Origin of the sequence: Paraburkholderia bryophila, from assembly GCF_003269035.1 — a bacterium.
GTDB lineage: Bacteria > Pseudomonadota > Gammaproteobacteria > Burkholderiales > Burkholderiaceae > Paraburkholderia > Paraburkholderia bryophila.
In genome coordinates this window covers 230,687-287,648 of sequence record NZ_QLTK01000005.1, presented here as the reverse complement: position 1 = coordinate 287,648, position 56,962 = coordinate 230,687, and the positions used below count along the sequence as shown (strand labels likewise).

At 63.2% G+C, this 56,962-nt stretch carries 53 protein-coding genes and 1 pseudogene (2 of these 54 cut by a window edge); 31 read left to right on the top strand and 23 right to left on the bottom strand.

Translation table 11 applies throughout. From position 1 onward, the window contains the following. Nucleotides 1-671, top strand: the 3' portion of a protein-coding gene (locus BX591_RS11650; protein ID WP_111931370.1) for a flippase-like domain-containing protein. It extends 328 nt beyond the left edge of the window; only the last 671 of its 999 coding nucleotides appear in the window; the start codon falls outside the window, past its left edge; the stop codon is at nt 669-671. A gap of 58 nt (nt 672-729) precedes the next feature. Here BX591_RS11650 and BX591_RS11645 read toward each other — a convergent pair whose 3' ends face one another. Continuing rightward, nucleotides 730-1,491, bottom strand: a complete 762-nt coding sequence (locus BX591_RS11645) for a glycosyltransferase family 2 protein (RefSeq protein ID WP_111931368.1) — start codon at nt 1,489-1,491, stop codon at nt 730-732. A 96-nt stretch (nt 1,492-1,587) separates the two neighbouring features. Between BX591_RS11645 and BX591_RS11640 the strand changes: the two genes are divergently transcribed. Then, complete coding sequence (locus tag BX591_RS11640; RefSeq protein WP_167444531.1) at nt 1,588-1,881, top strand: hypothetical protein; 294 nt, start codon at nt 1,588-1,590, stop codon at nt 1,879-1,881. A 163-nt stretch (nt 1,882-2,044) separates the two neighbouring features. Here BX591_RS11640 and BX591_RS11635 read toward each other — a convergent pair whose 3' ends face one another. Then, nucleotides 2,045-4,384 carry a hypothetical protein gene (locus BX591_RS11635; protein ID WP_167444530.1) on the bottom strand — a complete coding sequence of 780 codons (2,340 nt, stop codon included), beginning with the start codon at nt 4,382-4,384 and terminating at the stop codon, nt 2,045-2,047. 579 nt (nt 4,385-4,963) lie between these two features. On the opposite strand from BX591_RS11635, the gene BX591_RS36070 reads away from it, so the two are divergent. Then, on the top strand, nt 4,964-5,254 hold the full coding sequence (locus BX591_RS36070) for a hypothetical protein (RefSeq protein ID WP_146749754.1): 291 nt from the start codon (nt 4,964-4,966) through the stop codon (nt 5,252-5,254). Between the two features lie 313 nt (nt 5,255-5,567). Here the strand turns inward: BX591_RS36070 and BX591_RS11625 are convergent, their stop codons facing one another. The 3 genes from BX591_RS11625 to BX591_RS11615 form a co-directional block, all read right to left on the bottom strand. Next, complete coding sequence (locus tag BX591_RS11625) at nt 5,568-6,419, bottom strand: carbohydrate ABC transporter permease (protein ID WP_111931360.1); 852 nt, start codon at nt 6,417-6,419, stop codon at nt 5,568-5,570. Further along, nucleotides 6,416-7,306, bottom strand: a complete 891-nt coding sequence (locus BX591_RS11620) for a carbohydrate ABC transporter permease (protein WP_105505621.1) — start codon at nt 7,304-7,306, stop codon at nt 6,416-6,418. The genes BX591_RS11625 and BX591_RS11620 overlap by 4 nt, the downstream gene beginning before the upstream one ends. Before the next feature lie 171 nt (nt 7,307-7,477). Continuing rightward, nucleotides 7,478-8,710, bottom strand: coding sequence for an ABC transporter substrate-binding protein (locus tag BX591_RS11615; RefSeq protein WP_105505622.1), 1,233 nt, complete (start codon nt 8,708-8,710; stop codon nt 7,478-7,480). Nucleotides 8,711-9,043: 333 nt separating this feature from the next. Here BX591_RS11615 and BX591_RS11610 point away from each other — a divergent pair, with 333 nt between their 5' ends. From BX591_RS11610 to BX591_RS11585, 6 genes are all read left to right on the top strand, one after another. Continuing rightward, a complete protein-coding gene (locus BX591_RS11610; protein ID WP_111931543.1) occupies nt 9,044-9,817 on the top strand; it encodes an SDR family oxidoreductase in 774 nt (257 codons plus the stop codon). A gap of 104 nt (nt 9,818-9,921) precedes the next feature. Next, nucleotides 9,922-11,004: an ABC transporter ATP-binding protein gene (locus BX591_RS11605; protein ID WP_111931358.1), complete on the top strand. Its 1,083-nt coding sequence runs from the start codon at nt 9,922-9,924 to the stop codon at nt 11,002-11,004. A gap of 177 nt (nt 11,005-11,181) precedes the next feature. Then, the gene (locus tag BX591_RS11600; protein WP_035559958.1) at nt 11,182-12,045 is read left to right on the top strand and encodes a MurR/RpiR family transcriptional regulator; all 864 of its coding nucleotides are present in this window, start codon (nt 11,182-11,184) and stop codon (nt 12,043-12,045) included. A 224-nt stretch (nt 12,046-12,269) separates the two neighbouring features. Then, nucleotides 12,270-13,028 carry a PA3715 family protein gene (locus BX591_RS11595; RefSeq protein WP_111931356.1) on the top strand — a complete coding sequence of 253 codons (759 nt, stop codon included), beginning with the start codon at nt 12,270-12,272 and terminating at the stop codon, nt 13,026-13,028. After that, nucleotides 13,021-14,268, top strand: coding sequence for a DUF3142 domain-containing protein (locus BX591_RS11590; protein ID WP_111931354.1), 1,248 nt, complete (start codon nt 13,021-13,023; stop codon nt 14,266-14,268). The genes BX591_RS11595 and BX591_RS11590 overlap by 8 nt, the downstream gene beginning before the upstream one ends. Further along, nucleotides 14,255-16,966, top strand: coding sequence for a hypothetical protein (locus BX591_RS11585; protein WP_111931352.1), 2,712 nt, complete (start codon nt 14,255-14,257; stop codon nt 16,964-16,966). The genes BX591_RS11590 and BX591_RS11585 overlap by 14 nt, the downstream gene beginning before the upstream one ends. Before the next feature lie 40 nt (nt 16,967-17,006). On the opposite strand, the gene BX591_RS11580 is transcribed toward BX591_RS11585, so the two are convergent. After that, nucleotides 17,007-17,921, bottom strand: coding sequence for an IclR family transcriptional regulator (locus tag BX591_RS11580; RefSeq protein ID WP_111931350.1), 915 nt, complete (start codon nt 17,919-17,921; stop codon nt 17,007-17,009). Further along, complete coding sequence (locus tag BX591_RS11575) at nt 17,918-18,829, bottom strand: IclR family transcriptional regulator (RefSeq protein WP_111931348.1); 912 nt, start codon at nt 18,827-18,829, stop codon at nt 17,918-17,920. The genes BX591_RS11580 and BX591_RS11575 overlap by 4 nt, the downstream gene beginning before the upstream one ends. Nucleotides 18,830-19,119: 290 nt before the next feature. Here BX591_RS11575 and BX591_RS11570 point away from each other — a divergent pair, with 290 nt between their 5' ends. The 5 genes from BX591_RS11570 (at nt 19,120) to BX591_RS11550 (ending at nt 24,438) form a co-directional block, all read left to right on the top strand. Beyond that, the gene (locus tag BX591_RS11570; protein WP_105505629.1) at nt 19,120-20,079 is read left to right on the top strand and encodes an MBL fold metallo-hydrolase; all 960 of its coding nucleotides are present in this window, start codon (nt 19,120-19,122) and stop codon (nt 20,077-20,079) included. 48 nt (nt 20,080-20,127) lie between these two features. Then, nucleotides 20,128-21,867 (top strand): FAD-dependent oxidoreductase, encoded by a 1,740-nt coding sequence (locus BX591_RS11565; RefSeq protein WP_111931346.1) that lies wholly within the window; start codon nt 20,128-20,130, stop codon nt 21,865-21,867. A gap of 89 nt (nt 21,868-21,956) precedes the next feature. Further along, nucleotides 21,957-22,193, top strand: coding sequence for a DUF2783 domain-containing protein (locus BX591_RS11560; protein WP_111931344.1), 237 nt, complete (start codon nt 21,957-21,959; stop codon nt 22,191-22,193). Between the two features lie 119 nt (nt 22,194-22,312). After that, entirely contained in the window at nt 22,313-23,641 is a 1,329-nt protein-coding gene (locus tag BX591_RS11555; RefSeq protein WP_111931342.1) for an MFS transporter, read from the top strand. A gap of 95 nt (nt 23,642-23,736) precedes the next feature. Beyond that, nucleotides 23,737-24,438, top strand: coding sequence for a 4'-phosphopantetheinyl transferase family protein (locus BX591_RS11550; protein ID WP_111931340.1), 702 nt, complete (start codon nt 23,737-23,739; stop codon nt 24,436-24,438). Between the two features lie 21 nt (nt 24,439-24,459). Here the strand turns inward: BX591_RS11550 and BX591_RS11545 are convergent, their stop codons facing one another. From BX591_RS11545 to BX591_RS11535, 3 genes are all read right to left on the bottom strand, one after another. Next, a complete protein-coding gene (locus tag BX591_RS11545; protein WP_111931338.1) occupies nt 24,460-25,278 on the bottom strand; it encodes a 4'-phosphopantetheinyl transferase family protein in 819 nt (272 codons plus the stop codon). Nucleotides 25,279-25,289: 11 nt separating this feature from the next. Then, nucleotides 25,290-25,769, bottom strand: coding sequence for a hypothetical protein (locus BX591_RS11540; protein ID WP_111931336.1), 480 nt, complete (start codon nt 25,767-25,769; stop codon nt 25,290-25,292). 127 nt (nt 25,770-25,896) lie between these two features. After that, nucleotides 25,897-26,556, bottom strand: a complete 660-nt coding sequence (locus BX591_RS11535) for a nitroreductase family protein (protein ID WP_111931334.1) — start codon at nt 26,554-26,556, stop codon at nt 25,897-25,899. 284 nt (nt 26,557-26,840) lie between these two features. Here BX591_RS11535 and BX591_RS11530 point away from each other — a divergent pair, with 284 nt between their 5' ends. After that, entirely contained in the window at nt 26,841-28,091 is a 1,251-nt protein-coding gene (locus tag BX591_RS11530; RefSeq protein ID WP_111931332.1) for a YbfB/YjiJ family MFS transporter, read from the top strand. A gap of 134 nt (nt 28,092-28,225) precedes the next feature. Here BX591_RS11530 and BX591_RS11525 read toward each other — a convergent pair whose 3' ends face one another. Beyond that, nucleotides 28,226-28,699, bottom strand: a complete 474-nt coding sequence (locus BX591_RS11525) for an Lrp/AsnC family transcriptional regulator (RefSeq protein WP_111931330.1) — start codon at nt 28,697-28,699, stop codon at nt 28,226-28,228. 720 nt (nt 28,700-29,419) lie between these two features. Beyond that, nucleotides 29,420-30,484, bottom strand: coding sequence for a LacI family DNA-binding transcriptional regulator (locus BX591_RS11520; RefSeq protein ID WP_111931328.1), 1,065 nt, complete (start codon nt 30,482-30,484; stop codon nt 29,420-29,422). Nucleotides 30,485-30,700: 216 nt separating this feature from the next. Here BX591_RS11520 and BX591_RS11515 point away from each other — a divergent pair, with 216 nt between their 5' ends. From BX591_RS11515 to BX591_RS11495, 5 genes are all read left to right on the top strand, one after another. Further along, complete coding sequence (locus tag BX591_RS11515; protein WP_111931326.1) at nt 30,701-31,726, top strand: TRAP transporter substrate-binding protein; 1,026 nt, start codon at nt 30,701-30,703, stop codon at nt 31,724-31,726. 74 nt (nt 31,727-31,800) lie between these two features. Beyond that, nucleotides 31,801-33,687, top strand: coding sequence for a TRAP transporter large permease (locus tag BX591_RS11510; RefSeq protein WP_111931324.1), 1,887 nt, complete (start codon nt 31,801-31,803; stop codon nt 33,685-33,687). Nucleotides 33,688-33,780: 93 nt separating this feature from the next. Further along, a complete protein-coding gene (locus BX591_RS11505; RefSeq protein WP_111931322.1) occupies nt 33,781-34,320 on the top strand; it encodes a VOC family protein in 540 nt (179 codons plus the stop codon). Next, a complete protein-coding gene (locus BX591_RS11500; protein ID WP_111931320.1) occupies nt 34,317-35,612 on the top strand; it encodes a ribulose-bisphosphate carboxylase large subunit family protein in 1,296 nt (431 codons plus the stop codon). Before BX591_RS11505 ends, BX591_RS11500 begins: the two co-directional genes overlap by 4 nt. 36 nt (nt 35,613-35,648) lie before the next feature. After that, nucleotides 35,649-37,070, top strand: a complete 1,422-nt coding sequence (locus BX591_RS11495) for a four-carbon acid sugar kinase family protein (protein WP_111931318.1) — start codon at nt 35,649-35,651, stop codon at nt 37,068-37,070. Between the two features lie 10 nt (nt 37,071-37,080). On the opposite strand, the gene BX591_RS11490 is transcribed toward BX591_RS11495, so the two are convergent. The 5 genes from BX591_RS11490 to BX591_RS11470 form a co-directional block, all read right to left on the bottom strand. Continuing rightward, nucleotides 37,081-37,881: an SDR family oxidoreductase gene (locus BX591_RS11490; protein ID WP_111931541.1), complete on the bottom strand. Its 801-nt coding sequence runs from the start codon at nt 37,879-37,881 to the stop codon at nt 37,081-37,083. A gap of 154 nt (nt 37,882-38,035) precedes the next feature. Further along, complete coding sequence (locus BX591_RS11485) at nt 38,036-38,191, bottom strand: DUF3309 family protein (RefSeq protein ID WP_035559900.1); 156 nt, start codon at nt 38,189-38,191, stop codon at nt 38,036-38,038. Nucleotides 38,192-38,321: 130 nt separating this feature from the next. Beyond that, nucleotides 38,322-39,971, bottom strand: coding sequence for an MFS transporter (locus BX591_RS11480; protein ID WP_111931316.1), 1,650 nt, complete (start codon nt 39,969-39,971; stop codon nt 38,322-38,324). A 133-nt stretch (nt 39,972-40,104) separates the two neighbouring features. Beyond that, the gene (locus BX591_RS11475) at nt 40,105-40,773 is read right to left on the bottom strand and encodes a GntR family transcriptional regulator (RefSeq protein ID WP_111931314.1); all 669 of its coding nucleotides are present in this window, start codon (nt 40,771-40,773) and stop codon (nt 40,105-40,107) included. Nucleotides 40,774-40,920: 147 nt separating this feature from the next. Then, nucleotides 40,921-41,688 carry a glutaredoxin domain-containing protein gene (locus BX591_RS11470; RefSeq protein WP_111931312.1) on the bottom strand — a complete coding sequence of 256 codons (768 nt, stop codon included), beginning with the start codon at nt 41,686-41,688 and terminating at the stop codon, nt 40,921-40,923. Between the two features lie 209 nt (nt 41,689-41,897). Here BX591_RS11470 and BX591_RS11465 point away from each other — a divergent pair, with 209 nt between their 5' ends. From BX591_RS11465 to BX591_RS11420, 10 genes are all read left to right on the top strand, one after another. Continuing rightward, nucleotides 41,898-42,785 carry a LysR family transcriptional regulator gene (locus BX591_RS11465; protein WP_111931310.1) on the top strand — a complete coding sequence of 296 codons (888 nt, stop codon included), beginning with the start codon at nt 41,898-41,900 and terminating at the stop codon, nt 42,783-42,785. Between the two features lie 209 nt (nt 42,786-42,994). Then, nucleotides 42,995-43,690, top strand: coding sequence for a GntR family transcriptional regulator (locus BX591_RS11460; protein ID WP_111931539.1), 696 nt, complete (start codon nt 42,995-42,997; stop codon nt 43,688-43,690). Nucleotides 43,691-43,922: 232 nt separating this feature from the next. Further along, entirely contained in the window at nt 43,923-44,906 is a 984-nt protein-coding gene (locus tag BX591_RS11455) for an ABC transporter substrate-binding protein (RefSeq protein WP_111931537.1), read from the top strand. A 7-nt stretch (nt 44,907-44,913) separates the two neighbouring features. Next, the gene (locus BX591_RS11450; RefSeq protein WP_111931308.1) at nt 44,914-45,777 is read left to right on the top strand and encodes an ABC transporter ATP-binding protein; all 864 of its coding nucleotides are present in this window, start codon (nt 44,914-44,916) and stop codon (nt 45,775-45,777) included. Further along, on the top strand, nt 45,774-46,532 hold the full coding sequence (locus BX591_RS11445; protein WP_111931306.1) for an ABC transporter permease: 759 nt from the start codon (nt 45,774-45,776) through the stop codon (nt 46,530-46,532). Before BX591_RS11450 ends, BX591_RS11445 begins: the two co-directional genes overlap by 4 nt. Next, the gene (locus tag BX591_RS11440; RefSeq protein WP_111931304.1) at nt 46,529-47,305 is read left to right on the top strand and encodes an ABC transporter permease; all 777 of its coding nucleotides are present in this window, start codon (nt 46,529-46,531) and stop codon (nt 47,303-47,305) included. Before BX591_RS11445 ends, BX591_RS11440 begins: the two co-directional genes overlap by 4 nt. Before the next feature lie 13 nt (nt 47,306-47,318). After that, on the top strand, nt 47,319-48,209 hold the full coding sequence (locus BX591_RS11435) for an isocitrate lyase/PEP mutase family protein (protein WP_111931302.1): 891 nt from the start codon (nt 47,319-47,321) through the stop codon (nt 48,207-48,209). After that, nucleotides 48,206-49,624, top strand: a complete 1,419-nt coding sequence (leuC, locus tag BX591_RS11430; protein ID WP_111931300.1) for a 3-isopropylmalate dehydratase large subunit — start codon at nt 48,206-48,208, stop codon at nt 49,622-49,624. The genes BX591_RS11435 and leuC overlap by 4 nt, the downstream gene beginning before the upstream one ends. Further along, the gene (gene leuD / locus BX591_RS11425; RefSeq protein ID WP_111931298.1) at nt 49,621-50,241 is read left to right on the top strand and encodes a 3-isopropylmalate dehydratase small subunit; all 621 of its coding nucleotides are present in this window, start codon (nt 49,621-49,623) and stop codon (nt 50,239-50,241) included. Before leuC ends, leuD begins: the two co-directional genes overlap by 4 nt. A gap of 116 nt (nt 50,242-50,357) precedes the next feature. Further along, nucleotides 50,358-51,233: an isocitrate lyase/PEP mutase family protein gene (locus BX591_RS11420; protein WP_244146945.1), complete on the top strand. Its 876-nt coding sequence runs from the start codon at nt 50,358-50,360 to the stop codon at nt 51,231-51,233. Nucleotides 51,234-51,350: 117 nt separating this feature from the next. Here BX591_RS11420 and BX591_RS11415 read toward each other — a convergent pair whose 3' ends face one another. The 4 genes from BX591_RS11415 to BX591_RS11400 form a co-directional block, all read right to left on the bottom strand. Beyond that, nucleotides 51,351-51,632, bottom strand: a complete 282-nt coding sequence (locus BX591_RS11415; RefSeq protein ID WP_111931288.1) for a DUF3303 domain-containing protein — start codon at nt 51,630-51,632, stop codon at nt 51,351-51,353. A 322-nt stretch (nt 51,633-51,954) separates the two neighbouring features. Beyond that, nucleotides 51,955-52,173, bottom strand: a complete 219-nt coding sequence (locus tag BX591_RS11410; RefSeq protein WP_111931286.1) for a hypothetical protein — start codon at nt 52,171-52,173, stop codon at nt 51,955-51,957. A 187-nt stretch (nt 52,174-52,360) separates the two neighbouring features. After that, nucleotides 52,361-52,645 (bottom strand): hypothetical protein, encoded by a 285-nt coding sequence (locus BX591_RS11405; protein WP_111931279.1) that lies wholly within the window; start codon nt 52,643-52,645, stop codon nt 52,361-52,363. 97 nt (nt 52,646-52,742) lie between these two features. Next, complete coding sequence (locus BX591_RS11400) at nt 52,743-53,018, bottom strand: hypothetical protein (RefSeq protein ID WP_111931277.1); 276 nt, start codon at nt 53,016-53,018, stop codon at nt 52,743-52,745. A gap of 415 nt (nt 53,019-53,433) precedes the next feature. Here BX591_RS11400 and BX591_RS11395 point away from each other — a divergent pair, with 415 nt between their 5' ends. Beyond that, a complete protein-coding gene (locus BX591_RS11395) occupies nt 53,434-55,503 on the top strand; it encodes a serine/threonine protein kinase (RefSeq protein WP_111931275.1) in 2,070 nt (689 codons plus the stop codon). Between the two features lie 60 nt (nt 55,504-55,563). On the opposite strand, the gene BX591_RS37335 is transcribed toward BX591_RS11395, so the two are convergent. Beyond that, on the bottom strand, nt 55,564-56,799 hold the full coding sequence (locus BX591_RS37335) for a formylglycine-generating enzyme family protein (RefSeq protein ID WP_420849367.1): 1,236 nt from the start codon (nt 56,797-56,799) through the stop codon (nt 55,564-55,566). Then, nucleotides 56,794-56,962, bottom strand: a pseudogene (locus tag BX591_RS37330) (caspase family protein); its annotated part runs 596 nt beyond the window's last position; the annotation flags it as partial. The gene BX591_RS37335 and the pseudogene BX591_RS37330, both read right to left, overlap by 6 nt.

Genomic DNA, 56,962 nt, shown 5'->3' with positions numbered 1-56,962 from the left:
CGGGCGCTTCGTGGACGCAGGCTACTACTGTAGTGAGTGGCGATCAGGCGCTCGACCTTGCGTTCTTTACAGTCGCGGTGCCCGTTTCGTTCGTGTCGTGCATTGGCCTGATTGCCGGGCTGATTACACCGAAGTCCTTGCATATCGTAGCGGGCGCATCGATTGGCGTCATCGCGCTGGCGTGCGCGATCTGGACGTACCGGCGAAAACTCGCGGAAAGTGCAGGCGGCGCGATCAGGCGTGTTGGCATGCCGACTCGCCCACCCGCACGATGGACGACATTCGTCGCCAATGTGCGTGACGAATGGCGGCATCTGCTATCAGGCTCGCGCTGGCGGCTCGGTGCATTGCTTCTTCTGACCACGACGCAATGGCTGCTGCGCTATGGCGCGTTGTGGTTCATTCTGCTCGAACAGGGGTATGCGTTGCCGCCCGGTTTCGTGGTGGCCGTCCAGGCGCTGGTGTTGCATGCTGCGCTCTGGACGGGTATTCCGGCTGGCGGCGGTGGCGGAGATCTCGGGCTCGCCGCCGCATTCGGCGCCTGGGTGCCGCATGCGGCGGTTGGGGGGGCACTCATACTATGGCGCTTCGCGACCTTGTTCTGTCCTCTCGTGTTGGGCGCCGTTGGCATGCTTGCTTTGGCGCTTGCACGTGTTAATAGACGGAGTTGAACGTCACGCGTCGTTTCGAAGAAACCGCACGCCGCGGACAATCGCGGCGTGTCGTAGGCTATTGAGGACTGTCAGGGGTTCCCTTCATGCGTGTCGCGAAAGAAGCGCGTCCGTGGCGGATCCGCAGTTGTAGCAATCGCACCGTCTGCGTGATCAATGCAAGCGGATAAACCGCTTTCAGCAGGTCGGCGATCATTCGCCATTCGGCGCGGACACCACGCCAGTAGCCGAGTTTTTCGGTTTTGCGAGCCTGGGTCACATGAGGCCAGTGCGTCACCGCGATTCGCAGGCGGCTCTCTATTATCAGGCGATTCATGAATACTTCGATCCCGAAGCGCGGCAGCGCCTGAATCTGTTCAAGGGCCGCATGCAATAGCGCTTTCTTAACGACGCGTTCTCCCGAAACGAAATCAAGCCCGATAGCGCGAAACAGCGTCAGGCTGTTCTGCCGCAAACTGATGCTGACATCCGCACGACCTTTAAGCACAGGGGCCGCCAGCGCGCTGACATGCTCGGCGGCGAGGCCTTTCAGGTCGGCGTCGAGCAGCATTAGCAGGTCGCCTTGCGCTGCGGCGATACCGTCCACCATGGCCGCGCTCTTGCCGCCATTCACACCTCGCACGATCAGACGCACCGAAGCAAACTGTTTGACGATATCCGCGGTGCCGTCGTTGGAACCGTCGTCGACGACAATGACTTCACCCAATGCAGGATGGACCGCGGCCACTGCGAGCACCTTTGCAATCCGAGGCGCTTCGTTATACGCGCAGATGATGCATGAAATGAACTGGGAATTGTAAGGGGGCTGGCTGGCTGTCATAGTTGGGCAGAAGCCGCACCTCGGTCGCAGTGGTAACTGCGCAAGGCGCAATGAAAGGGTTCAAGCCTGAGTGTGGATAATCGCAGGCACGAGCGCTTGAGACGTCGCTCCATCATACGCGAGACCCGGCCGTCTGGTTCACTAAGCGCGGAGGAATACGCCGTGTCTGTTGCGGCGAATTACTTTGCTCAGGAGATACGCTACGCGGGCGCGATGCTCTATCGGTTTGCCAGCGGGCTCGCGAGAGTGGAGCAGCGCACCATGGTCCGGTTGTTGAGTCGCATGGAGCGCGACGAGATTTCGCTAACAGGCGATGCGGAAAAAAATTTGCCGAAAGCGCGAGCGATTCTGTTTGCGGGAAGTGAAGACGCGTTGTCGGGACTCTGCTGACGAGGTCACGCAACTGGTTGAACTGCTGGAGAGGGTGAACGCGAATTTAAAGCGAATGAGCGAGCAGACGGGAAACGCCTGACTCGCTCATTCGATACGTCACCGCTGTGAGCGGCGGCGCGTCCGAGGTCTTCAATGACTGTCGACCTGGTTGCCGGTCAGCTTATTGACCGGTGTATCCGACCGGAACAGTCGAATTGGCCTTGGCGACCGTTGCGTTGCTCGACACGATGTACTGCGGTACCTCGGTGAGTGTCAGCGTGATCTGGCCGTTGGTGTACGGCAGCGTGGTCATGTTGCCGTAACCGTCGATGTCAGTCACATTGCCCGACGTGCCGGCGTTGTCCACCGTCAGCTTATAGCTGGTCGAGTAGCTTTGGCTATACACACCGGCGCTCGTCGGCCATTGTGCATTGCTGTGTGCCCACGCCGCAGTCACGACCTTGCCGTTGCCGAGTTGCTGGAACGAGTACGCATACGTGCCTTGCGGCGTGCCGTTCACACGACCCAACGTATTCGTGCCGTCGAGTGCGCGCGTCATGGTCGCGAACACCATGGCTTCCGGCTTCGGCGACAGGTTCGTCGCACCGAATGCGCCTTGCGCGTCGTTCAGGTCGAAGAACGTACCGTAACCCACTTCACCCGGATAGTCCGGACCATAGAACAGCGTCGTCAGTTGCGCGCCGCCGCCCAGCACGATGATGTGTGCTCGCACACCCACCGCTGCTTGTGCAAACAACTGATTCTGCGACGGTACGTTAGGACCGTAGCTGAAACCCGGATCGTAGCTCACGCCTGCTTCGGTGAAGAAGAGCTTCATGTTCGGCTTGCCCGCTTGCATGATTGCGCGCAGTTGCTTCATCTGATTGTCGAGCGCGTTGGCCTGATTCGCCGTACTCGGGTCCGAGTCCTGCAACTCGGGCGGATGCGCCGGATAGGTGCCTGCATTCCAGTAGCCGTGCGTGGCCACCGCGTCGATGTAATTCCACAGACCCAGCGCGCCGTACTTCTGCAGATAGCCGGTAGTACACGTGTCGCAGTTCGACGCGAACGGGTTCGCGGTGCCCATCACGACAGCGTTCGGATCGGTCGAGTGAATGCCCTGATACGCCGCTTTGTACATGGCGACGAAATTCGCGTCGCTATCGGCCCAGCCGAGGCTCGGCTCCCAGGTCACCTGATAGTAGTTGCTTTGCTGGTTCGGATAGTTCGCCGCGCGGATCTGGCTCGTATCGGTGCCGACCTTGGCCATGAAGCCCTGGAACTCGGTCATGTTCGACGGCGCGTAGTAGCTGTCGTTGAACTGGCCGGTCTTCGAATCCCATGCCGGGATGCCGTCGAGACGCACGATGCGCATCTGATCCGGATTCGCCTTGTAGAACGGATCGAGGTCGCTCACGCTCGGCGTGTACGTGTTCGGGCCATTGGGTTCCATGGCCGATTGCTCGCGATCGTCGATCGTCCACGTAATGCCCAGATCATGCAATGCGGCGATGTTGCCGTTGAAGCCTTGCATGCCGAAGCGATGCTGATCCTGATGCGCGTAGGTGACCGTGCCTAGTACCGAGCTCAGGTTCGGCAACACGCCGAACGTTGCGATGCCCGTAGGACGCGTACCGCTGCTCGGCAACGTGCCGCCGTTCGAGCGCAGCGTCGCGGTGAGCGCGCCGTAGCCTGACCACGTCGATGTACACGGAATCGTGCTGGTTTGCACGCCGGATTTAACCGCGAAGCTGCCTTGCGATTTGATCGCGCCGTTCGAGTCGGCGACAGACCAGACGACCGTGTCCGCGCTCGGAACATTCGTCGTGATCGCAAGCTTGAACGCTGCGTTGTTCTGGAAAATGCGCAGGCCGTCGGTGGTCGGCGTGTCGGCGCTGATCACGCCGTTAGCGGTACCGCCTGCGGTTTGCGTCGGCGTGCTGCACGAAAGCGTGGAGCTGCCCGGTGCCGGCGACGGGGTGGGTGTCGGGGTGGGCGTTGGAGCCGGAGTAGGCGTAGGCGTAGGCGCCGGAGTCGGAGTCGGAGTCGGAGTCGGAGTCGGAGTCGGAGTCGGAGTCGGAGTCGGAGTCGGAGTCGGAGTCGGAGTCGGAGTCGGAGTCGGCGCAGGCGTCGGTGTGGGCGTCTTGGACGGCGTGGGAGCAGGCGTCGGAGCCGGAGCGGGTGCCGGAGTCGGTGTAGCCGCAACTGCCTTCACCCAGCACGACTTGCCGTAACCATAGGCCGGATCCGTCTGCGAAACCGCGCCGACATAGCAGCCGACGCCATTAGTAAAGGTCTGCGGCGCGGTCAGCATGACCGAGGGCGAATTAGGCGGAACCGCGCCGAACACCACGGAGCCCGTGCCGAGGAACGAGCAGTTGCCGTTCTCTTGTCCGCACAGCTTGTATTGCTGGCCCGCCACGGTGATGGTGCTGCTCTGAGCGGCCTGCACACTTTCCGCACCAAACGATGCCAACACCGTTGCCGAGGCAACGCCTAGAAGTTTCCAATATCTCATCATTGTCCGTGTATCGATAAAAGCAGGTTTTCCCCGAGGAATCAGCAAGATCGATCAAAGTCGTCCGCGTTGGCGTTATGACTACAGAGAGAGGTCAACCAGAGAACGCACCGAAACCGCGTTCATTGCTGATGAAGCCAGCGCTCGAACGCGCCGTTGTTATGAGAACGAGAGCCACTAGACAGCCGTTCGTGCGACGACCCGTCAGGCGATTGAATGCTGAGCAATCAATCAAGTGTCGGGCGTCGTTTTTATTACGGAATACTTACTATTAACTTCGAAAAACTCATTCGATAGAGCGCTCTCGCCAGTCACACTATTGAATAGGCAACGCCACGCATTGAGCGCGGCATGTAGCAGCGCATCAGCGTACCCATTCGTTGCGTGAAAGCTCAGTCGACTTCCCAGCCGGCGTCCTCCGACTCGCGAACGCGCGACCGGATAAACGGCACAATCACTGATGACATGCCGATGACGTGACTCGTAAAACTTTGGCAAGGCCCGCGTTGATGCAGCAGCGCGCCGTGAATGTGAAAACAAATTTCTGGTAGGCACGCGCAACGAAGGAAATCAGGAGAGCTGATGTTCCAGCTAACTCCCATTCCTTCGCAACTGACGGCCTGGCGCCGATACGAACGCGGCGGAGCGACGGTAATTAAGGCGCGCCCAAAGATCAGACGTGACGCTCAACCTCGCGCAACCTGCACCAATGCAATTATTGCCGACACTGGTGTGCTCTCTCGTGCATCTGGTATTACTTACAGATGCTTTCGGCAGAGGAATTATAAACGTTTCATCAGTGCAACGTGGCGGGAATTCGAGACGATAAGTGATAATGCCGAGAATCCGCCGCGTGAGGCGGCTTATGACTAACCAAACGCACCGCAGAGGAAAATCTCTGCCTCATGATTGTCTGTAAAAGATAAATCTTTGATTTGTCAGCGGATTGGTGCTGTTTGACAGTTGAGCGAAAAGCGCTATATTTAGTATTATTAATATAATTAAACTCACCCCATTTGATTTTTTTAAAATTGAATGGGGTGCGAGCATATAATTCGCGTTACGTCACTTTTTTATTTGATATTTTATTGAATTCGCACCCTAATTTACTTGGGAATTCAAGGTGCGACGGCGTTCAGATATAGCCGGGCGACGCGCGTTCACAGCGGGCAACACGGCCGCCAATTTACTTCACCGCTCCCAGCGCCAACCCCTTCACCAGGAATCGCTGCAACCAGGCGAACACGATCGAAACCGGCAGCGTCGCGCACAAGGTCGCAGCCATCACAAGATGCCATTCGACGACGTACTTGCCCGCCACCATATCGGTCACCTGCACGGTGAGCGTTTTGTTCTCCGGCGAGCGGATCAGCGTATAGACCACGGCAAACTCGTTCCACGCATTGATGAACGTGAAGATGGCGGTCACCACGATCGCGGGTACGGCGAGCGGCAGAAAGACCTTGAAAACCGCTTTGGTGCGTCCGCACCCTTCGAGCCACGCCGACTCTTCCAGGTCTCGCGGCACCGTCTGAAAGTACGAAGACAGCATCCACACCGCGAATGCGATATTGAACGCCGCGTAAGAGACGATCACACCGATCTTCGAGTCGACCAGATTGCCGTCGCCATAAGGGATCATGGCGGCGAGGCGGAACAAACCGACTACGAGCAGGATAGGCGACAACATTTGCGTGACGAGGAGGAACTGGCGATACAACCCGCGTCCGCGAAATGGGAATCTGGCTAATGCATAAGCGGCAGGCAAGCTCACAGCCAAAGCGAGTGCGGTCGACAGTAAGCTGATCACCGTGCTATTGCGCAACGCCACGCCAAAATTCGCCGCTTGCCACATGCCGGCGAAATTGCTCCATTGCCAATGCACCGGCAACCAGCGCGCCGGATAAACGAAGATCTCGGTGGCCGGTTTCAATGCCGTGAACAGCATCACGGCAAACGGAAACAGCACGACCACGACCAGCGGCGACAGCGCGAGCCAGCACCACAGCGAGCGTTTCATCTTGATGCTGAGACTCATGACGGATCTCCTTCTTTCGCGGGCTGCAGGCGCAGATAGGCGATCGAGAAAACGAACAGCATGACGAGCATGATCAGCGACACCGCCGCTGCTTCACCGGGACGTCCCAACCGGAAGCCCAGCTCATAGAGATACGTGACGAGAATATGCGTGCCGTTGTCGGGGCCGCCTTGCGTCATGACCCAGATAATCGGGAACGAGTTGAACACGTAGATCACGTTCAGCAGGATCGTCATGTTGATGAACGGCCGCAGCAGGGGCATGGTCAGCTTGCGAAACTGCTGCCACGCGCTCGCTCCATCCATGCGCGCTGCCTCATAGATGTCGCCAGGCACGGAAGACAATCCGCCCAGCAAAATCGTCACCGTAAAGGGTATCGACACCAGAATGCCGACGGCGATCTCGACCGGAAACGCGAGTTCGGGCGTCGCGAGCCAATGAATCGGGCCGCTGATCAGCCCCAGCCTTTGCAGTGTGACGTTGACCATGCCGTAGTCGTCGTTGAAGGCCCAGCGCCAGACCACGGCGGTCATGGTCAGCGAGACCGACCACGGCAGCATCACGATCGTGCGTGCTATGCCGCGCCCGTAGAAGTCCTGGTTCAGGATCAACGCAACCGGCACTGAAATCAGTACTGTGCCGCCCACCACGCACACGGTCCACACAACGGTGCGTCGCGCGGCCGCGAGAAACGCGGGGTCGCCGAAAATCGTATAGAAGTTCTGTAGGCCGGTGAAATCGCGAATCGCACCGAAACGCGAGACCTCGTGCAGCGATTGCCACACGATGTTGAAAATCGGATAGCTGATGATAAAAAGCGCGAGTACCAGACTCGGCGCAATCAGCAACCAGGGCGCCTGCAGGCGCGAAGAAGCGGAACGGCTCATGCGTGCTCGATCGTAAGGCGCGTTCGCATTCACTCGCGCGCGCGCCGGGATGGGCCGGATAGTGCATTACGACCGAAACGCGTACCGCCTTTACAACGGCGGCGCGCGTTCAGTGTTCAGCAAATCACCTCGAGATCGCCAGGCGATCAGAACGAGCGATCGGCAACGCGATCAATGACCCAGCGACTTGTTCGCTTGCGTGGCCGCCGCATTCAGCGCGTCAGCCGGCTTCGCCTTGCCGAGGTAAATCGATTGCATCGCGTCGGTCACTGCTTTCGCGGTGTCTTCCCAGCCGGTCACGGTCGGCGCGAAATGGGCGGTCGGCAGCAATGCGACGAACGCTTTCGTATCCGGATCGTTGAACGCCGGATCGGTTGCTTCAGCCTTGGTGGTCGGCAGGAAGCCTTCGGTCGTCGTGAACTCGACGCGCGGTTCCTTCGTGAACAGATAATCGAGGAACTTCCAGGCCGACTTCTTCACCTTCGAGTTCTTGAACATCACGATCGAATCGGTCACGGCGTAAGTGGCGTGCGTCGTGCCCATCGGAATCGGATCGATACCGTACTTCAGGTTCGGCGCTTCCTTCTTGATCTGCTTCGACAGGAACGGCGCGGAGATCACCATCGCGACGCGGCCCTGTTTGAACAGGTTCTGCACGTCTTCGCGGCTATAGCCGGTCACGCCGGGTTGCGTGAGGCCCTGGTCGATCATCGACTTGTACAGCGTGGCCGCCTTGATACCGGCCGGCGAATTGAACGCCGCCTTGCCGTCCTTGCCGACGACGTCGCCGCCATTGGTCCACAGCGCGTAGTAATAGTAGACGTCGGTTTCGATTTCCTTGCCTTGCAGACCGAAGCCGGCAATGCCTTGCGCCTTCAGTTTCTTCGACGCGTCGATCACGTCGTTCCACGTTTTCGGACCGTCGGGATAGCCGACCTTCGCCAGCAGATCCTTGTTGTAGTACAAAGCGCGCGCGGAAGCCGCGATCGGCAGACCGTACACCTTGCCGTTGATTTCGCCCGGCGCGAGGAACGGACCGATGAAGCGGCTCTTGAAGCTCGCATCCATGTAACCGTCGAGCGGTTCGGCCACGTCGTCCTTCACGAAGTCGAGCAGCCAACGCGTGCCGACAATCGCGAGGTCGGCATTGGCGCCGCCGGAAATGTCCGTCTGGAGTTTTTGTTGCAGCGTGTCCCAGTTCACGTCTTCGATCTTGATGGTCGTGCCGGGATTGGCCTTCTCGAAGTTGCGAGCCATTTTCTCGAAGTACGGCGCCGTCGCGTCGCTGTAGTGCGCGACCGTGACGCGGACCGTGTCGGCGTGAGCCGCGACGGCGATACCTGCAAACGCGAGCGCCACGGCAACTTTGCCTAGCGCGAGGGAAGCACGGGCATGCAACGACATTCTCTCTCTCCTGTTGTCGATCGGAGTTCGCGCTCGAGCGTGTACTCCGGTCCCATCCGATGATGGTGGGGTGGTCTGCTGCCGTCGCCGGCCGCTTGGGTTAAATTGTTTGAAAAAATCCTACATGACGAAAAATAGCTTGTCACGTAGGGTCTGCCATATTTTTTTGCAGTGAGTTTTGTGCATAAGATGCTGTAAAGCAGGGGTATTCTGCGTAACACGAAGTCACGGATACCCAATCTTCGGGATGACTAGACAACCAGTCGGTATCGGGTTTGTAGGAAATTTACACGCTAATCCGGTGCGCATGACCGGTCGATGAGCGAGGCGGACATGAATCGTGTGGTGTTGGTAACGGGCGCCTGCGGCGGTATCGGCAGCGTGTTGTGCGAGCGTTTCGTGGAGCAGGGCGATACCGTGCTGGCGCTCGACATCGACGCGGCCGCGCTTCAGGCATTGACCGCGCAACTCGGCGATGCGCACGTCACGCCGATCGCGGTCGACCTCGGCGATGCGGCCGCGGTGCAACAGGCAGTGGCGACCGCGGTCAAGACGCGCGGCCCGGTGGATGTGCTGGTCGCGAACGCCGGCGCCGCGCAAGGTCTGACGCTTGCCAGCACCGACGCCGCGAGTTGGCAACGCGACATTCATCTGAATCTGAACGGCACGTATCACACGGTGGAAGCAGTGCGGGCGTCGATGATCGAGCGCCGGCGCGGTGCGCTGGTGCTGATCGGCTCGGTCAACGGCATGGCCGCGCTCGGGCATCCCGCGTATAGCGCGGCCAAGGCCGGCTTGATCAGCTATACCAAAGCGCTGGCCATGGAACTCGGCCGTTACGGCATTCGCGCCAACATCGTGTGTCCAGGCACGGTAAAGACGCAGGCATGGCAGGCGCGCGTCGACAAAAACCCGCAGGTGTTCGAGGATCTGAAGAAGTGGTACCCGTTGCGCGACTTCGCGACGCCCGACGACATTGCCGACGCCGTGCAGTTTCTCGCGTCGCCGATGGCGCGCGTAATTACCGGCGTCGCGTTGCCGGTGGACGGCGGCTTGATGGCCGGCAATCGTTTGATGGCGGAAGAACTGACGCTCGAACAGCTCTGACCGCAACGGCGCAACGGCGCGACGCCAAAACACCGCAGCGACACTCGAACAGCAAACCCGCGCAACCGCCGGTCGAGTCAACGAAGCAAGACGATGAGGACAGCATGGCAGCAGTGCAACTGAGCGGCATCTTCAAACGCTACGGCGACACGCAAGTCGTGCACGGCATCGATCTCGACATCGACGACGGCGAGTTCGTCGTGCTGGTCGGGCCGTCGGGCTGCGGCAAGAGCACGCTGATGCGAATGGTGGCCGGCCTCGAGGAAATCAGCGGCGGCGACCTGATGATCGGCGGCACGCGCGCGAATGGCCTCGCGCCGCAGCAGCGCAATATTTCGATGGTGTTCCAGAGCTACGCGCTCTATCCGCATCTGTCGGTCTACGAGAACATCGCCTTCGGGCCGCGCATTCGCAAGGAATCGTCGGCGAGTTTCAAGCCGCGAATCGAAGCCGCCGCGAAGATGCTGAATCTCGGCGGCTATCTGGACCGCTTGCCGCGCGCGCTGTCGGGCGGCCAGCGGCAACGCGTGGCGATGGGCCGCGCGGTGGTGCGCGAACCGTCGCTGTTTCTGTTCGACGAACCGCTGTCCAATCTCGACGCCAAGTTGCGCGTGCAGATGCGCACGGAAATCAAGGCGCTGCATCAGCGCCTGAAAAATACGGTGATCTACGTCACGCACGATCAGATCGAAGCGATGACCATGGCCGATCGCATCGTCGTGATGAACGCGGGGCGGATCGAGCAGATGGGGCGTCCGCTGGAGTTGTACGATCGTCCGGCGAATCTGTTCGTCGCGAGCTTCCTCGGCTCGCCCTCGATGAACTTTGCCGAAGGCGTGGTGGCGAGCGGCGCGCAAGGTCAGGGCCTCACGCTGAAACTGACCGGTGGCGGCGAGATCGTGCTGGAAGGCGCGTCGGCTTCGGCGGCGGTCGGTGCGAAGGTCACGCTCGGCGTGCGCCCCGAACACATCGAAACCCTGGCGCAGGCGCCGGACGCCACGATGGAAGTCGAAGTGGTCGAGCCGACTGGCGCGGAGACCCACCTGTACGGGAAAATAGGCGGCAGCACGTGGTGCGTGACGACTCGCCAGCGCTCGAAAGTCGAGCCCGGCCAGCGTGTCGCGTTGCGTTTGCCGGCGGAACATATTCATCTGTTCGATACGGAGAGTGGACGCAGGCTGGCATGAGCCGTGTGTCGCCGTCCGAATCTGACTGCGACTGCGACGCGGATTCATTTAACCCGTAAGAAAACGCCGGGACGTCCCACGTTTTCCGCTCCGCAAGAAGTCCACGGCCGCGAAGGAAGTCCCCATCGAAGGCCGGCGCGAAGCGACAAATCCGGGGGCGCTTTTAAGGAACACCGGGTGTCCGCACCGAACTTGATTCCCCACATCCGCAGCGCGTTGGCGAATTTGCGGCCTGCCGAGCGTAAGGTCGCCGACATGGTGCTGAGCGACGTCGATTTCGCCATGCGCGCGAGCATCACCGAACTCGCGCAGCGCGCCGACGTGTCCGAGCCCTCCGTCACGCGGTTCTGCCGCGCGATCGGGGCACATGGTCTGCGCGACTTCAAGATGCAACTGGCGCAGAGCGTGGCGGGCGGCATGCCGTACGCGTCGACCGCCGTGGCGCGTGACGACGACGTGCAGACCTTGATGGACAAGGTGGGCGAAGCGGCCATCGACGGCATCACGCACGCTCGTGGCGCGCTGGACCCCGCGGTCGTGGAGAGCGCGATCGCGGCGCTGTCGAGCGCCGGGCGCGTGTTCTTCTTCGGCGTTGGTTCGGGATCGGGCCTCGTGGCGCAAGACGCGGCGTTGCGCTTCCTGCGGCTCGACATTGCGTCGACCGCTTTTACGGATGGCCATCTGCAGCGTCTTTACGCGGGGCTGATGGAGCCGGGCGACGTGGCCTTCGCCATTTCGCATTCGGGCCGCAGCGTCGAAGTGAATGAGAGCATACAGATCGCCAAGGAGCGCGGCGCGACCACCATTGCGCTGACCAACGTCGGTTCGCGACTGGCGTGGCTGGTCGATATCCCGCTGCTACTGCGCGTGCCGAGCCCGATCGATCCGAATACGCCGGGCGTGTCGCGACTCGTGCATCTGTGCATCATGGACGCGCTCGCGATCGGCGTCGCGCTTAAAGCCGGTCCGAAGACGCTTGAAAAAATGCGCCATGCAAAGGCGCGGTTGGCCTCGCATGAACCGGAGGCGACCGGGGATTGATCGTCACGTAGCCGTACGTGGAACCTGGTGACTCTCTCTTAGCACCTTGCGTTCCGCATGAATGCCATCTTCCCGGCTATTGGCGATATCGCGCTGAAACGCCTATATTCACATTCCCGCCTCACCACCGTTTTACAACGGACACTGCTCGCCCTAAAATCCGCGGCTATAGCTCGATCCGTGAGCACGCGGCGAAACGTCAAATAAAGCAAACCGGGAGAACAATGAAAAAACTTGTCGCCTTAGCCGCGCTATGCGTGCCCATTTTCGCTCACGCCGATGCCGATACGGATGCCAAGGCCACTTTCCAGGCTAATCTGAGCAACTGGATGAAAACGCTGCACCCCGGCCGCCAGCTCGATAGCGAGCACGCGGCTTGCAAGGTCTGGCCGGCGGACCCGTCGTTGACGCTGGCCGTGCAGCCGATGCCCCAGGCCGGCGCCACCGAGGATGAAGCCGTGTACGACGTCGAAGTACTGGTCGCCGACACCAGGTCCGGCGCGATCGTCGCGCATTTCTACGAACCCTCGGCGATTACGTCGGACGCGATTCGCTTCAGTTCGCTCGACCTCGACACGGCACGCTATCAATTGACGCCGCAACTACGCGCGTTCGGCGTGCGCGTGACTTACGAAGGTTCGTCGCGCGTCAATCCCTACGAAGCGCAGGCGCTGAGCCTGTATGTCCAGGACGGCCACACCCTGCGTCGCGTGCTCGACGACATGCTCGTCGCGAACGACTCGGGCGAATGGGATGGCAATTGCGCGGGAACGTTTTCGTCGGTCGCGCGTTCGCTCGCCGTCGGTCCGGCCAACGCTTCGGGTTACGCCACGTTGCGCGTCGGCGAAACATCGAAAGAGCGCGTGAGCAGGCAGACGAGCAGCGATTGTGTGTCGAAGGAAGGCGTGCAGAAACGCGCCACCACGACGCTGAACTACAACGGCACGGCCTACAACGTGCCGAAAGCCCTGCACTATGAGTGACGGCGGCTCATCGCGACAAAAGCGGCGCGCGTTCGCCGGTTTTGTCGCGTTGTCGCTTGTCGTGCTGATCGCTGCATGCAGCCGTCCGGCGACGCGGTTACCGAACGACGCCTATATCTGGCAGCGCAAATGGACGCTGTCGGTCAACGCGGCGATCCAGCGGAGCGGTGGCCTAGTGCAATCGTGGCACGTGCTCGCCGCCGAGAAGGACGACAAAAACGACTGGACCGTCGTGTCGCCGGATTGGCCGACGCTCGCGGCAACGGGTGCGCCGATCACGGCCGTGGTGCGAATCGACGGTCAACTCGACGATCTGGACAGCTTGCCGGCCGCGCGCATCGCTCAACTCGCCGACAACTGGAAACAGCATGGCGTGCCACTCGCGGCCATTGAAATCGACCACGACTGCGCGACCTCGAAACTTGCGGCCTACACGCGGTTTCTCGCCGCGCTGCGCGGGCAGCTCGATCCCGCCGTCAAGCTGACGGTCACCGCGCTACCCACCTGGCTCGACAGCCCCGCGCTCGAGGCGCTGCTGGCGCAAGCCGACGCCGCCATCCTGCAAGTCCACGCGGTGACGAACCCGGCGCAGGGCCTGTTCGATCCAGCGCAAGCGCGCACCTGGTTGCACGCGTTCGCGCGACGCACCCAGCGGCCATGGCGCGTCGCGTTGCCCACTTACGGCTCGCGTGTCACGTGGGGTATGGATGGTCGCGTGGCCGGCATTGAGAGCGAACGTCCGATGCTGCTCGCGAACGGTTTCGCGCAAGGCTTGTCGCATGAACTGGTCGCGCAACCCGGGCAGATCGCGGCGTTCGTCGCGCAGATTCAACGCGACGAATTGCGCGGCCTGACGGGCGTGGTCTGGTTCCGCCTGCCCACCGACGCCGACGAGCGCGCATGGAGCCTGACCACCTGGCGCGCTGTCTTGAGCCGCGCCCCGCTGACTGCCGCGATGAGCATCGACGTCCGTCCGAATGCGCAGCAGCCGGGTCTGTTCGACGTGTCGCTTGTGAGTAGCGGCAACGCCGATTCGACGCTGCCCGCGGTCGTGCGCACCGACGCCGCGTGCCAGGCCGCGGACGGCATCAACGGTTATGCACTCGATTACGACGCGCGCGGCATGCTGCTGCGTCGCGTACAACCCGGCTTGTTGCGCGCGGGCATGCGCCGCGATATCGGCTGGCTTCGCTGCGGCGAAACCGATCACCACAAGGTCTCCGTTCATGTTGAACCGTAAATATGTCGCATTCGGCGGCGCGTTCGCGCTGCTGGCCGGCGCTGTGATCGTCCACGCATGTGGACCGTTTTTTCAGCTGCAATTGCTCGACAATCGCGCGGGCACGTTGTCCGGTACGCCGACCAATTCGTTTGCTTATGAGGTCGCGCGGCTCGTGACGCCGAACGATCATTTGCTGGCGCCCGAAGCGGTGCCGGTTGCGGCGGGCGCACAACCGGTGGATCCGGCGAAGGCGATGGTGGCCGGTTTGACGTCCGCGCAGATTACGACGCTTGCCGCGATGGCCAAAGCCGCCGACGGCGACGCGGCGTATGTGCTAGGTGCCGGTGTGCCGGACGCGCAACGTCTCTATGCCGCGGCCGACGTGGACTATACGCACGCGCTGACGGGTTGCGCGAGTACAGCGGCTGCGTCGGCGGGCGCTGCCAGTGAGGCTGCGCCAGACGCAGTACCAGGCGCGGCGGCATCCAGCACGGCGGCTTCCGATACCCACGCTTCGAATCAGGCCGCGCCCGACTCAGCCACTGCGTCGTCGAGCGCCGCCGTCGCGTCATCCGCATGCCCCAGCAAAGAGTCTCTGCTGACTCGCGCCACGACCCGCCTCGAAGCGATCCTCGCGCTACCCGCTCCATCGGGCGCGCCGCGCTCCGTCGCAGCGGCAACCGAACTCGCGGCGATAGCCCAGGCGCGTGCCGATGCCTGCTCCGATGCCGACACGTGCAAGACCCTCACTGCCGCGTTGCCCGCAGCCTACGCACGTCCGCGCGCGCTCGCCGCGAACGGCGCGCCCGATCCGCAAGGCCTCGCGGTCGCCAGTTTCGGCGATGAAGCGCTGACCTATCTGTACGATCCGAAATCCGACAAGCATTGCGATTACCGCAGCTTCCTGAACGACACCCCCTGCGCCGCGGCGATCACGCCCACAAACCTGAAGCGGGCCATCGGACTCTATGCGCAGCAAGCAGCGCGGGGCGGCGTGAGCGGCGTGGAGTCCCTGCAATTCATCGCGGCATGGGCATTAGCCGGCAAGACGAGGGTCGCGTCGCTGATCGACGATCCGGTCGCGCAACGTCTGTTGGTAGCGTATGCGCTCGCGCGCGAAGGCGATATCGTCAACGACCAACCGGCGAGCGCGTTCGAATACTACGGCGGCTACGACAACAGCTTCGGGCCGACCGGCTATGCCGATGCCGCGCGTGGTGACCACGGCATCAAGCCGAATCCCGCGTTGGTCGCGTTGGTGGAGGCAATCCGGCAACGCGGCATCGATCATGTCGCGGGCGCCGATCGTCTGGCGGCGCTGGCGTATCGCGTGGGCCGCTACGACTTCGCCGGCATGCTGGCGGCGCGCGAGCACAGCGCGCTGGCGAGTTGGGTAAGCGCGAAACTCGCGTTACGCCGGGGCGATACGGCCGCGGCCGTGCAGGCTTATGCGCAGGCCTCGAAGGGGTTTCCAGCCGCCGATTCGAGCGTGGAGCCAGCGGGTGTGCGATTGATCAAAGGCGAGCAGGCCGTGCTGACCTTGTCGCGTGGACAGTATGTCGAGGCGCTCGGTTATCTGTTCGACGCCGCCTCGCGACGCAACGACGCGAGCGTGAACGAAGACTCGGTCACCGAAATCGCGTACGGCAGCGATATGGCCTACATCGCGGAGCGCGTGCTCACCACGGACGAGTTGAAGCACTTCGTCGATACGCGCGTGCCGACGTGGTCCGTCGCGCCGCCGCTACCGACTGATCCGAACGCGTATTACGGGGCGCGGCCGTCCGCCGGCGACGCGTTGCGCTATCTACTGGCACGCCGCCTTCTGAGAGACGGCCGGATCGACGAAGCGCTGCCGTATTTTCCCGCCGACGACGATCCGCGTTACAGCTCGTACGACTGGAAAAACGGCCAAACTGTGCGCACGCAACTTCATCTGCGCGAGCTTGCGCACGACTACGGCGCCGCGCTCGATCAGGCGCAGCACGCGTGGACCCGCACGAATCGCGCGCGCGGCTGGTTCGCAGCGGCGACGCTCGCGAAACAGTTCGGCATGGAGTTGATGGGCTACGAGCAGGGGCCGGATTATCACGACATCGACGGCGATTTCGAGGGCGGTTCGGGGCGCTCGGGTGTGATCGGCGCGCATGTGGCGCGGGCTTCGGACACGAACGCGGCCAGCGACGCCGCCGCCGCGTCGGCGCAACAGCCGCATACGCCCGAAACGCCCACGACGCGCGCGGACGACGATCTGGCTGGACCGTTCGTCACCGCCGACGAAAAGCGCCGCTACGCCGCAAGCGAAAGCCAGCCGTTGACGCGTTTTCACTACCGCGAGATTGCCGCCGGCTACATCGCGAAAGCGGCCGACGCATTGCCCGCGCGCTCCCAGGCGTTTGCCGCCGTGCTGTGCCGCGGGACGGACTGGATGCACACCTACGATCCCGAGCGCGCGCAGGGTTTTTACAAGCGCTATGTGAAGGAAGGGGCGTACGTGGATTTCGGCGGGTCGTTCGGCTCGCTGTGCCCGGAGCCGGATTTCAAGGCGGCGGCGACCTTCACTTATACGCAGGCGTGGCGCGACATGCGGCGCGATGCCGGGCGCCATAAGAAGCGCGTTGCGTTGATTGGGGTGCTGGTGTTTGCCGGTGTGATGGGCGCTGGCTGGTCGTGGTATCGGCGGCGGGCGATCGGCAGCGAGCGGCCCGAGCTTTAACGCATTGCCAGGCGACCGACCTGCAATGAGGCGTCGAGCGTCACGCCCCGCTCGTCGCCGTCATCCACCCAAACCGCCGCGACAATCTCAGCGTCGCGGCGCGCAAGGTCTGCGCCGGGCCGCCCGTCGGATCGCTATCGAAGCTGCCGCTCGGTCCCATCAGCGCGAGCACGAGACAGATGCTGCCGGTGTGATCCAGCACCGGCGCGGCCAGTGTATTGATGCCAGGCACAGGGCGGCTCAACGCCGTATCGATACCGTTAGCGCGGATTTGCGCGAGGCGCTGCGCGTAGGCTTGAGTCAATGGCGTTAACGCAGAGGCCACGCCGCCGTTTGCATCGACCGTCTTCGACACACCCGCTCCCGCTCCCGCTCCGCGCGCGTTCGCCGCGAAAATATCCGCCGCGTCCGCGCCCGCCAGCCGCAGATGATCCTGCGTCAGCAGACCGGCGCGCACGTCGTCGGCGACATAAGCGGCGAACACGCGGCCAATTGCCGTATTCACCAGCGACATCACCGTGCCGACCCGCAAGCTCACATGCAGTGGCCGCGCCGATTCCTCCAGACGCACGACAGTCGGCCCAAGCGGCCCCAGCACCGCCATCGCGACGCTCATCGCCGTCGACGCCGCCAGCTCGACCAGCTCGGGCTCCGCCTCGCGCGCGGGCGACAGTCGCTGCAAGCCGATCAAGCCAAGTTCCAGCGCGAGCGGCCCGGCCTCGAAACAGCCCGATGCATCGCGCTTGAGCAAACCGATCTTCAGCAGACTCACCAGATGCGGAAACGCTTTGGCCGGCGGCATGCCGGCGGCCGCCGCAAGATCGCGCAAGTTCAGCGGCCGCGCCGCCGAGACGAGCGCCGCCAGCAACTCGCCGGTGCTGTCGAGCGACTGGATGCCGCGCTGCGGTTTTGCGTCGGCGGAAGCGGCGAGAGAGGGGTCGAGAGAATCGGTCACGTGGCGGAAGAGGCTAACAGGGAAGATGCAGCGGCGAGTTCAGCGCTAATGTCATGAGCCGCCGCGAGCAGCGCGCGGGCGATAGGGCCATCGGCGGCGACATCGATCGCGCCGGTCGAGCCGATCACCGTCAGCGCCAGCGATAAACCGCCTTCGGCATCGAGCACCGGCGCGCTCAAGCTGCTGATACCAGGACTCGGCGCATCGACGCTGCGTGCAAGACCGCGCGCGCGGATCTCGTTCAACGCGGCGTCGAACGCGGCGCTTTCGTCGGGTGGCGTCATCGCGTTCATTGCGCTCATTGCGTTTGTCGCGCCGGTTGTGCTGGTTGCGCCATTCACCTCGCGCCCCGCGCCCGACTGGTTCGCCCACATCGCATCCAGCACCCCGCGCGGCAGATAAGCGCAAAACACGCGTCCCGTCGACGTAGCCGGCAGCGACATCACCGTGCCCACATGCAAATTGACGTGCAGCGGAAACCCCGCGTGCTCATAGCGGACGATAGTCGGCCCTTGCGGCCCGGCAATACAGATCGCCACGCTGAAGCCAATCGCTTCGGCCAGCGCCGCGACGCGCGGCACGGCGGCGCGAAACGCCGGCTGGTTCTGCAGATGCAGCAGGCCGAGCCGCAGCGATAACGGCCCGGGTTCGTAGCGACCCGACAGTTCGTCGCGCTTGATCAGACCCAGCCGGCTCAGGCTCACCAGATAGGCGTGCGCCTGCCCCGGCGCGAGTTGCGCGGCGCTAGCCAGATCCGACAACGCCAGCGGCGTGCGCGCCTGCGCAAGCGCCAGCAGCACGCGGCCGCCCACTTCCACGCTCTGAATGCCGCGTTGCGGCTTGCCGCCCGGCGCGCTTTCGTCTCTGCCCGCGCCTTGGTCCACGGCCGGTTTCGCTGCTTTGCTCACCCTCGCGCCCGTCCGTAAAAAGGGTCCATGTTAGCCGATGGCCTTGCCTAAAAACCCAGGCGATGGAGTTGCCACCTTGTCTCCATCTTAGGTGTTGTGCGATTTGCGTATAGCGATACATTTCGCTATTGACAAATAAACTCGCGCAGCCATAAGATGCATTCACCCCGACACACCGGCGCAGTCACAGAGTCAAAACGGGGCGAGACAATCCTCCAATACCGCCAGCCCGCGCACACCTTGCGCAGCCGGCCGTCTCGCCTCACGTCCAACTTTTGAGGGAGACAAGCATGGCAAAGGCATTCGCATCCCAGGCCGATCTGGAAGTCAAGAAAGTCACGTGGACGAAGTTGTCTGAGAACGCCTACGCGTACACCGCTGAAGGCGATCCGAACTCGGGCGTGATCATCGGCGACGACGGCGTGCTGATCGTCGACACCACCGCCACGCCGGCCATGGCGCAAGACCTCATCGCGAAGATCCGCAGCGTTACCGATAAGCCGATCAAATACGTCGTGCTGTCGCATTACCACGCGGTGCGTGTGCTCGGCGCGTCGGCGTATTTCGCGGAAGGCGCGCAACAGGTGATCGCGAGCCGCGGTACCTACGAGATGATCGTCGAGCGCGGCGAGGCGGACATGAAGTCGGAAATTGAACGCTTCCCGCGTCTGTTTGCCGGTGTCGAAACCGTGCCGGGCTTGACGTGGCCGACGCTGGTGTTCGAGAAGGAAATGACGCTGTTTCTCGGCAAGCTCGAAGTGCGCATTGCGCATCTCGGCGCCGGTCACACCAAGGGCGACACGGTCGTGTGGCTGCCGTCGCAGAAGGTGCTGTTCTCCGGCGATCTGGTCGAGTACGACGCGGCGTGTTATTGCGGCGACGCCCAACTCGAACAGTGGCCGGCCACGCTCGAAGCGCTGCGCGCGCTGCAGGCCGACAAGCTGGTGCCGGGCCGTGGCCCCGCGCTGACCACGCCGGAAGACGTCAACAAAGGTCTCGACTACACCAAGGACTTCGTTACCACGCTGTTGCAGCAAGGCCGCGAAGCCGTCGAACAGAAACTCGATCTGAAGGCCGCGATGGCGCACACGCGCAAGGCCATGGATCCGAAGTTCGGCCACGTATTTATCTACGAGCATTGCCTGCCGTTCGACGTGTCGCGCGCCTTCGACGAAGCGAGCGGTATCACGCATCCGCGCATCTGGACCGCGCAACGCGACAAGGACATGTGGGACGCGCTGCAAGCCTGACCCCACCGCGCTACAGCGACGCCGAGAAGAGCAGGACGGAGACTTAAGATGAGCATCAACTACCAGACGCTGTCGTTCGACTACCAGCCGTGCCGCGAGCAAAGTGCGCAAGGCGACGCGGAGCAGGCGGCCTATCCGGTGATCGTGGTCGGCGCGGGCCCGGTGGGCCTCGCCACCGCAATCGATATCGCGCAACAGGGCGTGCCGGTCGTGCTGGTAGACGACGACTGTTCGTTGTCCACCGGCTCGCGGGCCATCTGCTTTTCGAAGCGCTCGCTCGATATTTTCGACCGCCTGGGTTGCGGCCAGCGAATGGTGGAGAAAGGCATCAGCTGGAACGTCGGCAAGGTGTTTCTGAAAGACGAACTGGTCTACACGTTCAACCTGCAGCCGGAAGCGGGCCACAACCGGCCCGCGTTTATCAATCTGCAGCAGTATTACGTCGAGGGCTTCCTGCTCGAACGTGCGCAGGCATTGCCGAATCTCGAGATCCGCTGGAAGAGCAAGGTGGTCGGCGTGCAGCAGAACGGCGCGCCGGGCTCGCACGAAGCCAGCGTGACGTTGACGATCGACACGCCGCAAGGGCAGTACCCGCTGCGCGGCCGCTATGTCGTCGCCGCGGACGGCTCGCGCAGCCCCATGCGCACGCTGATGGGGCTCGACAGCAAGGGCGTCACGTTCAAGGACCGCTTCCTGATCGCCGACGTCAAGATGGAAGCGGACTTTCCGACCGAGCGCTGGTTCTGGTTCGATCCGCCGTTTCATCCGAATCAGTCGGTGTTGCTGCATCGTCAGCCGGACAACGTATGGCGGATCGATTTCCAGTTGGGCTGGGACGCCGATCCGGTGCTCGAAAAGACCCCCGAGCGTGTGATTCCGCGCGTGCGCGCGTTGCTCGGCGCGGACGCCAGATTCGAACTGGAATGGGTCAGCGTCTATACGTTTTCGTGTTTGCGCATGGAGCGCTTCCGGCACGGCAACGTGCTGTTCGCGGGCGACTCCGCGCACGGCGTGTCGCCATTCGGCGCACGCGGCGCGAATAGCGGCGTGCAGGACGCGGAAAATCTCGCATGGAAGCTGGCGATGGTGCTCGACGGCAACGCGTCCGACGCGCTGCTCGACACCTACGCGAGCGAACGCGAATTCGCCGCCGATGAAAACATTCGCAACTCCACCCGCTCCACCGATTTCATCACGCCAAAGAGCCCCGTGAGCCGCGTGTTCCGCGACGCGGTGCTGAAGCTCTCGCGGCAACATCCGTTTGCGCGGCAATTAGCGAATAGCGGGCGCCTGTCGGTGCCGGCGGTGTTGCGCGATTCGCCGCTGAACACGGAGGACGTCGATTGCTTCGACGGTGCGATGGTGCCGGGTGCGTCGTGTGTCGACGCGCCGGTTCTGGTGGCTGCGCAACCGGCCTGGCTGCTGCAGCAACTCGGTCAGCAGTTCACCGGGGTGTTGTTCTGCGGCGCACAAGGTGTCGATCCGGCCACTCGCGCCGCGTTGGAATCGCTGAATGTCGGACCGATTCCGTTGAAGCTCGTGGTGGTGACGAGTGGCGATCTTCAGGCTGGGGTTCTGGCATCCGCGTCCATTTCTGTTTCGTATTCGGCGAGCGTGAAAGTCGCTCACGACGCGCAAGGCCACGCGCACGCGCGCTATGACGCCAAACCCGGCACGTTCTATCTGATCCGGCCGGACCAGCATGTTTGCGCGCGTTGGCGGCAGCTCGATGCGGACGCGGTCACGCAGGCGTTGAAACGCGCATTGTGTGTCGAAGGGACGGCTTGAACCTGAATCTGAACCTGGGCTTTTGACCCAGGCACGCGGAGCGCGTGCGCCAACCGCAAGGCATCGGCAAACAATAGCAGGAGACAGACATGACACTGAATACGCAACCGAATCTCACGCGCCCCGACGATTTTTACGAGGCACTGATCGACATGCATCGCGATCTCGACGAGGCGCAAAGCCAGTCGGCCAATGCGCAATTGATCCTGCTGCTCGCCAACCATATCGGCGATCACGCGACGCTGCTCGAAGCCATCCAGCATGCGCGCGTTGGGGTAATCGACGCTTCAACGCGAGACACCCAGGCGCATTCGCTCGCGGCTTGAGCGCACAACCGCAGGCGGCGTAGCAACGCCGCCTGCTGCCCACCTGCACAACGACAACGCGGCGCATCAAGACGCCGGACCCGGCGGGTCCGTTGGACCCTCACGTTTGGAGATAATCGATGAGCCAATCCCTCGCCCCCGCGCTCGAGCCGGGCGCCTCCGCTGCCGCGCACGACGACCTGCTATATCGCAAGGTCTCGATGCGGATCATTCCGTTTCTTTTTCTCTGCTACGTGGTGTCGTTTCTCGACCGCATTAACATCGGCTTCGCGCAATTGCAGATGAAGCACGACCTCGGCTTCAGCGACGCCATGTACGGTCTCGGCGCGGCGGTTTTCTACGTCGGCTACGTGATCTGTGAAGTGCCGAGCAACATGCTTCTGGCCCGCTTCGGCGCGCGCCGCACGTTCACGCGGATCATGCTGCTGTGGGGCATGGCATCGGTCGGCATGATGCTGGTGTCGAAGCCGTCGCACTTCTATCTGCTGCGCTTCATGCTCGGCGTGTTCGAAGCGGGCTTCTTTCCCGGCATCGTGTTGTATCTGACGTATTGGTATCCGGCGCGGCGGCGCGCGGCCGTGCTGTCGATCTTCTTTGCGGGCGTCGCGGTGGCCGGAGTGCTCGGCGGTCTCGTGTCCGGCTGGATCATGCGCGACATGGGCGGCGTGCTGGGCCTGTTCGGCTGGCAATGGATGTTCGCGATAGAAGGCGCGCCCGCCATCGTGCTCGGTCTGCTCGCCGCGTTCTATCTGGTGGACGGTCCGCAGCACGCCAGTTGGTTGAGCGCCGACGAAAAAGCGCAACTGATCGCACAACGCGACGAGGGCCGCCGGGTTTCGTCGGACGCGCATTCGTCGCGCTCGTTTCTGCACGCGTTGCGCAATCCCCGCGTCTATCTGTTCGCATTCATCTACTTCTCGCTGACCTGCGCCTCGCTGACGCTGAACTTCTGGATGCCGTTGATGATCCGCGACTTCGGCGTGCACGACGTGCTGGCAATTAGTCTTTACACCGTGATTCCCAATGCAATCGGTGCGGTCGGATTGATTCTGATTGCGCGTCACTCGGATCGCCACGGCGAACGCCGCCGGCATTTTGCCGTCTGCACGATTGGCGGCGGCATAGCGCTTTCGCTGCTGACGCTGCATCTGAGCAGCTTTCCCGCCATGCTCGCGATTCTGTCGCTGGCCGCGGTGTTGATCTTCGCGGCGTTGCCGATCTTCTGGATGGTGCCGTCGGGTTATCTGTCCGGCACGGCTGCGGCGGCGGGTATCGCTTTGATCAGCAGCATCGGCATTACGAGCGGCATTGTGAGTCCGTGGGTGATCGGGCTGATCAAGACGCACACCGGCAGTATGGATAACGCGCTGTATCTGCTGAGCGTGTTGCTGTTCGTCAGCGGCGTGGCGTTGTTGCTCGGCGTGCCGAAGGACATGCGGCGCATCTGAAAGGCGAGGTGGATTCGGGCGTGATATCGGGTAGAGTCGCGAATGTTCTTTTCAGGTTCCTTTTCTACCTTAGCCAGACCGTCCGACGCCTTGCGATGCATTCCATCGACCCTGTTCTTTTGCCGCATGACGGCCCGTCCGACATCTCGTTGTGGCGGATCGATTTCCCTTTCAATGCGTCACTGAACGACGCGGCCGTGTTCGCGTCGCTCAGCGAGGAAGAGCGAGCCCGCGCCCGCAAGTTTCTTCATCACGAGGACACGGTGCGTTTCGCGAGCGTGCGCGCCGCGCTGCGTGAGTTGCTTGCGCAGCGTCTTGGCATCCCCGCTTACACTGTGCGTTTTTCCCAGGACGCAAACGGCCGTCCGCATCTAACGGATTCGGATCGGTTCGATTTCAACGTTTCGCATGCGGGTGCGCATGGATTGATCGCCATGTCGCCGTTTCGGCGCGTCGGCGTCGATATCGAACAGCACCGCGATGGATTCGATTGGCGTTCGATCGTGGCGTTGACGCTCGACCCCGCCGAAGTGGCATGGCTCGAAGGCCGCGATGCCGGTCAGCAGACCGCTTCGTTTTACGATGCCTGGGTGGCGAAGGAAGCGCTCGTGAAGACAACGGGCGCCGGCATTTCGCGTGGTTTGCAGCACTTGAGCGTGCTGCCGCGCGAAGCGAACCGCGTGACGTTGCGCAATGCGATCCCGGACAATATGCGTGAAATCACCGCACGGTGGATCGAAGCGCCGCACGCCTATTCAGCGTGCGTGGCGTGGTCGACGACCCCGTTCGCGCGATAGAGCGCGATAAACCTCAGCCGCCTACGGGTTGATTTCTCCGATCGCCAGCGACTTCGGCCAACCAAACGTATGGACTTGCGTAATCGGTTGCGCGAGCGCGACGGCCGCGCGAATCTTGCCGCCCATCGGCAGATCGAACACCTGCCAGCGGCCATGCTCCGCGAGGTCGAAGGCGCAACTCGCGGTATGGCTCAGCAGCAGTTCCACGTCGATATCCACCGGCGCATAACGCAGCGCATTGCAGAGGCTGCCATAACGTGCACGCCGTCGCGCGCCGTCCGGCGTCTCGTCGGCGCGCGCGCCGGGTGACGGCACGACCACGCTCAGACCCAGCGTCGCCGACGCAACGCCGACCACGATCCAGATGCCGCCGTAGGCGATGTCGATCGTAATGCCGCGGCCGTCATGAGGATGGCGTGCGCGCAATTTTTCGTTGCCGTCGTCTTGCAGATCGACCTCGCGTGGCGCGCAGTCGAACAGATTCGCGACGATCCAGCGCACTACCACGCGAGCGCTGACAAAGCGCTTGCGCAACGCGGCGTTCGGATGTAACCGCGCGCGTTCGCGTTCGCTCTTCGACAACCAGCCGTCGCCTTCCTGCACCGGCACCGGCAACCATTCGCAGCGAAATCGCCACAGATGCAATTCGCCCGCGCGCGGCACGGTGACGCCGCGCGGATAGTGGCGCGTCAGTGAGTGAGAAGAGAAGACGGGCGGCGTGGCCGTGACGATAGCGTGCACGATTCGGGCGGGGTTCGCCGCGCGTTCGGTCGCGCGCACGTCGCGGCTATCGCGCACGCGCGAGGAGGCCGGCGCAGCCTGGTCCAATTCCAGTGACATTGGCTGCGTCCTCAATGCATATAGGTCACGCGACGCGCTTGCACGTCGAGTTCCATGCCGGCGTCGAGCAGATCGATCGCAAACCAGCGGATCAGCTTCAACACGCCGCTGACCGCGGGCGAGGGCAGCCACTCGCTCAACATGCGCAACGCGGCGCCGCTATGCGTTTTTTGCAGCAACGCGATGGTCTGCAAAATGACGGCTTCGTCCTTGCCGAGGTCGCTGGCACAGCGGCAGCGCATGTCGAGCGGACGATACGACACGTGCATCAGCGAACGCATCAGCAGATCGAAATGTTCTATGCCGTCCTGTCGCAAGCCGACACCGCTGAGAATGTCGCGCCATTGCACGCCGCCGCGCGCCGATTCGCAGGCTGGTCGCAGCCAGGTGCGGACGGCGCTGAGGACGGTACGCTCGGGCGCGTCGGTGTTATCGACGGGATGATCGTCGATCAGGTCGGGGCGGCTGCTGTAGTGAGAGCGGAAGTTCATCGAGGCTCCTGAATGGACACGGTCCATGAGTCGCGCCGGCCTGATTGAGTGGCTGCCGCGTCGCAGGCCAGCGCTTGTCGCTTGCGACGCAAGGGCGATGACGCAACATGCGCGTCGATGGCTTGCATTAGTTTCGGACTGGTTGCGGCGGCAACCATTCGCGCACGTGCGCGCTGTGCGACGGCCGCACCGGCGTTGCGCCGGGTATTTTCGCGGTGCCCACGAACAGAAAGCCGAGCAGACGCTCGTTCGACGCAAAGCCCAGCGCGTCGCGCAGACGCGCTTCATAGCTGTCCGGCCCGGTGGCCCAGAAACCGCCGTAGCCAAGCGCGTGAATCGCGTTGAGCAGGTTCATCGTCGCCGCGCCGGCGGCCAGTAGTTGCTCGATCTCCGGCACTTTCGGATGTGCCGACACGGCCGCCCCGAGTGCGATCACGAGCGGTGCCGCAAAGGCCTTCTGCCGCCGATGCGCGTGCGCGGAGCGCGGTTCGTCCGGTGAACGCGCGCTGGCCAGATCGACCAGCAGGTCGCCGAGCGCACCGCGTGCTTCGCCGCGAATCGTGACGAAGCGCCAGGGCCGCAGATTGCCGTGATCGGGCGCGCGCATCGCGGCGTCGAAGATCAGATCGAGTTCGGCGTCGGCGGGGCCGGGTTCGGTGAGCGGCCATTGCGATTGGCGCGACAGCAACACCTCGAGCGCCGCCGATGCATGAGGCGTGGCGGCGGTGCCGGGTTGCGCGGATACGGAAGGTGCGGGTTCGAGGCGGCTGATGTCTAGCGTGGTCATGGCGTGTAATCGACTGAAGGTATGGGCTGAATAATGGGCTAATTATCTCGTAAATGCAAATCATTCGCATTTAGATGGATGTGTTAGTCCTGACAGTTGTCGACCTCACGCTTGTCCGGTACGCGCGCCGTCAGTGCGCGTAGCGTCAAAGGGAATGGCCTTGGCTCGTTAAAGGCAACTAACTGTCAGCCCCGCCCGGCGTCCCCAGATATGATGGCGGCGTGCCGTAATCAGCGTTTGCAGCACGCCCGGCCTACAGCATCCTTGCCCACATCCGCCCGCCCATGCCGACAAAATCACTCGACGCCGCCGTGGCTGCCACGGCTACCCAAGCGGCGCACCGTCTCCCGACCCTGCTGCTGGCCGCCGCGCTCTCGCTAGGCAGCGCGATCGCGTTGGGACTTGCCCGCTTTGCGTACGCGCTGCTACTGCCGTCAATGAAACTCGACCTCGGCTGGAGCTTCGCGCAGGCCGGTGCGATGAACACCGCCAACGCATTGGGCTACCTGCTCGGCGCGCTGACGTTCCCGCCACTCGCGCGCCGCTGGTCGTCGGGTGTCCTGTTCGGCGTCGGGTGCGCGGCCACCACGCTGCTCATGGCCGTCAGCGGCCTGCTCTCGGACACGCATTCGCTGCTGGCGTTGCGAGTGATCACCGGCGTGGCCAGCGCGGCGATTTTTATCAGTGGCGGTGTGCTGGCGGCGCGCCTGGCGTCGGCAAGACCGCACGACGCCGGCCTCGTGCTCGGTCTGTACTACGGCGGCACGGGATGGGGAATCGTGGTGGCGTCGGTGCTGGTGCCGCTGACGATCGTCAACACCGCGCATGGCTGGCAGTTCGCGTGGTTCGCGTTGGCCCTCGCGTGCGCGGCGTTCGCCGCCGTGGCGATTCAGGCGGCGCGCAAGATCGAACGGGTGCATCCCAACGTGCATGCGGCGACGGCGGCGGCGCGCGCAACCGCCAGCACCGAGGCGCCGCGCTGGCCGCGGTTCAGCCTCGCATTGGCGGGCTACGGACTGTTCGGCGTCGGCTATATCGGCTATATGACGTTCATCGTGGCGCTGCTGCGCAATGCCGGCATGAGCGCGGTGGTCGTCACCGGCTTTTATCTGCTGCTCGGCGTGGCGACGGTGATGTCGGCGCGCGTGTGGGCCGGCCTGCTCGACCGTATGCGCGGCGGTCAGGCGCTCGCGGTGCTCAACGCGCTGCTCGCCATCGCGACGCTGCTGCCGGCGCTGTTCACGCAACCGTGGGTGGCCTTCGTGTCCGGCGTGCTGTTCGGCGCGACGTTTCTGTCGGCGGTCGCATCGACCACCGCGTTCGTGCGCCACAATCTGCCCGCGAGCCACTGGGCCAAAGGCATCAGCGCTTTCACGATCGTCTTCGCGTTCGGCCAGATCGTGGGGCCGACGATGATCGGCTGGGTCTCGGACGGCGCCGGTCTCGCGCGCGGGCTGGTCTATTCCGCGCTGCTGCTTGCAGGCGGCGCGGTGCTGGCCGCATGTCAGAAGCCGTTGCGTAGCGCTATCGGCTGAGCGTCATGGTCATCGCGAAGCGCGCCATTTTCGAGTCCGTAGCGAATCATCGTGGCGATGGCGGAGCCGCACGTCGCGTGCGTGCAGCGCGCGCGGTCCAGGCAGTTTGCGTAAAGATCTAACCCGGCGGCCCGCTAGACCGCAATCGACGGAATGCTTTTCATGCAGCGCAGCGCGAACATCGAGCGGCTATGCCGGATGCCGGCAATCTTGTAGAGCTTCTCGCGCAGGAACCGCTCGTAACCCGCGGTGCCGTCCACTGCCACCTTGACCAGGTAGTCGTAATCGCCCGACACCAGATACGCCTCGAGCACTTCCGACAGCGTCGCGAGTTCGGCGCCGAAGCGGGCGAGCGCGTCGTCGTCGTGACGGTCGAGCGTGACCTCCAGCAACACCACATCGGCGAAGCCGAGCTTCTGCTGATCGAGCAAAGCCACGTAGCCGCGGATATAGCCCTCCGTTTCCAGCTGGCGCGTGCGATTCCAGCACGCGGTGGTCGACATACCGACCAACTCGGCCAGTTCCGCATTGCTCAGACGCGCGTTTTTCTGCAATTCGCGCATGATCTTGCGATCCTGGCTGTCGAGTGGGCGATTTCGAGTTGACATAGGTTTTCCGAAATAATGTTCCTAGAAATTGTATTGTAGCGGAATATCGTCCCGACATCGCGCGGCCAGCGTGCTCCTTTAAGAAGCCTATCCAGCCTGCCTCCGGGTATATTTTCAGGGTGCATTCATGCCCGGGACAACCGCCCGGACCACAGGCTTCGCGCCCGTGGCCTCGTTCAGCCACAAGCTGTCATGCGGTGTCTCGCTGCCTTCACAGCAAGAAGGCGGCACGCGGGCGAATTCCGGCGTCAACCGCGCTGGAAGGCGCGCTCGCCGGGCATGGACGCATGTTCCTAACCGAATGCCTGCCGGCCTCTGCTTTTGTCCACCATCGGGTCGATCGACCGCGATAAACGGTACGGCGCGCCTGTTGGCGACGCATGTAAGCTCATGCCGGGATGGGCACGTTGATGGCGGCGGTGCGCTGAGCGCATACCGCATGCGCGAAAGGCGACGCCGCACATTGCGGACGTCGCCTTTCAGGTGTCAGCGCGATGGCGCTGAGCCCATACTGCGGGGTATCAGTGAAAAATCAGGTACAGGATGACCAGTACGATCAGCGGGACACCGAGAAGCCAGCCGAGAAGATAAGGCATGATGTGATCTCCTTTCGTATCGAAGTTTGAATACGAAGTTGTCTCAGCATCCCGCGTGCCTGACCTCGTACAGCGAGGCATTTGACGAAGGCGGCCATGCCTGCGCCGCGTTGCCCCGTTCCCCTCAGGGCAGGTTCTCCCGCAGAACGATACTGAATTGCACCGGCTTCACGTCGTGCATCGCGTCGCGTTTCTCCCGTACGTTGCGGAAAATCCGCAGACAATTTCCTACCATCGACTGCGGCGTTTGCGTGATCAGCGCGTCCATCGTTCCGTCGATCAACAGAGCGCGCGTATCCGGCGTCAAGCCATGACCGACGAACAGGATCTTCTGTTCAGAACGCGCTTCGACAATCGCACGCGCGACACCATCCGATCCGCCACCGCTGTTATAAATGCCGGCGAGATCCGGATGCTGTTCCAGCAGCTTGCGCGTCTGCATATAGTTGCGCTCGCTATCGTCGTGCCCCTCGCGCAATCCGATCACACGTACCTGCGGAAACGTCGATTCGATCAGATGCAGAAAGCCGATCTCGCGCTCTTCGTGCCCGCGATAGTTGAGACTGCCCGCGAGCATCGCGATCTTGCCGTTGGGTCTCGGCCCCATGAAACGCCCTAGCAACAGCGCTGCGGTACGGCCGGCCGAACGGTTGTCGATGCCCACATAAGCCAGCCGCCGCGCGTTCGATAAATCGGAAATCAGCGTGATGGCGGGCACTCCCTGGTCCGCGAGCGCATTCACCGCGTCGCGCACCTGCGGATGTTCGAGCGCCATGAATACCACGCCGTCCGCGCGCTGACCGTAATGCAACAGACGGTCGGCCAATTCCTTCGGATTGAAACTCTCCACATAGTGCACGCGGCATTTCATATCGAGCGCGTTCCATTGATCGTGGGCGAAATCGATGTAGTCGCCGAGCATGTGCAGGTAGCGATTGGTGCCGGCGGGCAGCAGAAAGGCGATCCGCATGGGCTTCGACGGCACGACGGCGGGCGCGTTGGACGTGAGCAGATAGCCGAGTTGCGCGGCCGCCTGCAGCACACGTTGCGCGGTCACGGCGCGCACGTTCTCGCGACCGTTGAGCACGCGATCCACCGTGGCGGTGGAGACCCCGGCGACACGCGCGATATCGGGAATGCGAGCGCGTGCGGCGAGGCTAACGGCGGCGCCGGAAAGCGGTTCGGACATGGCAGTTCTTCAGGGAGAGGTCAATCAAAAACCATCAAGTTCGCGGTTTGACAGTGCTTGCCGCGCACGCCTAGTCTTGCAGCTATCACGCAACGACTGAACGCCGCTGACCCGAAATCAAAGCGTAGTCCGTCATAGCAACAACGGTTGTCGTGAACGATGATGGTTTTTGATGGAATCGACCGTCACATCAATTATAAGCAAGGAGACGCTCAAATGACCAACCTCGCGAGACGCACCGTGCTGCGCGCCGCGGCCGCCGTGCCGCTAGCCGGCGCGCTGGGTTTTCCGGCGATCGTACGCGCGGCGTCCGGCCCGGAATTCGTGTTCAAGTACGGCAACAATCTGCCGCTCACGCATCCGCTGAACGTGCGCTCGCAGGAGGCCGCCAACCAGATTCGCGACGCGTCCAGGGGGCGCATGGAGATCCGGATATTCCCCAACAACCAGTTGGGCGGCGACACCGACATGCTCGCGCAGGTGCGCAGCGGCGGCATCGAAATGTTCACGCCGTCGGCGCTGGTGGTGTCGACGCTCGCGCCGTCGGTCGCGATCAATGCCGTCGGCTTCGCCTTCAGCGACTACCACCAGGTATGGAGCGCGATGGACGGCAAGCTCGGCGCCTACGTGCGCGCGGCGATGCAAAAGGCCGGCCTCGAGTCGTTCGAGAAGATGTGGGACAACGGCTTTCGTCAGACGACCACCAGCACCGGTCCGATCACGAGCGCGCAGACCATGCACGGTCTGAAGATTCGCGTGCCGGTGAGCCCACTCAGTATCGACATGTTCAAGGGTCTCGGCGCGTCGCCCACCAGCCTGCAATTCAGCGAAGTCTATTCGTCGCTGCAAACGCATATCGTCGATGCGCAGGAAAACCCGCTGCCGATCGTGCAAGTGGCGAAACTCTACGAAGTGCAGAAGTACTGTTCCCTGACCAATCACATGTGGGACGGCTACTGGTTCGTGCTGAACCCGCGCGCGTGGCAGGGCTTGCCGAAAGACCTGCAGGCCATTGCGAGCGACGCGTTCAATCAGTCGGCTCTGCGGCAGCGCGAGGACGTGCGCAAGCTCAACGACGCGGCCGTCGCGGATTTGCAGAGCAAAGGCCTCGCGATCAATCGTCCTGCGCCGGATACGTTTCGCGCCGCATTGCGCCAGGCGGGCTTTTACGCCGAATGGAAAAGCAAATTCGGCGATCAGGCGTGGGACCTGCTCGAACAGTCGGTCGGCAAGCTGGCCTGAACGTGCGCGGCAAACCGGTGAGCAGCCGGCAGGAAAAGACGGAGCGCGGCGAGTACCCGCGAGGAGGCGCAAGGATGTCGAATCATGCGTTGAACCCAGTGGAAGCCCACGTGCCGTTGCACGCGGCGAGTGCGCCGCGCCGCTGGCTGCGAAGCTTCGATCGCGGGTTGATCGCGCTCGTCGAAGTCTGCGCGGCCGCCCTGCTGGCGATGGAAATCGTCGTCATGTTCGCGGGCGTGGTGTGGCGCTACCTGCTGCATCAGCCGCTCGTCTGGTCGGACGAACTCGCTGGCATTCTGTTTCTGTGGCTCGCCATGCTCGGCGCCGTGCTTGCGTTGCGACGCGGCGAACATATGCGGATGACGGCGCTGGTCAGCCGTTTGTCGCCGTCGCGGCGGGCGTTTGTCGATACGCTGGCGATCGCGGCCTCGGTTGCGTTGCTGGCGCTGCTGATTGCGCCGGCCTATGACTACGCGTCCGGCGAGGCTGCGATCGTGACGCCCGCCTTGCAGATCAGCAACGCGTGGCGCGCGCTCGCGTTGCCGATCGGCGCGGCGCTCATGCTGCTGGTCGGCCTGCTGCGTCTCGCCCAGGTGAGCCGACTGCGCGATGTACTCATTGCGCTCGCCATCGCGGCGCTGCTGGGTGCGGTGGCGGTGTTCGCCGGTCCGTGGTTCCAGACCCTCGGCAAGACCAACCTCGTGATTTTTTTCGTCGGCGTCGTGGCGGTGGGCATTTTCTCGGGCGTGCCGATCGGGTTTTCCTTCGCGCTGGCCACCTTCGGCTATCTCGGTCTCTCGACCTTTACCCCGCTCGAAGTGATGGTCGGCCGGATGGACGAGGGCATGTCGCATCTGGTGTTGCTGGCCGTGCCGCTGTTCGTATTCCTCGGCCTGCTGATCGAAATGACCGGCATGGCGCGCGCGATGATCGAATTCCTCGCGAGCCTCGTCGGTCATGTGCATGGCGGCTTGTCGTTCGTGCTGATCGGCGCGATGTATCTGGTGTCCGGCATCTCCGGGTCGAAGGTGGCGGACATGGCGGCGATCGCGCCGGTGCTGTTCCCCGAGATGAAAAAACGCGGCGCCGCCGAAGGCGATCTGGTCGCGCTGCTCGCCACCACCGGTGCGCAAAGCGAAACGATTCCACCGAGCATCGTGTTGATCACGATCGGCTCGGTTACCGGCTTGTCGATCTCCGCGCTGTTCACGGCGGGCATGCTGCCAGGCGCGGTGCTCGCGCTGATTCTGTGCGTCGTGGTGTGGTGGCGTTATCGCAAGGAAGACCTGAGCGGTGCGCAGCGTTTCACGCGGGCGCAGATCGGGCGGCTGTTGCTCGTGTCGTTGCCGGCGCTGGCCTTGCCGTTCGTGATTCGCATGGCGGTGGTCGAAGGGATCGCAACCGCAACCGAAGTGTCGACCATCGGCATCGCCTATTCGATGCTGGTCGGCGTGCTGATCTATCGCCGCTTCGAATGGCGGCGGCTCGGCCGCATGCTGGTGGACGCCGCAACCTTGTCGGGGGCGATTCTTTTCATCATCGGATGCGCAACCGCGATGGCGTGGGCGCTCACGCAATCCGGCTTTTCGCAGGACCTCGCGCAATGGATGGGCGCCATGCCCGGCGGTGCGTACGGTTTTCTCGCGGTGTCGATCGTCGTGTTCGTGATGCTCGGCAGCGTGCTCGAAGGGATTCCCGCGATCGTGCTATTCGGGCCGCTGCTGTTCCCGATCGCGCGGATGGCCGGCGTCAACGAGGTGCACTACGCGATCGTCGTGATTCTGTCGATGGGCGTCGGCCTGTTCTCACCGCCGTTCGGCGTTGGCTATTACTCGGCATGCGCGATCAGCAAGGTCAATCCCGACGCGGGTATCGGTCCGATCGTCGGTTATATGGGCGCGTTGATCTTCGGCCTGATTCTGGTCGCGGCGATTCCCTGGATATCGATCGGGTTTCTCTAGGTTTTCTTTATACGTTCGACCTACGGACGCGGCATCGACAGCCACGCCGGGGTGTCGCTCGTCTTTTCAATCCTGACGCTTTGGGAGAGCTACATGAGTCGTTTCTTTGGCGAAATTCGTCAGGCGGGATACGTGGTCCGCGATATCGAAGCCGCAATGGACTACTGGAGCCGCGTGCTCGGCGTCGGCCCCTGGTTCTACAACGAACACGTGCCGATCGAAAATTACACGTATCGCGGCCAATCTTACGAGGTGCATAACTCGGTCGCGTTGGCGAACTCGGGGCCGCTGCAGGTCGAGCTGATCCAGACTCGCAATGACGCGCCGTCCATGTATCGCGACTTTCTCGCCGCCGGTCACACGGGCTTGCAGCACAACGCGTATTGGACCACCTCGTTCGACGCGGATCTCGCGCGTCTGCAAGCGCAGGGCTTCACGGTCGCGATGAGCGGCGAAGTGGGGCGCAACGGCCGGTTCGTTTACTTCGACACGGAAAACCATCCGGGCACGGTGATCGAACTGTCGGAGATAGCTGGGCCGAAAGGCAAACTGTTCGACATGATCCACGTGGCGTCCCGCGACTGGGACGGTAGCGATCCGATACGCCGTTTTCCCGATCTGGGCATGCTATGAACGCCGCGCCGCAACGGCAGACCGGCGACGATGTACTCGAAGCCGACTATCTGATCGAGACGCCGCTCGATCCCGCACGCGTCGCCGACGTGATGGCCGGCGAGCAGTCGAGCGGCACCTTCGTGCGCGTCGCCAATGAATCCGATGCGCTGCGCGCCCGCAGCCGCGCAACCGTGTTGCAAATCGAAGAACTCGACGCCGCGGCGCAACCCAGCTTGCCGAACGCGTGGCTCGCGCGCCAGCACGCAACGGGTCCGTGGCGGCGCGCGCGGGTCACGCTGTCGTTCCCGCTGGCCAACATCGGCGCGAATCTGCCGACGCTGGCCGCGACCGTCGCCGGCAATCTGTACGACCTCGGCGAAGTGACCGGCATGCGCCTGTTGTCGCTGCGTTTGCCGGCTACCTATCGCGCGCGGTTTGACATGCCGCGGCATGGTGTGAATGGCACGCGCGCGTTGACCGAAGTGCGCGACCGACCGTTGATCGGCACCATCGTCAAGCCGAACGTCGGCCTGAGCGCAGCGGAAACGGCAGCGCTGGTGCGCGAGCTCTGCGAAGCAGGCGTCGATTTCATCAAGGACGACGAGGTGTGCGCGAATCCGCTGCACGCGCCGCTCGCGGAGCGCGTGCGGGCGGTGATGGCCGAGGTGCGCGGCTATCGCGAGCGTAGCGGCCGGCCGGTCATGGTCGCCTTCAATATCACCGACGACCTCGACGCCATGCGTCGTCATGCCGACCTGGTCGAACAGGAGGGCGGCAGTTGCGTGATGGCGAGCATCAATTGGTGCGGCTTCTCCGCGATCCAGACGCTGCGCCGCGCTACGCCGCTGGTGTTGCACGCGCATCGCAACGGCTACGGCATGATGTCGCGCGATCCGGCGCTCGGCATGTCGTTTCAGGCGTATCAAACGTTGTGGCGTTTGAGCGGCGTCGATCATATGCACGTTCACGGCCTGGCCGGCAAATTCGCGCAGAGCGACGCCGAGGTGATCGAGTCGGCGCGCGACTGCGCGACGCCGCTCGCGCCCGGTGTCGACGACGTGGTGCTGCCCGCGTTCTCATCGGGGCAATGGGCCGGCACCGCGCAGGCTACGTTCGACGCGGTGCGGTCCACTGATCTGCTGTTCATGTCGGGCGGCGGCATTCTCGCGCATCCGGACGGCCCCGCCGCGGGCGTGACTAGCGTGCGCCAGGCGTGGGCTGCCGTGCAGGCCGGCACGCCGCTAACGGTGTACGCGGAGCACATGCCGGAACTGCGGCGCGCGTTGGCGTTTTTCGGCGGCCGCGCGTGAGCGGCGCAGCGGCACGTCGTACAAGGGGTAGAGACTATGAGTGACCTGCCGCGCGACGATGGCCCGGACTACGCGTTCTACGGCGACGATTTCACCGGCGCGACCGACACGCTCGCGCATCTCGCGCGCGCCGGCATACGCACGATGCTGTTTTTCGAGCCGCCGGATGCCGCGCGTCTATCGACGTCGGGCCCGCTCGATGCGGTCGGTGTCGCGGGCGCCGCGCGGACCATGGCGCCTTCCGCGCAGCAACACGAACTCACCCATGTCGGCGCGGCATTCGCGAAGCTCGGCGTGCGCGTGATGCACTACAAGGTGTGCTCGACCTTCGATAGCGCGCCGCAGACCGGCAGCATCGGCGTGGCGATCCAGACCTTGCGCGAGTACTGCGCGAACGAACTCGTCGCGGTGATCGGCGGGCAGCCGGATTTGCGGCGCTATTGCGTGTTTGGCCAGTTATTCGCGGCGGCCGGCGCCGATGACGCCCGGAAAACGGTCTACCGGATCGATCGTCATCCGACCATGAGCCGGCATCCAGTCACGCCGATGAATGAAGCGGATTTGCGCGTGCATCTGCAGCGGCAAGGCTTGCAGAATGTGCAATCGGTCGACTGGCGGAGCTATGCGTCGGGCGCTGCGGCGCTGCAATCCGAGGTGCGGCGTCGGCTCGATTTAAAGCCGGACGCCGTGCTGTTCGATGTGCTCGACGCGTCGCATCTGCACGCGATCGGCGAGTTGATCTCGCGTTACGCCGCGACGTCGGCGCCGCTGCTGGCGGTTGGCGCGAGTAGTGTCGCGCAGGCGTATGCCTTGACGCGCGGCACGGCTGGTCGATCTGCGGTGGCCACGGGTTCAGTCGGGTTGGCGCGCGCGCAGGGTCCCGTGTTCGTGCTGGCGGGGAGCTTGTCGCCGCTGACCGAGTTACAGATCGAGGCGGCGCACTCTTATTTGCGTGTCGAGTTGGACCCGTTGCAAATGACCGGCGGCGACGCAGCCGCTTATCTCGCGACGCAGGTGGCAGCGATAGCCGCGTCGTTGCGCGACGGGCGCAACGTGCTTGCGTTCACGAAGCGGCGCGCGGCGCGTGCGGCTGATCATGAAACGAAGGCGAATGCCGGTGCCGATGCCGACACGAATGCGCATCTAGCCGCGCCTGCCGAAGGCGCACTCCCTCACCTCGCCGAGACCTGCGCGACGCTGTTGAAACAGGTACTCGGCGCCGTGCGTCTGCAACGCATCGGCATTGCCGGCGGCGACACATCGAGCTTCGCCGTGCGCGCGCTCGGTGCATGGGGTTTATCGTATCTCGCGCCCTTATCGGCCGGCGTCACGGTGTGTCGTTTGCACGCCGATCGCGCGGATCTCGACGGCATGGAGATCATGCTCAAGGGTGGTCAGATGGGCGGCACGGATCTGTTCGAGCAACTGCTCGACGGTGACGAAGTACGAGACGCGTAAGCAACAGCCATCAACCGTTATCCGCGAAGCCAGGATAAAGCGTCATGCCGCCGTCGACGAACAACGTCGTGCCGACCACGTAATCGCTTTCATCCGACGCGAGCCATACCGCGGCCTTGCCGATGTCGTCCACGTCGCCGACACGGCCGTACGGAATCAATTTCAGCAACTTTTCGCGCGCGGCTACGGTGTCCCACGCGTCTTTATTGATCGGCGTGCGGATTGCGCCGGGCGCGATGGAGTTGACGCGAATCCGTTCGGGCGCGACCTCCTGCGCGAGGGATTTCATGAACATCTGAATGCCCCCTTTGGAAGCCGCATAGTTCACATGTCCCGCCCACGGAATCACTTCATGTACGGAGCTCATGCAGATAATTTTGCCCAGTGCTTTCGACACGTCGCGCGGTCCACGCCGCCTGAATTCCTTCACTGCTGCTTGCGCGGTCAGGAATTGCCCGGTCAGATTCGTTGCCAACACCGTTTGCCAATCTTGCAGCGTCATGTCGGCAAACGCGCTGTCTTTCTGCATGCCCGAATTCGCGACCACGATATCGACCGTCCCGAAATGCGCGCGGCACGCGTCGAACATATTGTCGACTTGAGCCGGGTCGGCTACGTCGGCTTGAACCGCGAGCGCGGCGCCACCGGTCCGTTCGATTTCCTCGGCGAGTCGTTGCGCCGCATCGGCATGCGAGTGGTAGTTCAGCACCACGGCTGCGCCCGCATCCGCCAGCGCTTTGGCGACGCCGTAACCAATCCCGGAACTGGCCCCGGTGATTACAGCGACCTGATTCGCGAGTAACTTTTCCATCCCATTCTCCGGCGTGACAAACGTGAGTTGGTGATAGCCGTCGACATAACGAAACCGCCGGATAACCGACGCAGCAAACTGCATCGATATCCGGCGGCCGGCGCCGCTTCAAGGTTCGGTTTGAACGAAGAACCGTTGGTTCAATCTGCCGTGGCTATATCACACCAGCCACCAGCAACACGATGATGACGATCAGCACGACGCCGATACCACCCGTCGGCGCGTAGCCCCACGAGCGGCTGTGCGGCCAGGTCGGAAACGCACCGATGAGAAGAAGAATCAGCACAATCAGAAGAATAGTTCCCAACATATTAATAACCTCCGCTTGGGTTGACAGGATCCGCCGTCACGCTAGCCACGCAGCGCCCATCGTGAGAAGGGTTCGCGATCGGCAGATCGACGTCTTTAGTCAGCAAACCGCATGCCTGGGAGGTGCCCGTCTAGCGCGCGCTGCGCGGCACGGGAGGAGCGGCGTCGGCCGGTGTTGGGACGTCCGGCGCGAGGACGGTGTCCGGATAGCCGATCCGCACCGGCGGTACGAACCAGGCCAGGCAGAGGCCGACCAGCGCGGCGGCGCCCGCGACCAGAATGCCGATGTGAATCGACTGCACGAGGGCGTCGCGCGCGGAATTCATCATCGCGTCGCCCGCGTGGCCGGCGCTGACCAGCCGGTTGATCAATGCCGCCTGTTCCGCGCGATCCACCAGCAACTCGGGACTGGCGAACGATTTGAACCACTGCGTTGCCTGATACGAATCGAGCGAACGATGAACGCCGCGCGAGTAGAGATGGCCGAGCAGGGCGCCGGTCATCACCGTGCCGAGCATGCCGCCGAAGGTCCGCAGCGATTGCAGCAGCGCGGTCGCCGCCCCGACGTGATCGCGCGCGACGATCTGTTGCGAACAGACCGTCAGACTGGTGGCGACCAGGCCGAGGCCGAGTCCGCTGATGCCCATGCACGACATCCACACGAGATGCGGCTCGTTGCCGTGCAGCGCGACCACGCTGAGGCACGCCAGCGCGGACAGCGCAAAACCCGCATACATGATGCCGTTCGCGCGCCGGATTCGTGTGACGATCCGGTTGTTGACCACGCTGCCGATCGTCGTGCCCAGCAGCAACGGCGTGATCAGCATGCCCGAATCGTGGGCGGACATTGCATAGCCGCCTTGAAATAGCAGCGGCACATAGAACACCAGCGAAAACAGCGCGAAGCCGCCGAGCACCGACATCGCGAACAGCGCGGACAGCTTGCGATCCATCAGCATGTCCACGGGCACGATCGGATAGCCGACGCGGCGTTCCCACAGCCATAGAATCAGCGCGCAACTCGCCGCGACGGCGGTCAGCGCGATCGTCATCGTGTCGACGCCATGTTTCGGAAACAACTCGATCAGCACTTGCAACGTGCCGAACGTGAGCGCGAGCACGCACGCGCCGAGCCAGTCGAGCCGGACCGGCCCCGCGCGCCGCAATTGATGCAGGGGCGGCAAAAAGCGCTGCACGAATAGCAGCGAGACCAGCCCGACCGGCACGTTGACGAAGAACACCAGCCGCCAGCCGCCGTATTGCGTCAGCATGCCGCCGAGCGTGGGCCCCACCATATTGGCCACGCCGAACGAGGACGTGACGAACACCAGCCAGCGCAGCCGCCGCTTCGGATCGGGGAACAGATCGGCGACGGTGGCGAACACCGTGCCGATCAGAATGCCGCCGCCGATCCCTTGCAGGCCGCGCGACAGGACGAGCAGCAGCATGCTGCCGGCGAGCCCGCACAACACGGAAGCGCCGGTGAACAGGATGATCGCGGCGATCAGAAAGGGCTTGCGGCCGAACTGGTCGCCGAGCCGCCCGAAGATCGGAATCGTAATGACGGAGGCCAGCATGTACGACGTCGCGACCCACGCGTACAGGTCGAAGCCTTTCAACTCGGCGACGATACGCGGCAGCGCGGTGCCCACGATGGTTTGATCCAGCGCGACCAGCATCGCGACGAACGAGATGCCGAGCATGGCCAGCAGCGATTCGCGGAACGGCAGGAGTTGCCCGCTGGGGATGTTGGAAGGCGCTGCACTCGACGCTACGGTCATGACGTGCCTATCTGAATGGGCGAGGCGTTCATCAGCATGATAGGTGAGCGGGAGGCCGGGGGCGTCGCCGCGTGCGGACATTCGTTCGCCAGGCCGGCGCGAGCGCGTTGGCGTCGATCCGGTTTGCCATGGTTCACACCTCGAGAATGCGGAATCGCCGCAACGTCTCGATCTCGAACTGCAGACAATTCGCGCGATAGTCGCGGCACAGGCGTTCGGCGGTCGCGCCGTCGCCGGCACGGATCGCGCCCACGATCGCCCGATGTTGCGCCGCCGGCAGATCGGCCAACGCGGTGAGACGTAGAGTGAGGTCGCGCACCCGTCGAATCTGATCCCGGCATTCGTTGACGATCTGCGTGAGCCGAGGATTGCCGCCCAGCTTCAGCAGATGCGCGTAAAAGGCCTCGTCGGCGGCGCTCCAGGCGGCAAGGTCGTTTTTCTCGCGCGCCCGTTCCATGGCGTTGCAGGCCTGATCGAAGAGTGCCAGGTCTTTGGCGCGCAGCGTCGCCGCCGCGGCGATGCCCGCAGCGGTTGCTTCGAGGCTGCTTTGCACCTGGTTGATTTCCTCGATATCCGCAAGCGACACCTGACGTACGCGAATGCCGTGACGTGGCACGATCTGCAGCAGGTTTTCCTTCTGCAGACGCACGAGCGCCTCCCGCACGGGCGTGCGGCTCACGCCGAACAGACTGACGAGGTCGCGTTCCAGCAATTGCATGCCGGGACGCAACTCATTGCTGAGGATTTTGGTGCGTAACTGTTGATACACCGAGTCGGTGGATTTTTCGCGCAGCGTGGTCATCTGTTTCTGTCTCGCCGACGGATTGAAGGCGATTCTGCCACGCAGACGCGAAAGATGGGTTCAGTTTATGAACCGCTTGCGACACTCCGTCATGCTTTCAATGCGGCGCTTTCCGTGCCGCACAACCGCGCACAGCCGGATCGGCCGTCATCTGTCCCACACTTCATCGGGCAGCGGTAAGCCGGCCAGATCCTGAGCCGTTAGCGGCCGGTCGACCGCCACGCCTTCGCTTTCCAGCATCAGCATGACCTGCCGCGTGTGTTGCGCACTATGCCACGCGGTGCGCTCCAGCACTTCGTGCATCGGCCGTCTTCCATAGTAAGTGGGTACGTCGTAGCTCAACGAGCGATCCGTCTCGGCCTGCCACCAGGCGCGCAAGTGCGCTCTCACGCTGTCGCCCCATGCGGCGATTTCCTGAGGTCCCCAGTCGGCGGGCGGTACCTCGTCGAATCCTTCAAAACGCAATTCGATCTGCTGCGCGGCTTCGATTCCCATCTCGGCAACGCGGAAGACGTGAAACGTCAGCCCGGCCGGCGTCCGGTTGCGATTCCTGAACGGCTCGCGATATGCGGCGCCGCTGAATTGCCGTGTATAACGCGCGTTCGATTCGAGCACGAGTTCGAGGCGGCTGACCAGTTCCGCCGGCGGCAGCGGCGTCATGATCTTCGTCTTCAGATCCAGAAACTTGATGACGTCGTTGATCGACTGACAGAACGTGTAGCGGCCGCCGAGCGCGACCACGGGCACGCTACGCGCGCCCAGCGCGGCCAGTTGCCGGGCGCCGTCCGGATCGTTATGCACGTCGATCGATTCGAATTCGATGCCCTGCTTCGTCAGAAACTCCTTGGTGCGTAGGCACGACGAACAGCCGGGTTGCCAGAACACTTTGATCTTTGCGTGGGTCGCGGTTTGCATCGCTGCCTCCTTTCGCACGGTTCGCCTCGAACGAGGCCGCCGGTCAACGTCATTGTTGCCAGGCCGCGTGGGCGTGCAAAGCATTGCTTGACCATGCCGTCATCGCGCGCCACGATGGCGGGAAAACGTGTCGGTGGTGGAGACACGCACACGCCGTACCGGGGTGCGCCGAATCCCTCGGCGAACCCGGCTACCTGCCACGGGGCGTCATGCCGACACTCGATCCGCTTTCGCTCAGGCTGTTCGTTGCCGTCGCCGAAACCGGCACGATCGCGGCCGCCGCGCAGCGCGAACATATCGCGGCGGCGGCCGTCAGCAAACGCATCAGCGAGATCGAAGCCACCTTGGGCGTGGCGCTGTTACGGCGCACCAACAAAGGCGTGATGCCGACCGCCGCCGGGGAACGGCTGGTTGCGCTGGCGCACCGCGCGCTGCATGAACTCGACGACATTGCCGTGCAGATGCGCGATTACGCCAGCGGCGCCAGCGGGCTGATCCGGCTGGTCGCGAATGTATCGTCGGTCGTGCAGTTCCTGCCGCGCGAAATCCAGTCGTTTGCCGCGCAGCATCCGCGCATTCAGATCCAGCTCGAAGAAAAACCCAGTACAGGGGTGGTGAAAGCCGTTGCCGATAACGCGGCGGATATCGGCGTGTTCACCTCCGTGCCGCATGGCTACGACGTGCAAACCTTCCCGTATCGCCGCGATTCCCTGACGCTCGTCACGCCGGCGGGGCATGCGCTGGCGCACCGTCAGGCCGTGGCTTTCGCGGACACGCTCGACTTCGAGTACGTCGGTTTGCAGCCCGATACGGCCATCAGTCAGCAACTCACGCGCGCGGCGCACGCTCACGCGCGCCCGGTCAATCTGCGCATTCAGGTGACGAGCTACGACGCCCAATGTTTGATGATTGCGGCGGGACTCGGGCTCGGCGTCATGCCGCGTGCGATCGCGCAGGAGCAGGCGGACAAGCTGGGTTTGTCGATCGTCGCGCTGACCGATGCGTGGGCGGAGCGCGATCTGCTGTTAGCGGTACGGTCGCTGGAGGCGTTGCCGGTGGCGTGCCGCATGCTGGTCGCGCATCTGCGCGGTGGGTAACCGGCGTTTGCCGTGTCTGCCGCCGGTTTGCCATGCAGGTGTAGCGCATTGCATTAAGCGTTTCCCTTCATGCCGCCTGACGCTGTGCGGTGCTAGCATCGAAACGATCGCGTGTTGCGCCCGGCGTTCGCCAGCCTGCACGCTACGCATACCGCCGTGCGGAATAGACGGATAGCCGCGTGCGCTTCGGCGCCGCCTGGAGGAGCGTCGTGCCAAAACTCAAATCGGCCACCCAACCCGAAGCGCGCAACGGCAACTCATCGCAACTCGCCTATGAAAGTCTCCGGCAAAAAATCATGGAAAGCGAGCTGACGCCCGGCTCTTACGTGCTCGAACAGGAACTCGCGCTCATGCTCGGCGTGAGCCGCACGCCGATCCGCGAAGCGGCGATCCGTTTGCAAGGCGAGGGGCTGGTCGAGATCGTGCCGCGTCACGGCATTCGCATCGTGCCGACCTCCGTGTCCGATATCAGCCATATCTACCAGGTGCTGATCAGCCTCGAATCGACTGCTGCGGGATTGGTGGCCGCGCGCGGCGGCGTCGACCTGAGTCCACTCGACAACGCCTGCCAGCAGATGACCGACGCGCTTGCCCTGCAGGACATGCAAGCCTGGGCCGCCGCCGACGAAGCCTTCCACGAAGCACTCGTGCAGCTCGGCGGCAATACGCGGCTCGCGCAGGTCGTCATGAATTGCCGCGACCAGGTGCATCGCGTACGACGCTTCACGCAACAGTTGCGGCCGCATCCACAGCCGAAAAAATCGATTGCCGAGCATTACGAAATCATCGACGCGATCCGTCGCGGCGATGCAGCGCGAGCGAGTCGCTTATACCGCCTTCATCGCGAACGCGGCTGGCGCGAACAGACTGCGGTGCTGCAGCAACACGGCATTCATCAGGCTTGAAAAGCCCTTTAAAACCGACGAATTCACGTCGGCACGACGGGTAAACCCAGCCGTTTTCTCGTGCCGATGTTCTGTACTTTTGACGATTTAATGCATACATTAACTTACACAGTGAGCGACGGAAGTCGCCTCGACGGAGCCGCTTGCTGACCCGTCGCCGGCGTCACGGCGCGCGGCGGCATAACGAAAATGGCGGGCATTCAACCGTCAATCGTGGATGGAGACGAACCACATGAACGCGATTCGCAATGTCGTGCGGGGTATCTGCCTGAGCGCGACGCTGACGCTTGCGAGCGTCGGCGCCCAGGCCAGTTCGCTGACGGTGACGCATTGGGGTGACGGTATGTACGGCGTGCCGTTCGCGGTTGCGCTGGACAAAGGTTTCTTCAAGGACGAGAAAGTCGACGTCACCGGTTTCATCACATCGGAAGGCGGTGGAACCAGCATTCGCAACGCGATGGCATCCGACATTCCGTACGGCGAGGTGGCGTTGCCTGCGGCAATCGCGGCGGTGAAACAGGGCGTCGATCTGACGATCGTGCACGGCGGCGTGCAGAGTCTCGGCGACCTCGTGTGGGTCGAACTGAAGAACGGCTCGATCACCAATATCAAGCAGATGAAGGGCAAGACGATCGGCTACAGCAGTCCCAAATCGACGACCGACATGATCTCCACGATCGCGCTCGACCGGGTCGGCCTGCTGGGCCAGGTGCAGCGCAAACCGGTGGGCAGTTCGAGCGGCATGCTCACGTCGCTTCAGCAGGGCGCGGTCGACGTCGGCTATATGACCGAGCCGTCGTATAGCGCGAAGAAAGAGGGCCTGCGCATCGCATTTCGTTCGAACGATGTCGTGCCGAACGAAACGCAAACGGTTGGGATTGTCCGCACCGACTATCTGAAGGCGCATCCCGAGGTAATTCGCGGCATTATCCTGGCGCGCCGCAAGGCGGTGATCTACATGGCCGCGCATCGCGCCGAGGCCGCGCAGATCCTCGCGAAGGAATACAAGATGGACCCGGCGGTCGCCGCGTCGGCCATCAACAACGTGCTCGACGCCGATCCGAAGTACTGGAGCGAAGGCAGTCTCGACTACAAGAGCATGGACGAGGTACTCAAGGGCCTCGTGCTGGTCAAGGCCATTCCGGAAGGGCCATTCGACTGGTCGAAGATCGTCGACGAGTCGATGCTGCCCGCCGATTTGCGCAGCAAGAAGTGAGGTCGCGATGAGCGCGTTATCCCGCCACAAAGCCAATATCTCGGTGGTCGCACCGAGCGCGCTGTCGCCCGACGGCAAGCGTATCGAAGCCACACTCACCGACGTCACGCGCATCTATCCGGGCACGGGCGGCAAGCCGCCGTTTCACGCGCTCGGCCCCGTGAGCCTCGAATTGCGTGCCGGCGAGTTCTTCTCCGTGGTGGGGCCGTCGGGCTGCGGCAAGTCCACGCTGCTCGACGTGCTGGCCGGTCTGAATCCCGCCAGCGGCGGCACGGTCACCTTCGAAGGCACGCCGGTCGGTGCGCAAGTGCCGGACGGGGTCGCCGTGGTATTTCAGGAAGACGCGAGTTTTCCGTGGCTCAACGTGTTCGACAACGCCGCGTTCGCCGCGCGTCAGGCCGGCGTCGCCGAGGCGGAAGTGCGCGAGCGGGTCGACCACGCGCTGTCGTTCATGGGACTCAAACGGTTTGCGAGTGCCTACCCCGCGCAGTTGTCGGGCGGCATGCGCCAACGGGTTTGCATCGCGCGTGCCATGGTGGTGCGGCCGCGCCTGCTGTTGCTCGACGAACCGTTCGGCGCGCTCGATCAGCAAACCCGTCTGCTGATGGGCGACGAAACCTTGAAGCTATGGCGCGATACCGGCGCGACCGTTTTGCTGATCACGCACTCCATCGACGAAGCCGTGTTGCTGTCCGACCGCATTGGCGTGATGTCGGCGTGTCCAGGCCGGTTCATCGCGACGATCGACACCGGTTGGCCGCGTCTGCGTGACAGCACGACGGCGCTCGACGCGCGCTTCGGCGAATTGACCGCGCAAGTGTGGGGCTTGCTGCGCGAGGAAGCGCTAAAAGCACTCGGGAGTCAGCAATGAATACGGCCGCGCGTTGGCGGCTCGGCCTGATCGTCGGTCTGATCGTGCTGCTGGAAATCGCGAGCCGCGCCGCGTGGATCAATCCGGTTTCGTTCATTCCGCCGTCGCGAATGATCGTGAGCGCCGTGCAACTGCTGTGGTCCGGCGAATACACGTCGGACATTCTGCAAACGCTCGGCAGCGCCTTGCTCGCGGTGGTGCTGGCAGTCGTGGTGGGTTTCGTCGGCGGCGTGCTGCTGTTCCGGTTGCCGCGCGTGCGGCGGGTCCTCGACCCGCTGCTGCTGTCGTACTACGCGGTGCCGGTGTTCGTGCTCTATCCGATCCTGATCGTGCTGCTCGGCCTGAATCGTTGGCCGCTGGTGGGCATCGGCTTTCTGTTCGCGGTGGTCGCGATGGCGGTGAATACGCTCAATGGTCTGGAACGCGTGCCGCGTGTGCTGCTGCGCACCGCCCGCGTGTGCCGTCTGAATACGTTCGATGAAATCCGGCTGATCACGTTGCCGTCGAGTTTGCCGTTTGTGTTTACCGGCATCAAATTGACGGTGGTGTATGCGTTTATCGCCGTCGTGGCCGGGGAATTCGTGCTGTCGGGTTCGGGCTTCGGCTATCAGATCGCCTTCGCATACAACAACTTCGACAACCCGACCATGTACGGCCTGATGGTGCTGATGCTGTTGTTCGTCGGCACGGTGAACGCGCTGCTACGGTCGGCCGAAGCACGCCTTTACCGGCGGATTCGCAGGGAGGCGGCATGAGCACCATCGTCGTTGCACACACCATCAAACCGCGGCATGCGCGCCGCTGGCTCGACGGCGTGGTCCTGCTGGCCGTGCTGATCGTGCTGTGGCAAATATCGAGCGAGATGCTGGGGCCTGACGTGCTCACCACGCCATGGCGCACGGTGATGCGCGCGGTTCATATTGTCAGCGACCCGGATTTCCCGGCGAGTCTATCCGTGACCGCATTCGCGTTCGGTTCGGCGTTTTTTATCTCGGCGCTCTGTGGGGTGTGCCTCGGCATGCTGCTCGGCGCACGCAAGCTGGCCGGCGACGTCATGGAGCCCCTGATGATGGGTTTCTACTCGATCCCCAAGGTCACGTTGTATCCGGTGGTGCTGCTCGCGTTCGGCCTCGGCCTGTGGGCCAAGATCGTGTTCGGCGTGATGCACGGCATCGTGCCGATCACGATCTTCACGATGAATGCCGTGCGCAATATGCCGCCCATTTACACGCGTGCGGCACGCACGTACCGCTTGAGTCCAGTCACTTTCGCGCGCCGTATCCTGCTGCCGGCCTGTGTGCCGGAAGTGGTGGCCGGCCTGCGGATCGGCTTTTCGCTGACGCTGCTCGGCACGCTGATCGGCGAGATGTTCGCGTCGCAAAGCGGCATCGGCCACATGTTGATGATCGCGATGAATCGTAGCGAGACCAGCACGATCATGGCGCTCGCGCTGATGCTGTTCGTCTTCGCGACGCTCGTCAATCTGCTGTTGCTGGCGTGGCAACGGCGTCTTACTCACAGCAATTGAGCAGGAGCGTTCGATGAGTACTCCCGGAAAGCTGAAAGCGATTCTCAAGAGCGGACGTTTCGTCGTCGCGCCCGGTGTATTCGACATGTTCTCGGCGCGGGTCGCCGATCGCTTGCCGTTCGAAGCGTTGTACATGACCGGTTATGGTGTCTCAGGGTCCTATCTGGGCGTTGCCGATGCGGGTCTCGTCAGTTATGCGGACATGGTAGGGCGCGCACGGCAGATCGCCGAAGGCATCGGCAAGCCGTTGATCGCGGATGCCGATACGGGCTTCGGCGGCCTGCTCAACGTGCGGCATACCGTACGCGGCTACGAAGCCGCAGGCGTGCAGGCAATCCAGATGGAAGACCAGGTGATGCCGAAAAAATGCGGCCACACCCAGGGCCGTCAGGTCGTGCCGCTGGACGACATGCTGAAGAAAATCGAGGTCGCGCTCGAGGCCCGTCGCAGCGACGACATGCTGATCATCGCTCGCACCGACTCGCGCACCACGCTCGGCCTCGACGAAGCGATCCGCCGCGGCAAGGCTTTCGCTCGCGCGGGCGCGGATATCGTATTCGTCGAATCGCCGGAAAGCGCTGAAGAATTTCAGCGGATCGGCGGAGAACTTGCCGATTGCGGTGCGTGGCTGTTCGCCAATATGGTGCCCACGGGCCGCTCACCGGTGGTCGCGAGCAGCACGCTGAAAGCGTGGGGCTTCAGCATCGCGATCTATCCGTCGATCGGCATGGCGGCGGCGACTTCCGCGTTGGACAGCGCCTACCGTCATCTGCTCGAACACGGCGATTCGCTCGATCTCCAGGTGCCGTCGTTCACCATGGACCAGTTGCACGAACTGGTCGGCTTTCCCGAGGTATGGGCGTTCGAGAAACGCCACGCGCAAAACGGCGAGGCGGCGTCATGAACGCGCCTCGCACGCTGTTCGACAAACTATGGGACAGCCACACGATTGCAAACTTGCCTGGCGCCGTCGACCTGTTGCAGGTGGACCGCAATCTGATGCACGAACTGACCGGCGTCGAAGCGATCCGCGTGCTCGAAGCGCGCAGTTTGCCGGTCAGCAATCCGGAGTTGACCTTCGCGACGCTCGATCACGTGATTTCCACGCAACCCGGCCGCCGCGCCGGCGACGCGGATTGGAGCACGACCATGGTCGACGCGATGCGCGAGCAGATGACGCAGCACGCCATTCCGCTGTTCGATATCGGCGCGCACGGCCAGCAGGGCATCGTGCACGTGATCGGTCCGGAGTTGGGGTTGTCGTTGCCGGGTACGTTGATCGTTTGCGCGGATAGTCACACCTGCACGCATGGCGCGCTGGGTGCGCTGGCGTTCGGCATCGGCTCCACGGAACTGGTGCATGTGCTGGCAACGCAAACGGTACGTCAGAAGAAACCGCGCACCATGCGGGTCCGTTTCAACGGCAGCGTTGCCGAAGGCGTCACTGCCAAGGACATGATTCTGTACGTGATCGGCGCGCTCGGCGCGAGCGCGGGGACCGGCTATGCCGTCGAATTCGCCGGCGCGGCGGTCGAGGCCTTATCGATGGAAGCGCGTTTGACGCTCTGCAATCTGACGATCGAACTCGGCGCCAAGTTCGGCCTCGTCGCACCGGACGACGTGACGTTCGCGTATCTACGCGGCCGTCCTTATGCGCCGCAAGGCGCGAGCTTTGACGCAGCGCTGGAAGACTGGCGCCGTCTGCCGAGCGACGCAGGCGCGCATTTCGACCGCGAAGTCGAGATCGACGCTTCGGCGATTGCGGTGCAAGTCACGTGGGGCACGAGTCCCGAACATGTGATCGCGATCGACGCCGCCGTGCCCGACCCCGTCGACGAAGCCGATCCGGCCCGCCGTGAAGCGCTGCAACGCGCGCTCGATTACATGGGCGTGCATGCGGGGCAGCATCTGCAGGAGTTGAGTGTAGACCGCGTGTTTATCGGCTCGTGCACCAACAGCCGCATTGAAGACTTGCAGGCGGCCGCGCGTGTCGTCGCGGGACATCATGTGGCCGATGGCGTCACCGCGTGGGTCGTGCCGGGTTCGCTGAGCGTCGCACGGGAAGCGGAGGCGCAGGGGCTCGCGCAAGTATTCCGCGCGGCGGGCTTCGACTGGCGCGAGCCCGGCTGCTCGATGTGTGTCGGCGCGAATGGCGACGTGGTAGGACGTGGCGAGCGTTGCGTGTCCACCTCGAATCGGAATTTCGTCGGCCGGCAAGGACCGGGTGCGCGCACGCATCTGGCGAGTCCCGCCGTCGCGGCGGCCAGCGCACTGGCCGGCCATATCGCCGCGCCCGCGCGTGCCGGAGTCGTTCGATGAAAGCGTTCACGGTAGTCAAGGGTCCGGCCGCGCCGCTGCTGCGCAATAACGTCGACACCGACCTGATCATTCGCATCGAACGAATCTCGCAACTCGTGCGCGGTCAACTCGGGCCGTGGCTATTCGAAACGCTGCGCTATCGCGACGGCGGTCCCGAGCAAGGCGAACGCCAGGACTTCGTGTTGAATCAGCCTGCGTTCCGGCACGCCTCGATTCTGCTGGGCGGCGCGAATTTCGGTTGCGGCAGTTCGCGTGAGATGGCGGTGTGGGCGCTCGAAGAGTTCGGTATTCGCTGCGTGATCGCGCCTTCGTTCGGCGATATCTTCTTCAACAATTGTCTGCAGAACGGGTTGCTGCCGGTGTGTCTCGACGCGAAGTCGATCGAGTCGCTCGCTGCCGCCGCAGCGGACGGCGAACCGCTCGAAGTCGATTTGCGCGCACTCGAAATTCGCGCGAACGGTCGGGCGCCGATTCCGTTCGAATTCGACGCCGCGCGTCGCGCGGTGCTGCTCGAAGGACTCGACGAGGTCGACCAGACGCTGCGTCTCGCCGCCGACATCGACGCTTTTCGCCGCGAGGATCGCGCGAGGCGTGCCTGGGCTTACCTGCCGCAATAGCGCACCGACGTGGGGCCCGCGCGAACCGTTGCGCACGCCGCACGTCACGAGCATGGCCTGATCCGACCTTGACTGGGAGAAGCACCGTGAGCCGTTCCGCACGTTTCAGAGAATTGTTGAAGTCCCCTCCCTTTGTTTGCCTTGGCGCGCACGATGCGTTGACCGCGAAGCTCGCCGAACAGGCGGGCGCCAAGGCGATCTACGTGAGCGGGTTCGCGGCGTCCGGCATTCTGGCTGGCGAGCCGGATGTGGGCTTGCTGACGCAAACGGAGATGTTCGATCACATCCGCCGGATTTGCCGGGCCACGTCGTTGCCGGTTTTCGCCGATGCCGACACCGGCTACGGCGGCATTCTCGACGTGCAGCGCACCATTCGTCTGTGGGAAGAGGCGGGCGCTTCGGTTCTGCATCTGGAAGACCAGGCCGTGCCGAAGAAATGCGGCCACTTTGCGGGCAAGCAGGTGATTCCCAAGGAAGAGATGCAGGCGAAATTGCGCGCCATGCTGGCCGCGCGAACCGACCCGGATTTCTTCGTGGTGGCGCGTACCGATGCGATTGCCGTGACGGGTATCGACGACGCGATCGAGCGGCTGACGGCCTACGCCGAAGCCGGCGCGGATGGCCTCTATGCGGACGCGCCCGAAAGTATCGAGCACATGCAGGAACTGGTGCGAAGACTGAAGCCGCTCGGTAAGCCGATCCTGTTCAATATGGCACGCACGGGCAAAAGCCCCTATCTGACGCTCGATCAGGTGTACAAGCTCGGCTTCGACTACACGCTGTGTCCGATCGAATCGATGCTCGCGGCACACAAGGCTGTTAAAGAGATGATGGAAATATTCTTGCGCGAAGGCTCGACCGATGCGGTGGCGGATCGTCTCACGTCGTTTACGGACTTCAACCGCTTTGTCGGCCTCGACGAAGCGGTCGCGATAGAAGCGTCGTATAACGTGGCGAATGCGGAGTTGGAACGCAAAGCCGACGCTGCGTGAAGCGGGCAATATCGGACCGGTACAAGGTCATGCGCCGGTCCAACGAATCTTCTCCGCTTCGTTCTGGTTTATCTGAACGATACATCCCTGCGCAAACGCGAAGAACTCGCTAACTGACTAGTGCGACGCCTGATGTTTGCCGAGCGCGGCGCCGAGTTCTTCGTCGGTCATGGCGGGCACGATGCTCATGGTCAGCAAGTCGCCCCATTCGAGCGCCAGTGCCGACAATCCCCGCGCGTCGTCCGTCTCGACGATCGCGAAGCCATGCAGTCCGGCCGTCGCGTGCCAACGTCCAAGCAGCTTGACGCCTTCCGGCGTTTTGCCGCCCGTTTTCATGAAGCGTTCGATCACGGAACGCTCCGCAGTGGGCAGACCATTCCATTGCACGATGAATTTCATGGGGTGTCTCCAATCGTGAATTCGCAAGGGCGGTGCGTGGCACGCCGCGATCACAAATGCGCCGGCAAGCTGTCCGATTAACGCGTGCTATTGGCGGACGGCGTGAATCGAACCACGCGGCGTTCTACTCAGCATAGGCGAGTGAGCGACGGCCAATGTCGCTGCCTGCGGACAATCGCCAGGCCGAAAAAGCAGATGCCCCGTCGCATTGAATGCGTGGCGAGGCATCGTATTTCCAAATTGCGGACCGCTCTTGCGTCCTATAGGTAGGCGCCGTGTGCGCCGCCTGCGAAGACCACGACGTCGAGGCCCCAGCCGCGGCTTAACCGCGCGGCGTCTTGCGTTGCAGCGCCGCCTTGACGATCGCCTGATGCGCGGCAGGGAAGCCCGGCGGGTAATCGACGACGCGGGCCGACGCCGGCACCAGCGGCACGGCCAGACTCGAACGCGCGCCGATCCGTGCGCCGCCGACGATGGCAGCCATCGCTTCGCGGTCGAGTTCGACATTGTCGATGAGGTCTTTGATGACGAGCTGGGTCATGGCGGCTCCGCAAAAGAAGTCGAGCGGCTGGCCGGTGCGATGGTCCGGACGCCGCTCGTGGTAATGCTGAATGTGCTGAGGTCTCCTCGCACAAACAGTATAGGAAATCTGGTCGGCGCTCGCCTGCTGTTTATGCACGAACCGCCGTGGCGTTGCGCAGTCCCCGGCGCTCCGCGACGGCGGTTCGTCACACGCTGGCGAAGTTTGCGCCCGACAGCGACGGGCTGACGTTCAGGCGCGGCATCACGAAGCCCGCGCCGATCACGCCGACGTTGTTGAGTGCGGCAACGTTGACGTACTGCATCTGGGTGAGGTTCTGGCTCACCGAGACGTTGACGTTGGCGATGCCGGCTAGGCCGCCGATCGACGGCAGACCCGGCACGCTGCTGCCGGTGCCGCCGACTACCGCCGACATGGCGCGCCGGTCGAGCTCGCGGGTGCCGGACAGATCGCGAATCATGAGGGATGACATGGTGATTCTCCAAAGGTGCGCGGAAAACGAATGGGGTCCTGAAGCGGCGAAGCAGGCCGTAGGAGGGGCATGGGCCGATGCTTCGCCGCGCCGGGCTTTACACGTGGATGTTGTTGCTCGACGTGATGCTCGGGTTGATCGTCGACGTCAGGCCGGCGGCGAAGGCGACGTTGTTGCCGTTGGCGTTCTGGATGTTCATGGACGAGTTGATCAGTTGGGTCGCGTTGACGGTCTTGCTGTTGTTGGGCGCGTACACCGGGTCAAAGCTGAAGTAGGACGACGACGGGTAGCCGTAGCCGCCGCGTACGGCGCTCATGGCCTTGCTGTCGAGTTGAGCGGTGATGGACAGGTCTTTGATGGTCAACGTGTTCATGGTAAATCTCCTGGAAGAAAACAGCACGGTGTTGCGGTTGGGTTCGAGCATCTTGTCTGCTCGAGTGTCACTAATGCATGGGCTGTGCCAGTTTTATTCAAGGTTCCTAATAAAGTTTTAGAAAGCCCGCTGCGGAAGGCTTTTGCGTCGATCGAGCCGGCCCTGCACGTCGCAGCGACATGCCGTCGCGATTCGAGACTGACGGCGCGCACCCGACAAACACGCTCGAGCTGTTGGCTATCGCACGACACCGCCGTGCCATGCGTGCAGCGGGGCAATCCTGGTTTGCGAAAGCGTCGACCTGGCGCTAGTATCGAACCGGCACATGTAACTGGTTACGACAGGTTCTCTCCCAGCCGGAGCGGCGTCGGCCGCATGACATCCGGCTCAACGGCAGCGGCAGCGCTTCGCACACATGGCTAGCCTTGCGCGTGTGATTCACGACTTTCAGAGCGGCGAGCTGTCCCGTGACGAGTTCGTCGCTCAACTCGACAGCACGTTGACGACCGAGGGACTCGGCCCCACGCAGCTGCTGGAGATGCTCGGCAGCGCGCAACGCAAAGCGCCGCTTCCCGACGATCTGTACGTGGAAGTGCGCCGTCGCATCGAACAGTTGCGCGTCTCGAACGTCGCGGCGGGCGGCGAGGAAACGGGCATTCAGACCACCGTGGATATTCCGTCGCTGCACGGCATGGGCGGCGGTTACGCGGCGAGCGCGAGCAACGCCGCCAACGCGGCCGCCGGAGCCGGACATGATCAGATCAAAGGCACCGGGGACACGCTAAACAACCGCTTCGTGCTCGAAGAATGTCTTGGCGTGGGCGGCATGGGCACCGTGTACAAGGCGCTCGATCTGCGCAAGCTGGAGGCGTCGGACCGCAAACCGTACCTCGCGATCAAGGTGCTCAACGTCCAGTTTCGCGGTAATCCGAACTCGCTCGTCGCGTTGCAGCGCGAGGCGCGCAAGGCGCAAGTGCTTGCGCATCGCAACATCATCACGGTGTACGACTTCGATCGCGACGGGCCGATCGTCTATCTGACCATGGAGTACCTGAGCGGCAAACCGCTCAGCCAGCTGTTGCGTACACCGGGCTATCAGGGCATGCCGGTGCGTGCGGCGCTGCCGATCGTGCGCGGCATGTGCAGCGCGCTCGCCTATGCGCACGAGCGCGGCTTCGTGCATTGCGATTTCAAGCCCGCCAACGTGTTTCTCACGACGAATGCCGAAGTGAAAGTGATCGACTTCGGCATTGCGCGCGTGTTTCAGCGGCCGGAGGAAGAGAGCGATGCGACGGTTTTCGATCCCGGCAGCCTCGGCGCGTTGACGCCTGCGTATGCGAGCCCGGAGATGATCGAGCATCGCGAGCCGGACCCGCGTGACGATATTTACGCACTGGGCTGCATCACGTACGAGTTGTTGACCGGTCATCATCCGTACGACCGGTTGTCGGCCACGCAGGCGCGCAATGCGGATTTCAAGCTGCAGCGGCCGCCTGATCTCGACACGAAACAGTGGCGTGCGCTACGCGCCGCGCTGTCGTTCGATCGCAATACGCGTATGCCGAGCGTGACGCGCTTCATTGCCGAGTTCGACAATGAAGCGCGCGCGGAGAAGTCAGGTACGTTGGCGAAGGCAGGGCTCGCTGGGTTCGCCGTGGTGTGCGCCGCGGTCGTCGGCGTGTTTGCACTACGGTCGGCGCCGAGTCGGCAAGCAGAGACGGCGGCGTCGGACGCGGGCGGCACGCCGCCTCGCGTGGCGCTTGCTGTGCCGCCCGCCTCAGCGCCCCCATCGCCCGCACCAAAACCGGCGCTAACGCTCGCTGCGATCGCACCGGCATTGGCACAGGTACCCTGCTCCGCACTTGTCGCTTCGACTCAGGATCATTCGCTGTCTGTGCGCGGCTATGTCTCGCAGCGCTACGGGGCGGCGCATCTGAGGGAAACCTTGTCGGCATTGCCGGGCGTCGATACGGCGTCGCTCGACGTCGACGCGCTCGCCGACGACAAATGCGACACCATCAAAGTGCTTGCTCCCTACTGGACGCGCAACTGGCAAGCAGGCCGCGTCGCCGCCCTGCATGTGCGGCCGCCGGGTGGACAGCTCACCGAAGGCAATCCGCTGATCGTGGACGTGAGCACCCCGGGCTACGACTCGTACGTGAATCTGGACTATTACCAGCTCGACGGCAGCGTCGTGCATATGGTGCCGAGTCCGCGGGCGAAAGACAATCAGGCGCCGCCGCACTATTCGGCGACGATCGGCAGCGCCGGGGACTGGATAATTTCGAAGCCGTTCGGCTCGGAGATGGTGGTGTTGCTGATCACACCGGTGGCACTATTCGACCAACCGCGACCCGAAAGCGAACCGCGCGCCGATTATCTGCGCGCGCTCGAAGCGCGGCTCGCGCAGATCGGCGGCAAATATGGTCAGGATCATATCGTCGCCGATTTCGCGCCGATTACGACGCGGCCCGCCACGCCTTAAGCGGACAATCAGGGGAGTGAAGCGCTTCGGCTGACAAAGACCGTGCTGCGTTCAAGTGGATCACTTGAGATCTTTAACGACCCGCAGACCGTCCTGCGATTGCCGTACGCCGGCGCTGTACTTGAAGCGCGTCGCGCTGAGCATGTAGTCGCCGCCTTCGCGCCATGAGCCGCCGCGAATCACCCGCATATCGCAGCCGGGGCTGTCCCACACATGACCGTCGACAGGCGCGCCCTGGTAAGTGTTGTGCCAGCAGTCGGCGGTCCATTCCCAGACGCCGCCGTTCATGTCGTAAAGGCCGAACGGATTCGGCGCGAATGAACCGGCGGCTTCCGGCCCTTCCTTGTGCCAGGGATCGCCGCAGTCTTTGCAATTGGCGTTGCCCTTGCGCATCTGATCGCCCCACCAGTACTTCGTGGCGGTGCCGCCGCGATCCGCGTATTCCCACTCGGCTTCAGTGGGTAGGCGGTAGGGTTTGCCGGTTATTTTGCTCAGCCACTTCACGTATTGCTGTGCGTCGTCCCAACTCAGATCGCGCGCGGGCGCGGCCTTGTTCGGATTGTTTTCGGGTGTGAGTTTTTGACATGCGTTGGCGGCGACACACGCGTTCCATTGGTCGACCGTCACCGGGAATTTGCCGATCGCGAACGGCGCGCCGATCGTCACATGGTGCACAGGTTTCTCGGAGGGGTCGTCGATACTGCTGCCCATTGCGAACGAGCCGACCGGCACGGCGATCATGATCGGACAGGTGGCGCAGTCGCGGCTTTCACCGGCGCTGGGGGGGTGAATCGGGGCTTTTTGCGCGGTTGCCACGGCGGCAGTTGTGGCGGGTGGTGTGGGGTTTGCGGCCGGCGTTGCAGCGGGGCGCGGACGTTCCTGCGCGGCAGTAGCGGCAGTAGCGGGCGGCGCGGCCGGGGCAACCGGCTTCACGGCTTGCGGTGCCGGTGCGGTTGCGGGTGGCGCAGCAGACATCGGCGCACTTGCCGCCGACGCGGCATGCAAGCGGTCGATACGCGCATGCGCGAGCGTGGCAAAGCGGCCGTTCGGATAGGCCTTCAGATACGCCTCGTAATCGCCAGGATAGTTGCTGTCCTTGATCGAATTCCAGAACGTGATCTCGTACTGTTCGCTGCTATCTTTCGGAAGAATGCCGCGGCTGTGCAGGTCGACGACGCGGTTGTCGGCGGCTGGGCGCGAGGACGGTTCAGCGGCATTCGCGTCGTTGAGTTGGTGAGTCGGCGACGACGCAATCCACGGAGTTTGCTCGCCACCGGTCGCGCTAGCCACACGCATGGCCACGCGTTGCAGCAGGGTCGACAGAGCGTTCGTGGGGGCATCGTGAAGCGCGTATAGCCATGCGTTCGAATAGACGCCGTGCTGCGCGCCGTCCGCCGCAAAACCGCCTGGTGCCGTTGCATAGGCAACGACGGTGTTCGCCGGTAGCCTGAGTGCCGAA

Excerpts from the sequence above, each read along its gene's own strand:
- BX591_RS11405 (WP_111931279.1), bottom strand. The coding sequence starts at position 52,645 with ATGTCATCCCTCATGATTCGCGATCTGTCCGGCACCCGCGAGCTCGAC.
- BX591_RS11415 (WP_111931288.1), bottom strand. The coding sequence starts at position 51,632 with ATGAAATTCATCGTGCAATGGAATGGTCTGCCCACTGCGGAGCGTTCC.
- BX591_RS11585 (WP_111931352.1), top strand. The coding sequence starts at position 14,255 with ATGTTGAACCGTAAATATGTCGCATTCGGCGGCGCGTTCGCGCTGCTG.
- BX591_RS11625 (WP_111931360.1), bottom strand. The coding sequence starts at position 6,419 with ATGAGTCTCAGCATCAAGATGAAACGCTCGCTGTGGTGCTGGCTCGCG.
- BX591_RS37335 (WP_420849367.1), bottom strand. The coding sequence starts at position 56,799 with ATGCGTGTGGCTAGCGCGACCGGTGGCGAGCAAACTCCGTGGATTGCG.
- BX591_RS11505 (WP_111931322.1), top strand. The coding sequence starts at position 33,781 with ATGAGTCGTTTCTTTGGCGAAATTCGTCAGGCGGGATACGTGGTCCGC.
- BX591_RS11530 (WP_111931332.1), top strand. The coding sequence starts at position 26,841 with ATGCCGACAAAATCACTCGACGCCGCCGTGGCTGCCACGGCTACCCAA.
- BX591_RS11400 (WP_111931277.1), bottom strand. The coding sequence starts at position 53,018 with ATGAACACGTTGACCATCAAAGACCTGTCCATCACCGCTCAACTCGAC.
- BX591_RS11495 (WP_111931318.1), top strand. The coding sequence starts at position 35,649 with ATGAGTGACCTGCCGCGCGACGATGGCCCGGACTACGCGTTCTACGGC.
- BX591_RS11605 (WP_111931358.1), top strand. The coding sequence starts at position 9,922 with ATGGCAGCAGTGCAACTGAGCGGCATCTTCAAACGCTACGGCGACACG.
- BX591_RS11525 (WP_111931330.1), bottom strand. The coding sequence starts at position 28,699 with ATGTCAACTCGAAATCGCCCACTCGACAGCCAGGATCGCAAGATCATG.
- BX591_RS11445 (WP_111931306.1), top strand. The coding sequence starts at position 45,774 with ATGAATACGGCCGCGCGTTGGCGGCTCGGCCTGATCGTCGGTCTGATC.
- BX591_RS11620 (WP_105505621.1), bottom strand. The coding sequence starts at position 7,306 with ATGAGCCGTTCCGCTTCTTCGCGCCTGCAGGCGCCCTGGTTGCTGATT.
- BX591_RS11510 (WP_111931324.1), top strand. The coding sequence starts at position 31,801 with ATGTCGAATCATGCGTTGAACCCAGTGGAAGCCCACGTGCCGTTGCAC.
- BX591_RS11645 (WP_111931368.1), bottom strand. The coding sequence starts at position 1,491 with ATGACAGCCAGCCAGCCCCCTTACAATTCCCAGTTCATTTCATGCATC.
- BX591_RS11500 (WP_111931320.1), top strand. The coding sequence starts at position 34,317 with ATGAACGCCGCGCCGCAACGGCAGACCGGCGACGATGTACTCGAAGCC.
- BX591_RS36070 (WP_146749754.1), top strand. The coding sequence starts at position 4,964 with ATGTTCCAGCTAACTCCCATTCCTTCGCAACTGACGGCCTGGCGCCGA.
- BX591_RS11545 (WP_111931338.1), bottom strand. The coding sequence starts at position 25,278 with ATGTCACTGGAATTGGACCAGGCTGCGCCGGCCTCCTCGCGCGTGCGC.
- BX591_RS11435 (WP_111931302.1), top strand. The coding sequence starts at position 47,319 with ATGAGTACTCCCGGAAAGCTGAAAGCGATTCTCAAGAGCGGACGTTTC.
- BX591_RS11455 (WP_111931537.1), top strand. The coding sequence starts at position 43,923 with ATGAACGCGATTCGCAATGTCGTGCGGGGTATCTGCCTGAGCGCGACG.
- leuD (WP_111931298.1), top strand. The coding sequence starts at position 49,621 with ATGAAAGCGTTCACGGTAGTCAAGGGTCCGGCCGCGCCGCTGCTGCGC.
- BX591_RS11590 (WP_111931354.1), top strand. The coding sequence starts at position 13,021 with ATGAGTGACGGCGGCTCATCGCGACAAAAGCGGCGCGCGTTCGCCGGT.
- BX591_RS11555 (WP_111931342.1), top strand. The coding sequence starts at position 22,313 with ATGAGCCAATCCCTCGCCCCCGCGCTCGAGCCGGGCGCCTCCGCTGCC.
- BX591_RS11465 (WP_111931310.1), top strand. The coding sequence starts at position 41,898 with ATGCCGACACTCGATCCGCTTTCGCTCAGGCTGTTCGTTGCCGTCGCC.
- BX591_RS11515 (WP_111931326.1), top strand. The coding sequence starts at position 30,701 with ATGACCAACCTCGCGAGACGCACCGTGCTGCGCGCCGCGGCCGCCGTG.
- BX591_RS11570 (WP_105505629.1), top strand. The coding sequence starts at position 19,120 with ATGGCAAAGGCATTCGCATCCCAGGCCGATCTGGAAGTCAAGAAAGTC.
- BX591_RS11470 (WP_111931312.1), bottom strand. The coding sequence starts at position 41,688 with ATGCAAACCGCGACCCACGCAAAGATCAAAGTGTTCTGGCAACCCGGC.
- BX591_RS11440 (WP_111931304.1), top strand. The coding sequence starts at position 46,529 with ATGAGCACCATCGTCGTTGCACACACCATCAAACCGCGGCATGCGCGC.
- BX591_RS11550 (WP_111931340.1), top strand. The coding sequence starts at position 23,737 with ATGCATTCCATCGACCCTGTTCTTTTGCCGCATGACGGCCCGTCCGAC.
- leuC (WP_111931300.1), top strand. The coding sequence starts at position 48,206 with ATGAACGCGCCTCGCACGCTGTTCGACAAACTATGGGACAGCCACACG.
- BX591_RS11450 (WP_111931308.1), top strand. The coding sequence starts at position 44,914 with ATGAGCGCGTTATCCCGCCACAAAGCCAATATCTCGGTGGTCGCACCG.
- BX591_RS11540 (WP_111931336.1), bottom strand. The coding sequence starts at position 25,769 with ATGAACTTCCGCTCTCACTACAGCAGCCGCCCCGACCTGATCGACGAT.
- BX591_RS11615 (WP_105505622.1), bottom strand. The coding sequence starts at position 8,710 with ATGTCGTTGCATGCCCGTGCTTCCCTCGCGCTAGGCAAAGTTGCCGTG.
- BX591_RS11480 (WP_111931316.1), bottom strand. The coding sequence starts at position 39,971 with ATGACCGTAGCGTCGAGTGCAGCGCCTTCCAACATCCCCAGCGGGCAA.
- BX591_RS11560 (WP_111931344.1), top strand. The coding sequence starts at position 21,957 with ATGACACTGAATACGCAACCGAATCTCACGCGCCCCGACGATTTTTAC.
- BX591_RS11395 (WP_111931275.1), top strand. The coding sequence starts at position 53,434 with ATGGCTAGCCTTGCGCGTGTGATTCACGACTTTCAGAGCGGCGAGCTG.
- BX591_RS11635 (WP_167444530.1), bottom strand. The coding sequence starts at position 4,384 with ATGATGAGATATTGGAAACTTCTAGGCGTTGCCTCGGCAACGGTGTTG.
- BX591_RS11565 (WP_111931346.1), top strand. The coding sequence starts at position 20,128 with ATGAGCATCAACTACCAGACGCTGTCGTTCGACTACCAGCCGTGCCGC.
- BX591_RS11520 (WP_111931328.1), bottom strand. The coding sequence starts at position 30,484 with ATGTCCGAACCGCTTTCCGGCGCCGCCGTTAGCCTCGCCGCACGCGCT.
- BX591_RS11535 (WP_111931334.1), bottom strand. The coding sequence starts at position 26,556 with ATGACCACGCTAGACATCAGCCGCCTCGAACCCGCACCTTCCGTATCC.
- BX591_RS11595 (WP_111931356.1), top strand. The coding sequence starts at position 12,270 with ATGAAAAAACTTGTCGCCTTAGCCGCGCTATGCGTGCCCATTTTCGCT.
- BX591_RS11410 (WP_111931286.1), bottom strand. The coding sequence starts at position 52,173 with ATGACCCAGCTCGTCATCAAAGACCTCATCGACAATGTCGAACTCGAC.
- BX591_RS11475 (WP_111931314.1), bottom strand. The coding sequence starts at position 40,773 with ATGACCACGCTGCGCGAAAAATCCACCGACTCGGTGTATCAACAGTTA.
- BX591_RS11490 (WP_111931541.1), bottom strand. The coding sequence starts at position 37,881 with ATGGAAAAGTTACTCGCGAATCAGGTCGCTGTAATCACCGGGGCCAGT.
- BX591_RS11485 (WP_035559900.1), bottom strand. The coding sequence starts at position 38,191 with ATGTTGGGAACTATTCTTCTGATTGTGCTGATTCTTCTTCTCATCGGT.
- BX591_RS11610 (WP_111931543.1), top strand. The coding sequence starts at position 9,044 with ATGAATCGTGTGGTGTTGGTAACGGGCGCCTGCGGCGGTATCGGCAGC.